Source organism: Maricaulis sp. (assembly GCF_048270095.1).
In the GTDB taxonomy this organism is placed as follows: Bacteria; Pseudomonadota; Alphaproteobacteria; order Caulobacterales; family Maricaulaceae; genus Maricaulis.
On the sequence record NZ_JBLWTL010000023.1, the window covers coordinates 1 to 51263 of the forward strand.

Below are 51263 nucleotides of genomic sequence, written 5' to 3' on the forward strand. Positions count from 1 at the left end.
GATACCGGCGGTGACAGACAAAACGGAGTAACTCGGAGCTTGACAGAAAGGGCCGCGATTAGACAACACGCACCGGCAAAGCCGGAGCATGTCCCGTTTGGATCACCCCTGCTTTTGCCCCATTGTGTTAGCGCGCTAACACGCTATACCGGCGCTCAGGAGGACGATCCATGATCGACGAGACTGATGATGAACGTCGCAGCGACCAGCCGGACCTAGCGCCGCTTTGCGCTGCCTTGCGCGCCATCCGCACCGATGAGGAGGGCGAACGCTTTTTGCGCGACCTGCTCACCCCGGGCGAGATGAAGACGCTGACAGAGCGCTGGAAAGTCGCCGGCCTGCTCGACGAGGGCGGGCACTCTTACCGAGAAATCGCAGAGATGACCGGCGCCAGCACGACCACAGTCACCCGTATTTCGCGCTTCCTCACCCAGGAGCCCTGGCAGGGCTACCGCCTCATTCTTCAACGCCTCAAGGAAACCACATCGTGACCCGTTTACGCATCGCCGTACAAAGCAAGGGCCGCCTCTCCGAAGGCGGTATGGACCTGTTGAAGCGTTGCGGTCTGCGCTTCGCCTATGGCCGCGACAAGCTGCACCAGCGGGCCGAGAATATGCCGGTTGATCTGATGCTGGTGCGCGATGATGACATCCCGAATTTCGTCGCCAGCGGTGCCTGCGATTACGGCATTGTCGGCGAAAATGTGCTGCGCGAGGAACAGCTTGCCGGGGGCCGGACCTCGGAACTGGAGATCGCGCTTCGGCTCGGTTTCGCCACCTGCCGCCTCAAACTCGCCGTGCCGGTCGAGGGCGAGATCCGCGAACTGGCCGACCTCCAGGGCAAGGCGATCGCCACCTCCTATCCCGGCATCACCAAAGCCTATCTCGCGGAGCGCGGCATCAACGTCGAGATCGTCGAAATGCGCGGCTCGGTCGAAGTCGCACCGCGCCTGCACATTGCCGATGCGATCTGCGATCTGGTCTCCTCCGGCGCGACGCTGCAGGCCAATGGGCTGAAAGCCATCGAGACCGTGTTTGAGAGCGAGGCCGTGCTGATCCGCCGCAAGGGCGCCCGTGAGCCGGAAACTGACACGATTGCCCGCATCCTGATGCGCCGGGCCGAAGGCGTGATCGCCTCCTCGCAGACCAAATACATCATGCTCAATGCGCCGAAAGACCGGCTCGACGCCATCCGCGCCCTGCTGCCGGGCGCCGACGCGCCGACCATCGCCCAGGTCGCCGGCCGCGACGATGTCGTGGCACTGCATGCGGTCTGCCGTGAGCGCGTCTTCTGGGAAACCCTCGAAGCGCTGGAGAAGGAGGGCGCGCGCGCCATCCTGGTCCTGCCGATTGAAAAAATGCTGGCCTGAGATGATGCTTGAAACCCTGACCTGGTCCACCGCTGACGCGGCCACGCGCGGCGTGATGCTGCAACGCCCGGAAACCACCGACACAGCCGGTGCCGCCGCCCGCGAGATCGTTGACGCCATCTATGCCGGCGGCGAGGCGGCCGTTCGCGATTATGCGGACCGTCTCGATAGCTACGCGCCGGCGGAGTTTCGCGTCGGGTCCGACGCCATCGCCGCAGCTCGCGCCGATCTGGGCGCGGCTGATGCCGAAGCCATCCTCGCGGCTGCCGATGCCGTGCGCCGTTTCCATGTCCGCCAGGGCTATGGCTCCTATAGCGTCGAGACCTGGCCCGGTGTCACCGCCTCGCGCCGTGCGACGCCGGTTGATGTCGCCGCGCTCTATGTGCCAGCGGGCAGTGCACCGCTGGTCTCGACCCTGATCATGCTCGCCATTCCGGCCCAGCTCGCCGGCGTGCCGCGCATCGTCGTGGTCGCACCGCCCGCGGGGCCGCAAGGTGTTGACCCCATCCTGCTCGCGGCTGCCAGCCTGCTCGGGCTGGATGAGGTCTATGCCATTGGCGGTGCCCAGGCCGTCGCGGCGCTCGCGACCGGCTCGGCAGGCTTGCCCCGCGCCGACAAGATTTTCGGTCCCGGCAATGCGTATGTCGCTGCCGCCAAGGCCTATGTCGCCAGCCTGCCGGGCGGGCCCGCCGTCGATCTGCCCGCCGGGCCGAGCGAGGTGATGGTGATCGCCGATGCCAATTCCGATGCCGCATTTGTCGCCAGCGATCTACTGAGCCAGGCCGAGCACGACCCGTCCGCGCAAGTGATGCTGGTCTGTTTCGATGTGGCCACGCGTGCGCGGATTGTCGCGGAAGTCGAGGCGCAGCTGGCCGTGCTGCCGCGCGCTGATATCGCGCGTCAGGCCATGCGCCACTCACGCGCCATTCTCTGCGGCGGCCTCGATGAGGCGGCAGACATCGCCAATGCCTATGCACCGGAACACCTGATCCTGCAGCTCGGTGAGGCGGAATCGCTGGTGAGCCGCGTGCGCCATGCCGGTTCGATCTTTGTCGGGGCCTGGGCACCGGAAGCCGCGGGCGATTATGCTGCCGGACCCAATCACACCCTGCCCACAGGCGGTGCGGCGCGGGCCCATGGCGGTGTCACGGTCGAGGCCTTCCAGAAAACCACCACCATATTGCGGGCCAGCAAGGACGGCGCTGCAGCGATGGCCCCGACGGTCGAGCGCCTGGCCGCGCTTGAGGGGCTGGCCGGGCACGAGACAGCAATGCGGTTTCGGCGTGAATGGGCGCAGGCCTGGCCGGACGAGGCGTCCGGGCCGCGCCTGCGCACCAGCGCCAAGCGGCGCAAGACGAAGGAGACGGATATCACCGTTTTCGTCGATCTCGACCGCGACGGTCCGAGCGTGATTTCCACGGGGATCGGCTATTTCGACCACATGCTTGACCAGATCGCCCGCCATGCCGGCATCGCCGTCAATATCGACGCGACCGGTGATCTGGAAATCGATGCCCACCACACCATCGAGGATGTCTGCCTGACGCTGGGCGAAGCCCTGCACGAAGCGCTCGGTGACAAGCGCGGTATCGCCCGGTTCGGCTTTGAACTGCCGATGGACGAGACGCGGGCCGGTGTCTGGATCGACCTCTCCGGGCGGCCTTTTGCCAAGTTCGAGGGCGAGATACCCGGCGAGCGCGTCGGCGAGTTTCCGGTCGAGATGGTGCCGCACGCATTTCGATCGCTCGCCGAATCGATGAAGGCGGCGATCCATGTCCGCGTCGAGGGCGAGAATGCCCACCACATGGTCGAGGGCTCGTTCAAGGCCTTCGGCCGGGCGCTGCGCCAGGCGGTGCGGATCGAGAGCGAACGCCTGCCTTCGACCAAGGAATTCCTCGAATGAAGATCGGCGTCATCGATACCGGCTGCGCCAATCTCGCTTCGGTGCGCTTTGCGCTGGAACGGGCAGGGCTGGACCATGTTGCGGCGGCCCAACCGTCACAGCTGGGCGATTGCGACCGGCTGATCCTGCCCGGCGTCGGCTCGGCTGCACCGGCGATGGCGCGTCTGACAGATCGTGGTTGGGCCGAGTTATTGCGCGGTGATGATCGACCCTTGCTGGGCATCTGCCTGGGCATGCAGCTCCTGTTTGACCGCTCCGAGGAGGGCGGCGTCGAAGGGTTGGGTCTGATCGCTGGCGATATTGTCCGCCTGCCGCGCGCCGAAGGTCTGGTCTGGCCGCACATGGGCTGGAATGAGCTGGATGACCTCGACCCGGATGAGGTCTTGCTCGACGGTATCGAGCCGGGCAGCCATGCCTATTTCGTGCACGGCTATTTCGCGCCGCCGGGTCCGGCAAGCCGGGCCATCTGCCAGTATGGCCAGCCGGTTTCGGCCCTGGTGCGTCAGGGCCATGTCGCCGGCTGTCAATTCCATCCCGAACGCTCCGGCCCGGCCGGAGCCCGTATCCTGATGAATTTCGCGGGAGCGATATCATGATCCTCTACCCCGCCATCGATTTGCTCGACGGCCGCGTCGTTCGCCTGCACAAGGGCGCCTTTGATGCCGTCACCGATTATGGCGATGATCCGGTCGCCGTCGCTGAAGCCTTTGGTGAGGCCGGGGCGAGCTGGGTCCATGTCGTCGATCTCGCCGGTGCCCGCGAGGGAGCGCGGCGTCAGTCCGGGACCATTCGCGCGATCTGCCAGACCGGGCTGCGGGTGCAGACCGGCGGCGGCGTGCGTTCGGCGCAGGATATCGAGAGCCTGCTGGCGATCGGCGTCGAGCGCGTCATTATTGGCTCTCTCGCCGTGACCGAGGCGCCGCTGGTTCGCGAGTGGATCGACCACTACGGGGCCCAGAGCATCACCCTGGCGCTCGATGTCAAACGTCTTGGCGGCAATTACCGCCCGGCCCTGCAGGGCTGGACCGACATGATGATGACCACCTTGCCCGAAGTGATCGCCGCCTATGACGGCTCGGGGCTCAAACACGCGCTGGTCACCGATATCAGCCGCGATGGAGATCTGTCGGGGCCGAATCTGGCGCTGTATCGCGATCTGCGCGAGCGTCACCCACAGATTGATTGGCAGGCTTCCGGCGGCGTGTCATCGCTGGCCGATCTGGAGGCGGTGCGCGCGCTTGGCATGGCGGGCGCCATTACCGGCAAGGCCCTCTATGAAGGCATTTTCACCCTGAAGGAGGCGCTGGCATGCTCGCAAGGCGGATAATTCCCTGCCTCGATGTGCGCGATGGCCGCGTCGTGAAAGGCGTGCGCTTTCGCGATCACGAGGATGTCGGCGGCATTGTCGATCTGGCACGCCGCTATGCGGCGGAAGGGGCAGACGAGCTGGTCTTCTACGACATCGCCGCCAGCACGCGCGGCGAAACGGTTGAACCCGCCTGGGTCACCGCCGTGGCGCGTGAACTGGACATCCCCTTTTGCGTCGCTGGCGGTATTCGCACTGTCGATGACGCGCGCGCGCGCCTGTTTGCCGGCGCGGACAAGATTTCGGTCAATTCGCCGGCGCTGGAAAACCCCGGCCTGATCGATGCCCTGGCAGCAGAATTTGGCTGTCAGTGCGTCGTGCTCGGCGTCGACAGTCGCCGGATCGACGGTCAATGGCAGGTCCACCAATATACCGGTGATCCCGACAAGACGCAGCTCTCTCAGCGCCTGACGCTGGACTGGATTGCCGAGGGCATTGAGCGCGGGGCCGGCGAGGTCGTGCTCAATTGCATGGACCAGGACGGGGTGCGCGAGGGTTATGATATCGACCAGCTTGCCGCGGCGCGGGACGTGTGTTCCACACCTTTGATTGCTTCAGGCGGTGCGGGTAGCAAAGAAGACTTCAAATCCGTCTTCAATGCCGCCAATGTTGACGGTGCGCTGGCTGCCAGCGTGTTTCACAAACAGGTTTTCGGGATCGGCGAATTGAAAGCTTATCTCGGCCAGAATGGTATCAGGGTACGGACATGATCGACACGAATTCCCTGGACTGGGCCAAGGGTGACGGGCTGGTTCCCGCCATTATCCAGGATGCGGCGACCCGTCAGGTCCTGATGCTCGGCTATATGAATGCTGAAGCGCTTCAGTTGACCCAGGAAACTGGAAAAGTCCACTTTTTCAGCCGCTCACGGCAATCTCTTTGGAAGAAGGGCGAGACCTCCGGCCTCAGTTTCAAACTGGTCAGCATCGCTCTGGATTGCGATCAGGACACGCTTCTGGTCGAGGTCAAGCCGAAGGGCGCCGCCTGCCATACCGGTACGGTGAGCTGTTTCGGTGATGATCCCGGACCGGGCCTGGGCTTCCTGGCGCACCTGCGGGCCATCATCAAGAAGCGCAAGAAAGACAAGACCAAGGGCTCCTATGTTGGCTCTCTCCTGGCGCGCGCGCCCAAGCGACCAGCCCAGAAAGTCGGCGAGGAGGGGGTTGAAGTCGCCATGGCGGCCGTTTCGGAAAGCCGCGCCGCGGTGGCCGAGGAATCGGCGGATCTCATCTTCCACCTCCTGGTGCTGCTGGAATCGCGCGATCTCGGACTTGAAGATGTCATCGCGGTATTGCGCAAGCGCCATGCGGTCCGGGCGGCGCAATAACACCATGTCAGCGGCACGCCGCAGGGCTGGGAACTGGCGAGGCCTGCTCCTGGCCGGTGCCGTCTGGCTCGGCGCTTCGGCCGCCTGGGGCCAGGACGTGGTGACTGTGACGGGCGACCGGCGCGGCGAGGCGCGCGACGCGGCGATCATCCCGGCTGCGGTGATCAATGCGGCCGCGATCCAATCGGTCGGGGCCCAGCATGTCTCCGAACTGCTCAACCGCACCGCCGGCGTCAACATCAACCGGGGCAATGGCGCTGAACACCTCACCGCGATCCGCTCGCCGGTCCTGACGGGCGGTGCAGGGGCGGGATCCTTTCTTTATCTGGAAGATGGCGTGCCGTTGCGCGCTGCCGGTTTTGCCAATGTAAACGGGCTGTTCGAGGCCCTGACCGGGGTGGCCGGCGGTATTGAAGTGGTGCGCGGCCCGGGCTCGGCGCTCCATGGCTCCAATGCGCTGCACGGCCTGATCAATATCCTCACCCCCGATCCGGCCATAACGCCCTCGCACGCCGAGCTCGAGCTGGGCTCATTCGGGCGTGCGCGCGCCTCGGGCGTGTTGGCACGGCCGGGCGAGGGCGTCAGTGCGTTGCTGGCCGTCGAGACGCAGCATGAGGATGGCTGGCGTGAGGATGCCGGGCTCGACCGGGTTGGCGTGCTGGCGCGGGCGGACGGGACGGCCGGCGATGTGCGCTGGCAATGGAGCGCCAGCATCATCACGCTGAACCAGGAAACGGCCGGCTATGTCACCGGAGCCTCGGCCTATGAAGACCGCAGCCTGTCGCGCGCCAACGCCAATCCGGAAGCCTTTCGCGATGCCGTCGCCATGCGCATGGCGCTGCGCATGGACGGGGAATGGGGATCGGGCTGGTCCTGGTCGCTGACACCCTATGCGCGCGGCAATGAGATGGATTTGCTGATGCATTTCCTGCCATCCCAGGCGCTCGAGGAGAGCGGGCATACCAGCGTCGGCCTGCTTGTCTCGGCGGCGCGTGATTTCGCCGGCGGCCGCATCACTTTCGGCAGCGATTTCGAGCAAACGAGCGGTTACCTGCGCGAGATACAGGCGCGCCCGACGATTTTCTCCTTCGTGCAGGGCGATCATTATGATTTCGACGTCGATGCGCGGGCCTTTGCCCTCTACGCCCAGACCCGCTGGCAGGTCGGCGATAGCCTTGCGCTGCAGGCCGGCCTGCGCGCCGAGCAGACCCGCTTTGCCTACGACAACCACCTTGCCGCCGACACGGTCGGGCGTTTCCTGCGCTTGGGCGATCGCGATGACCGCTATGACACGCTGACCCCGCATGCCGGTGCGATCTGGCGTCTTGATGCCGACCATTCGCTCTTCGGTCGCATCGCTCGCGGCGCCCGGGCGCCGCAGACCACCGAGCTCTACCGGCTGCAGGCAGGGCAGGAGATTGACGCGATTGAGCCGGAGACACTCGACAGCATTGAGGCGGGTTATCGCCTGAGCCTCGGCGATGATGGCCGGCTCGAGCTGACGGCGTTCTCGATGGCCAAGCGCCATGTCTTCTTTCGCGATGCTGACGGGTTCAACGTCACCGACGGGCGCACGCGTCATCACGGCGTTGAGGCCGAGTTCGATTACCCCCTCACACAAGCCTGGCGCATCCACCTCGCCGGGACATGGGCCCGCCACACTTATGATTTCGACCGGCCCGTCGGCACGGCCAGCGAAGTGATCCGCAAGGGCGCCGATATCGATACGGCGCCGCGCTGGCTGTGGGATGCGCGCCTGGTCTGGCGCCCTCATGCGGCCTGGTCGGGCGAACTGGCGTGGAGCCATTCCGGTGCCTACTTCACCGATGCGGCCAATGCGCATGCCTATGATGGCCACGACCTGTTGGCCCTGCGTCTGCGCTATGCACCCAGCGAGCGCGTCGAGCTGTTCGCAGCCGTGCGAAACCTGCTCGATGAGCCTTACGCCGAGCGCGCGGACTTCGCCTTTGGCAATGAACGCTATTTTCCGGGCGAACCACGCGCTATCACTATCGGTATTCGCGTCACCGGCTGAGCCCGTTCTGGCGCCAGGGGAGGAATATATGCGACATTTATTGCTGGCCGGTCTGGCCTCGCTGAGCCTGACAGGCATGGGACAGGCCCAGGATTATTTCCCCGCCGCCGGCGATGCGCAGTGGGAGCGCCGCGAACCGGCTTCGCTCGGTTTTGATGCCGGCGCGCTGCAAGCCGCCATCGATTTCGCCATCGCCCATGAGACGACCGCGCCACAGGCCTGGGGCGAGGGGATTGATGCGCGCGATCTGGAAGTCATGGTGCCCCTGACCTGGGCCTATGAACCACATTCCAGCCCGATCGGTGAATTGCGTCCGCGCGGCGCACCGGCCGGCATCATTCTCCGCAATGGCTATATCGTCGCCGAATGGGGTGATCTCGAGCGGGTCGACATGACCTTCTCCGTCTCCAAAAGCTTTTTGAGCCATGTCGTCGGCCTCGCGGTCGATGACGGCTTGATCGCCGATGTCGCTGCGCCCGTTTCCGATCTGGTTGCCGACCCGCTCTTCCATACCGGGCACAATACGCCCATCACCTGGGACCAGATGTTGCGCCAGACCTCGGGCTGGTCGGGCACACTCTGGGACAAGCCGGACTGGGCGGATCGCCCATCGCGCGATAACCCGGCCAGTGATCTCGTCGCCGGCCCGCCAGTGCCCGGTGCCGCGTGGGAATATAATGATGTCCGCGTCAATGCGCTGGCCCTGGCCGCCCTGCATGTCTGGCACGAGCCGCTGGCGCAGGTGCTCGACGAGCGCATCATGACGCCGATCGGCTCTGCAGGAACATGGGAGTGGCAGGGCTACAAGAATAGCTGGGTCGAGCTGGACGAAGGCGAGGAGCTCTACTGGTCGGTCTCCGGCGGGGGGCATTGGGGCGGCGGCATGATGCTGTCGGCTTATGACCAGGCCCGTTTCGGCCTGCTCGGTCTCAATCGCGGCAATTGGGATGGCACGCAATTGCTCTCCGAGGCCTGGTATGAGCGCTCGCTGACGCCCACCGATGTTGCACCATCCTATGGCTATATGAATTTCTTCCTCAACCGCCCGGACATCGAAGGCGCGGCGATTTCCGTACCGTCGGCGCCGGCCGGAAGTTTTGCCTATCTCGGGGCGGGCGCCAACATGATCTATATCGACCCCGACCACGATATTGTCGCCGTGGTGCGCTGGATTGATAGCGGCCAGCGCAATGGCTTTATCGAGCGGTTGATGGCGGCGGTGGCGGAGTAGGGGCGGGCCCGCCCGCGTCGGATGGATGTTGAATATGATACGCCATCGTGCTATCTAGATTGCATTCTAGAAAGTGGCTCCAATGGCGTTGAGCATCAAGACTGAAGAAGCCGACCGCCTCGCCAGGGAACTTGCAACCCTGACCGGCGAGACGATGACCCAGACCGTGACCCGCGCCCTGCAGGAGCGTTTGGATCGGCTGCAGGCCGAGCGCCGGGCGAGCCAGTCGGTTATTGCCGCCGGCCTGCTGCAGGTCGCAGAGGAAATTCGTGAAGGCTTCGATCTGAAGCCGATCTCCAAGGCTGAATGGGATGCGCTTTGGGGCGAGGACGAGATCGAGGATTTGAGCAAGCGTTGAGGCAGGAATGCTGGTTGTAGACAGCTCGGCACTGATGGCGATCCTGCTTGGCGAGCCGGAAGCGGATGATGTGCGTTCCTGTATCGCGAGCGCGTCCGCGCGGGTCATTTCTGCTGCCAATTTCGTGGAACTCGGAACGGTGATCGCCGGTCGAAGCGGCAAGGGCGATGCGCAAGCTGTGCTTGCCTCGGAGCGCTTGCTGGCGGCTGCCGATATCACGATCGCGCCCATCACCGCAGACCTGGCGCGCCAGGCGCTGCACGCCCGAATCCGGTTCGGTCGAGGCTTTGGCCATCGCGCACGGCTGAATTTCGGGGATTGTTTCGCCTACGCGCTGGCGATCTCGCTTGATGCGCCCCTGCTCTTCATCGGCGATGACTTTCCACATACCGATGTTCGTTCAGCCCTGATCCGCTGATCCGGCCTAAGCCTCCGGTGGCGCCACCTTGTCCTTGCCGGTTCGCGGCTTTTTCTGGCGCGACAGGCGCTCGGTGATCAGGGCGATCGGCAGATCGCTGACGGCTTTCAGGCCGGCAATGCTGGAGGCCGTCTGCACGCCGCGCCAGACGCCCATCATCAATTCCTGGCGCATGCGAACGCGGCCGCCCTGGGAGGGTTCCTCGATCTGGTCGAGCCGGGTCAGTGACCACAAGCCGATCAGGGTGGCGGCGAGGAAGTAGAAGTCCCAGCGCGTGACATCGAAGGCGGGAATGATGGTCTCACCATCCGGCGCACTCCAGTTCACGGTCAGCGAGAACTGGTAATTGGCCAGCACATCGGCATAGAGACCGCCGATGATCGGCGCGGTTCCTGCCGCGATGGCGGTGAAGGCGGCGACCAGTGCGAGGTGGCGGGTGGCACCATTGGTCGGCGAGAGCGCATTAGCCATATTGCCCGAGGCCAGGGTGACGCCGGCGGTGGCAATGCCGGTCAGGATGTGGATGCCGACCAACAGCGGCATGGTGAAGACATGCCGCTCCGGCAGGCTGGTAAAGGTCCAGGCAAAGATGCAGGCGATGAAGAGCGGTGCCGCAAACTGAAGCACGCGCTTGTTGGAATAGCGGTCGGCGAGCGAGCCGAATGTGCCGGTGACCAGGGCATTAGCCCCCTGGCTGAGCGCCGTCAGCATCATCACCGTTGTCAGGTCGAGCCCGAGCTGGCGCAGCATCTGCACCGCAAAGAAGGGCGCCGCCAGATGGCTGGCGAAATTCCACGAGAACAGGAAGGTAATCAGGCGGCGGAAATTCTTTTCCTTCAGCGGCGAGAACAGGCCGGTTTTCTGTTCCGGACCGTGCTCGAGCGGCAGCGGCGTCGGCTCGGGGATTTGCGCCATGGCGAAGGTTTCCAGCACACCGCTGAAGGTCGCAATGACCAGCAGGGCCGAATAGGCATAGATCTGCGGCAGGCCGGTCAGCCCGGTCCAGTTATCGACGAAGACGCCGCCGGCCAGCGCGGCGATTGCGGCCATGACCGTCATCCAGGTCAGGCGCTGGGCCGAGAACACGCCGCGCCGCTCCGGGGGCAGGAAATCGCGTACCCAGCTATTCCAGGCGCAGCCGGCGATGGCGCCGAATATGTAGCGTATGGCGAAGGCGACCACGAGCAGGAGCAGGGCCGACGGGCCGGGCTGCAGCAGGGCAGCGGCAGCGGCACCGAGCAGGAGGAGGCGGCTGGCCAGGGTCAGCGACACGGCGACCAGGCGCCGGCTGGCAATGCGTTCAACCAGATAGACCGCCGGCAATTGCGCCAGCTGGGTCAGTGAGGGGATGGCGGCGAGCACGCCGATCACCAGGTTGGAGGCGCCTAGGCTCAGCGCATAGGCGGTGAGGAACACGCCGATCGACAGTGTTTCCATGATCTTGAAGAACATGCCATTGCGCACATACCATTTCAGACCGGCCTCACGGTCTGCTTCGGTGAGCTGCGTTGTCGCGAACATGCTGGATCCTCGACGATCGACCGCGCGTCAGGCTTGGCCGGCCGGTGCCGGGCCGTCGCAGGGCGGGAAAGGCCGCATAGCATCATCGCCCTGTCCTTGCATCCGATTTGACACCGGCGCGGCGGATTTGCCCGGCCGCCGGATCTGGCCTTAGATCAACCGGGAATCAGCCCTTGGCGCAGCGGAACGGGACGTCATGACCGGGATATTGGACGCGGTGCAATGATCAGCCTGTTCTCCGATCTCGCCCGGGCGCTGGGCCTGGCGGTTGATGCCGCCCTGCTGCAGCGCGCGGCCTTCACCCATCTCGTCGATCACCCGTCCATCGCACTGGCGGCGCTGGTCATACCGCTTGTCGCCGGGGCCTCTGAAATGCTCGGCAAGGCTTATGTCCTGGCCGCGCAGAAAGTCGGGCGCTGGCGGATCATGGCCAGTCTCATGGTGACCGGCCTGGTCTATCTGCTCGGCGTTCTGGTCTGGAGCGCGAGCGCGCATTTCCTGCTCGGCCTGGCCGGCGATCTGACCGTGTCGGAAGCGGCGCTGGCCGGCATTATCGCGCTGGGCTATGCCCCGCGCCTGCTCAGCGTGCTGACGGTGGCCCCCTATTACGGTGAATTCCTCGACCGGGCGCTGGATGCCTGGACCTTTGTCTGTGTCGGTTGGGGGTTTTGGGTCGTGATTGGCGGGCCGCTTGGCCTGGTCATTGTGAGTGCTGCGGCGGGGTGGCTGGTCAGTGCCGCGGTCCGTCATTATGGCGGCCGGCTGAGCGAGCCGCTGCTGCGGCGTCTGCGTCTGGTGACGCCGGGAGGCGGGCATGATTGAGGATGCGCTGGGCTGGCTCCTGCTGACCGGTTTTATCGCCTTCGTCCTGGCGAGCACACTGGCGCCCCTCGAAACCCTGTTCTGGTGGTCGCGGCAAGGCCGGCCCGAGAACATGCCAGCTGCGCCAGCGGTGACGGCCAAGCCGCCGGTCCGGGCCGCCACGGAATTCATCGTCTATCTTGGCGGGATTGACCGGATCAGCGGCACGTCGAATTCCGGCCGTGAGCGCCGCTTCCTGGCGGCCTTGCGTGAGGGCGTGCCCGATGCCGTGCTGGTCGACAGTGTCTTTCCCTATGCGGCGTCGGGTAATCCACTGCTGCACGGACCGCGTATTTTCAGCCGGCTCTGGCGCGCGCTCGACGCCGCACCGCTGCACCAGCGCCGGCCCTTGCTGGCCAATCTGGTCAATGCGCGCAATTTCTTCCAGGTCCTGGTTTCGGCCGACCGGCGCTATGGGCCGGTCTTCAATCTCGCCCTGGCCGGTTTGATCGAGGACAGTCTGCGCGCGGCCGGCTGGCAGCCGGGTGGCGGCGCGCGCCTGACGCTGATCGGGCTGAGCGGCGGCGCCCAGATGGCGGCCGGCGCCGCCGATGATCTCGCCAATGTCTTTGATGGCCCGATCCAGCTGATTTCGATTGGCGGTGTCATCGCCTCGACCCCCGGCCTGAACCGTCTGGCCCGCATTGACCATATCGCCGGCCGCGCCGATCGGGTTGAGGCTGCAGGCGTCCTGGCCTTCCCGGCCCGCTGGCCGGTTTCGACCGGATCAGAATGGGCTGTCGCGCGCAGCTCAGGCCGCCTCAAACGCATTCCGCTGGCCGATGTCACCCATAACGGGCCGCGCGGCTATTTCGGCGAGGCTCATCATGGCGGCCGGCCACAATGGCAAGAGACGGTCGCCATCGTGGTGGACTGTATCGAGCGCTTCGAGCATGAGACCGGGAAACCCCGGCCGGACTAGATGCGCTATTCGTGTTTGGTACAGCTGAACTCGGCCAGCATGCGTCCACCCTCGGCGCGAGCGGTAAAGCGGATCGTATTCGCCGCGGTCTGCGCCAGCGGGTGGTTGTCATCTTCATATTGGCCACCGGCCGCCATAGCGTCGGCCGTCGCCGCGAAAGCGGTGTCGAGGACAGCATAATCTTCGGCGACACATCCCGTGATTCGATCAAGACGCCCGGTCAGCTGATTCAAACGCATGGCGGTTTGGTCGTCGATCGGCGCATCGACGCTCATGACGATGACCGGGGTCGAGCAATACTCGGCGCTCAGCGTCACGATTGTGCCGTCGGGGAAGCTGCCGCGTTCACTGCGCCCGGAGGCGTCGTTGCGCAGGATTTCGACATTGGCGAGACGCGCTGCGGCGAGCTCGAAACTGTATGCGCTATGGTCGACACAAGTGTCAGTAAGGACCAGCATTGTACTGGCGAGTGCGAGAGCGATGATCACGGCTTTCCCCCAAAATCAAACTGACGCGTCGATATCACGACAGCGCTGTCGTGGAGAAGCGGGAAAATTCGCGCGCCGGCACACCGGCTTCACTCGCCCGGACGGAAGCGTTCGGTCATGACATGGCGGTCGCCTGGATGGGTCAGGCGGGCGAGGGTGACGACGGCCTCATTGTGAAAGGTTCGCCGCTCGAGCAGCAGGCAGGCATCGCCGGGCTCGATATTCAGGCGCTTGGCCAGGCGGGTATCGGCATTAATGGCGGAGACTGTGTGCTCGGCGGCGGTCCAGGGCGTCGCGGCCAGCAGCCAGGCACCGGGCGTGGTGGTGGTGAAATCCTGGCGCGCGGCTGCGGGCAGCAGGGCCAGATTGATCCAGCGTTCCTCCAGTTCGACGACATCGCCATCGGCAGTGTGGAGGCAGACCAGATGCTGTACCGGTGCACCCGGCGCAAGGCGTAGCCGGGCGGCGCGCTCGGAACTGGCAGCGACGGTCTCATCGGTCAGGCATTGATAACCATAGGTCTGGCCGCGTGCCGGGATGGCGGTCGACATATCGACGATCTCCAGCATCGCCGAAGGCGAGGGTGGTGGGGCGACGAAACTGCCTGTGCGGCGGCGGCGGATGATCAAGCCGTCCTCGGTCAGTTCACGAAGCGCGCGATTGACGGTCATGCGGGCGGTGCCGAAATGCGCCGCCAGCTCGGCTTCGGCGGGTATGCGATGGCGTGGCGGCCAGATGCCCGAGCGGATATTGCCCAGGATGGCCCGCCGGATCTGGTCATAGACCGGGCCGGAGCCATCAAGGCTGAGATCGCCGGCCCATTCCCTCATTGATCAATCGCCGTGCGAATATCGAGCATGGCGGTGCGATAGGCGGCCTCGATGCGGTCGCGGGTCAGTGCACGCCCCTCGCGCACGACGCATTGGCCGCCGACATAGACCTCGCTTACCAGACGGCTATCGCCGCAGAACAGCCAGCTATCCAGGCGCGCATCCCCGGACCGCCCGACCAGGGTCGGGTGATGATCGTCGAGAATGACGAAATCGGCACGCTGCCCGGCCTCGATCCGGCCCGAAGGCTGTTGCAGCGCCTGATTGCTGCCGCCCAGCGCGGCATCGAACAGGCGGCGGCCGGTGCTGCCACCGGGTGGAGCCAGGACATTGCGCCGCTGCGCCTGCAGGCGCTGCCCGTATTCCAGCAGGCGGATATCCTCGGCCAGGTCGATGCGGATATGGCTGTCGGAACCAATGCCGATACGGCCATGATCGGCCAGATAAGCGCCGGCATTGAAGAAGCCATCGCCGAGATTGGCTTCGGTCAGCGGGCACAGGCCGGCCACGGCCCCGGAGGCAGCCAGCATCGCGGTTTCAGCGTCACTCATATGGGTGGCGTGGATCAGGCACCAATTCTGATCGACGCTCTGGGTGTCGAACAGGTATTCGACCGGGCGTTTGCCGGTTGCGGCGAGGCAGTCATCGACTTCTTTTTGTTGTTCGGCGGCATGGATATGCACCGGTCCCCCTTCGCTCAGGGGCAGGATCGCGGTGATCTCGGCGGCCGAGACGGCGCGTAAGGAATGGGGCGCAATCCCGAGCACGCCGTGGTCGATCGTCGTCAGATGACGTTTGGCCGACGCGAGAATGTCGGCGAAATGATCGAGCGTATTGATGAAGCGGCGCTGGCCCGGGCTGGGCGGCATCTCGCCGAAATTGGAATGGCGGTAGAGCACTGGCAACAGGGTGAGGGCGATGCCGGTCGCCCCGGCGGCGGCGCAAATCCGCCCGGCCATCTCGCCGATATCACTATAGGCCTGGCCGTGCTGGTCGTGGTGCAGGTAATGGAATTCGCCGACCGAGGTAAAGCCGGTCTCCAGCATTTCGCAATAGACCAGCGCCGCCATTGCCTCGACATGGTCGGGGGTGAGATTATCGTTGAAGGCATACATGATCTGGCGCCAGGACCAGAAACTGTCCTCGCCGGGGCCGCGCCGCTCTGACAGGCCGGCCATGCCGCGCTGGAAAGCATGGGAGTGGACATTGGCCATGCCGGGGACGGCAACACCCAGGCGCCGCGCTTCGGGACCGGGCGGCGTGTCAGGGCTGATACTGGCAATCCGGCCGTTGGCATCGACCGTGATCTCGACATTGCGGGCCCAGCCACCGGGCAGGAGAATCTCGGCGAAGTGAAATTCGGACATTGACAGGCCTCCCGGCTGGACAGACTCAGACACGCGATTTAATTGTATAGACAATTACGCGGAATTGAAGGGCCGTTCAATGCGTTTCGACCGATTACTGACCCATGCCAGGCTCGCGACCATGGTGCCGGGCGAGGTGGCCTACGGTGCCTTGCTCGATGCGGCGATCGGGATTCGCGATGGCCGCATCGCCTGGATCGGACCGATGTCGGAGGCGCCGGAAACGGCGCTGGAAGCCGAAAGTCTCGATGGCCGCTGGGTGACGCCCGCCCTGGTCGATTGTCATACGCATCTGGTCTTTGCCGGTGACCGGTCGGACGAATTCGAGCGCCGTCTCGCCGGTGAGAGCTATGCGGAGATTTCCAGATCCGGCGGCGGGATCCGCAAGACCGTCGAGGCGACGCGCAAGGCGGGGGCGGCCGAGCTGGCGGGCGGGGCGCTGTCGCGGCTTGATGCGCTCTCGGCTGAAGGCGTCGGCACGATCGAGATCAAGTCCGGTTATGGCCTGACCTATGAGAGCGAGCTGGCCATGCTGCGGGCGGCGCGTTCGCTCGGCCTCGTCTCGGGCCTGCGTGTGTCGACGACCTTGCTGGCGGCGCATTCCATTCCGGTTGAATATGAAGGCCGCTCCGGGGCCTATATCGACGAGGTCTGCATCCCGCTGATCCGCGAGGCCGCGCGCGAGGGGCTGGCCGATGCGGTCGATGCGTATTGCGAGAGTATCGCCTTTTCGCCGGAAGAAATCCGCCGTCTGTTTATTGCCGCCAAGGCGGCCGGCTTGCCGGTGAAACTGCATGCCGACCAGCTCTCCGACACGGGCGGTGCCAAGCTTGTGGCCGAATTTGATGGCCTGTCGGCGGATCATCTCGAATTCACCAATGATGCGGGCATTGCCGCCATGGCGAAGGCGGGCACGGTGGCCGTGATCCTGCCCGGCGCCTTTTACGGCATCGGCGAAACACAGAAACCGCCCGTCACGGCGCTACGCAAGGCGGGCGTGCCAATGGCCGTGGCGACCGATGCCAATCCGGGCACTTCGCCGATGGTGTCCTTGCTGACCGCGGCCAATATGGCCTGCAACCTGTTTGGCATGACCGTCGAGGAAGCGCTGGCCGGTGTCACTCGCGAGGGCGCCCGGGCGCTGGGTCTGGCGAAAGAGATCGGAACGCTGGAACAGGGCAAGCGCGCCGATCTGGCGATCTGGGATGTCGAACGTCCGGCAGAAATTATTCAATGGATCGGGTTGCGGCCGCTGCATGGCCGCATCCTCGGGGGAGAATGGCTTTGAGTGCGATTCAAATCAGGCCGGGCCAGATGGCGCTGGCGGACTGGCAGGCCATCTATCGCGGCGCAGCCGCCACAATTGATCCCGACGCGCAGGCGGGCGTTGATGCCGCCGCGCGAACCGTGGAGGAGCTGATCGCTTCGGGCCGCGCCGTCTATGGTCTCAATACCGGTTTCGGCAAGCTGGCCCAGACGCGTATCGCCAATGACGAACTCGCCATCCTGCAGGAACGCCTGGTCCTCTCGCACGCCGCCGGGATTGGTGAGGCTTTGCCGGCCAATATCGTGCGCCTGGTCCTGGCGCTGAAGATCGCCAGTCTCGGACGCGGCGCGTCCGGCCTGCGCTGGTCGACGCTGAAGGCGCTGGAAGATCTGCTCACGCATGATGTCTTGCCGGTGATCCCGGCCCAGGGCTCTGTCGGGGCCTCGGGCGATCTGGCACCGCTGGCGCATATGAGCGCGGCGCTGATCGGCCATGGCGAGGCCTTCTGGCGCGGCGAGCGCCTGCCGGCTGCGGAGGCCCTCAAGCGCGCCGGGCTCAAACCGGTCGAGCTGGGCCCCAAGGAAGGCCTGGCCCTGCTGAACGGCACCCAGACCTCGACCGCGCTGGCGCTCGCTGCCCTGTTCGGCATCGAGGCCGGTTTCAAGGGCGCGCTGCTCTCCGGTGCGATGAGCCTGGATGCCGCCAAGGGCTCGATCGCGCCGTTTGATCCGCGCATTCATGAACTGCGTGGCCATCAGGGCCAGATCGACGTTGCCGCCGCATTGCGCGGCCTCGCTCAGGGCAGCGAAATCCTCGCCAGCCATAGTGTTTGCGAGAAGATCCAGGACCCGTATTGCCTGCGTTGCCAGCCGCAAGTGATGGGCGCTGTGCTCGACCTTTTGCGTCAGGCTGGCCGTACGCTCGAGATCGAAGCCAATGCGGTGACGGACAATCCGCTGATCTTCACCGATACCGGCGAGGCGATCTCCGGCGGTAATTTCCACGCCGAGCCGGTCGCCTTCGCGGCCGCCCCGCTGGCGATGGCGGCCTGCGAGATCGGCTCGATCTGCGAGCGGCGTATCGCGCTTCTCACCGATCCGGCGGTCAGCGGTTTGCCGGCTTTCCTGACGCCCAATCCGGGCATCAATTCCGGCTTCATGATCGCCCATGTCACCGCTGCCGCCCTGGTGTCGGAGAACAAGCAGAAAGCCTATCCGGCCAGCGTCGATTCCATCCCGACCAGCGCCAATCAGGAAGACCATGTCTCGATGGCCACGCATGGCGCCGTGCGTTCGCTGAAAATGGCGGAAAACCTCCACGCCGTGGTCGGGATCGAATTGCTCTGCGCCGCGCAGGGAACCGATTTCCATGCACCTGACCTGTCCTCGGACCCGGTGGAGGCGGCCAAGGCGATCTTGCGCCGGCATGTGGCTCCCTATGGCGATGATCGCTATTTTGCGACAGATATCGCCGCGGCGCGCGATCTGGTCGCCAATGGTTATCTGGTCGCGGAAGCCGGCGATTTGCCCGGAGTGGTTTGATGGATTTGTATACGCTTGCAGCCGGCACCAGCCCGCTGGTGGTTTCAATGCCGCATTCCGGGCTTGCCCTGAGTGACGGCCTCGCCGAACGCCTGACGCCGCAGGCGGCCAGCCTGCCCGACACAGACTGGCACGTGCCGCAGCTCTATGATTTCCTTGAAGGCCTGGGTGCCTCGACCATTCGCGCCAATTATTCGCGCTATGTCGTCGATCTCAATCGCGCGCCGAATAATACCTCGCTCTATCCGGGCCAGGCGACGACGGACCTGGTGCCGCTGACCCTGTTTGATGGATCCCCGGTCTATCGCGAAGGCCAGGAGCCCGATGAAGACGAGCTGGAAGCGCGGCGCACCGATTATCACGACCCTTATCACAAGGCGCTGACCGAACTTCTGGTCGAGACCCGGATGGAGCATGGTTTTGCCCTGCTGTGGGATGCCCATTCCATCACCGATGAAGTGCCGCGCCTGTTTGAGGGCGTCTTGCCCGATCTCAATCTCGGCACGGTCGGCGGCGAAGCCTGCGACCCGGTGATCGAACGCGCCGCCCTCAAGGCGATGATGGATCACGAGGAATACGCCTCGATCGTCAATGGCCGTTTTCGCGGTGGCTTCATCACCCGTGCCTATGGCCGGCCCAATCAGAATATCCATGCGGTGCAGATGGAACTGGCCCAGTCGGCCTATCTCGACATGGGCAGCAAAGCCTTCGACGAGACCAAGGCCGCCGTCCTGCGTGTTGCACTCAAGGACGTCATGACAGCGGCCCTGCGGGCTGCGGAAAACCTCTATTCTGGAGAGATGAGATGACCTCAACCCGGCTCGACAATGCGCGCGTGATCCGTGCCAAACGTGGCAATGAACTCGATGCCTTGAGCTGGGCCACAGAAGCGCCGCTGCGCATGCTGATGAATAATCTCGACCCTGAAGTCGCTGAAAAACCGGAAGAACTCGTCGTCTATGGCGGGATCGGCCGTGCGGCGCGCGACTGGGAGAGCTATGACCGCATCGTCTCCACCCTGAAACGGCTCAAGGATGACGAGACGCTGCTGGTCCAGTCCGGCAAGCCGGTCGGTGTGTTCCAGACTCATTCCAATGCGCCGCGCGTTTTGATCGCCAATTCCAATCTGGTGCCGCACTGGGCGACTTGGGAACATTTCCGCGAGCTCGATAGACGAGGCCTGATGATGTACGGCCAGATGACGGCCGGCTCCTGGATCTATATCGGCAGCCAGGGCATCGTGCAGGGCACGTATGAGACTTTTGTCGAAGCCGGGCGCCAGCATTATGGCGGGGACCTGGCAGGCAAATGGATACTCACCGGCGGGCTTGGCGGCATGGGCGGTGCCCAGCCGCTCGCGGCAACCATGGCGGGCGCGTCCATGCTCGCCATCGAATGCCAGCCGAGCCGGATCGAGATGCGTCTCAAGACCGGCTATCTCGACAAGCAGGCCGGTGATCTCGATCAAGCGCTGGAAATGATTGACGAATCCTGCGCCAAGGGCGAGGCCGTCTCGGTGGGTCTGCTCGGCAATGCGGCCGATGTTTTCCCCGAACTCGTCAAGCGCGGCGTCCGTCCCGATATCGTCACCGACCAGACCTCGGCGCATGATCCGGTCAATGGATATCTCCCGCTCGGCTGGAGCCTCGACAAGTGGGAATCCATGCGGATTTCCGACCCCGATGCCGTCTCGAAAGCCGCCAAGAAATCCATGGCAATCCAGGTCGAGGCGATGCTGGCCTTTCATAAAGCGGGCATTCCCACCGTCGATTACGGCAATAATATCCGTCAGATGGCCTTCGACGAGGGCATCTCAAAGGCCTTCGATTTTCCCGGCTTTGTCCCCGCCTATATCCGCCCGCTCTTCTGCCGCGGCGTCGGCCCGTTTCGCTGGGTCGCGCTGTCCGGTGACCCGGAGGATATCTACAAGACCGATGCCAAGGTCAAAGAGCTCATCCCCGACAATCCCCATCTCCACCGCTGGCTCGACATGGCCCGCGAGCGCATCCAGTTCCAGGGCCTGCCGGCGCGGATTTGCTGGGTCGGCCTCGGCGAGCGCCATCGCCTCGGTCTCGCCTTCAACGAGATGGTCCGCACCGGCGAGCTGAGTGCCCCCGTGGTGATCGGCCGTGATCATCTCGACAGCGGTTCAGTGGCCAGTCCCAATCGCGAGACCGAAGCCATGCAGGACGGCTCCGACGCCGTCGCCGACTGGCCGATCCTCAACGCCATGCTCAACACCGCATCCGGCGCCACCTGGGTCTCGCTCCATCATGGCGGCGGCGTCGGCATGGGCTATTCCATCCATTCCGGCCAGGTCACCCTCGCTGATGGTACCGACGAAGCCGCGGTGCGCGTGGGACGCGTGTTGTGGAATGACCCGGCGACCGGCGTGATGCGCCATGCCGATGCGGGTTATGAAATTGCGAAGGATTGCGCGAAGAGCCAGGGGCTGGATTTGCCGAGTGTGGGGTAGGGGCGTTCTCGCCAAAATGATCAGGCTTCTCGCCGGGATATGGACGCTGGCGTCAGTCCTATTGACGATCTGGTTCGGTCGGCTTTTCGTGATGGTCTACTGGAATAGTCGCGCCTGCTTCGACGAGAACGGCCGCTGCTTCCTCGACGGTGTCGTGCATCACGATACGAGCTTCATCTATCTCTGGATCGCCTCGCTGGCGGCCGTGTCCGCGCTGGCCGGGGCCGTGATCGCCAGACGGGGCGGTGGTCTGTGATCTAGACGGGGTCAGGCCCTGACCCGCTATCCAGGCTCGGCACGCAAGAGCCGCTCTATCTCCGCCGCATCCTCGCGTCTGGCAGCCTCCTCGGCGGCCTGCCGGCCGGGGTCAATCGTTGAGCCTTCGCCCGTCCGGGTGACGCGACATATCCCTTGGAGCGGGTGTCCTGGTGTGGCGATCATCGCCGCGTTGAAGCGGCGCACATACTCACGCAGAGACTCATTGGCTTGCACCCGCTCTGGGTTGCCGGAGCCCGCATGGTCATCGCTTCCGGCGATTCTTGTTTCGATATCCGGTTGATCGAGTGCGTCTGTGCAATGGAGACCCTCCAGCCAGTCGACCCGTCGCGTTGACCACACGGCCAGTCGAATATCCCCATTGTCGGCAGCGGCGGCTGCATCATTCTCGGGGCGGTTCTGCTCCAGAGCGTTGCCCAGAGTTAGGCGCTCGAAATGCCACCAAGGCAGCACGTCGGGCGCCAGCAAGCCGTCAGGCATTGTGGCGGCCTCGATATAGGAACGGTGACGTTGCCTCAGCTCGTCGGGCAGCCACGGCTCGGCGGGGGAGGGCTGGTCCTCTCCCAGATCAAACAAGGACGCCTCACTCTCGGTAAAGGACTCCTCGTCCGCGGAGACGGGGTGGCAGATTTGTCCGAGCGGGTGGTCGGCCTCGGCGATAATGACGTGATTATAGCGGCGAATATAGTCGCGCTGATACGGAAGGCTATGCTCCAATCCGAGCTCGGTGTGTTGTGCGATGAAGGCGAAGCGTGTTTGCCAAGTCCGCAAGCGCGGATCCTCCATGCACTGGATACCGTCGAGGATGAGGCCAAAATAATGCGCCTTGAAGCCGGCCAGCCGGTCATCATTCGCGTCCAGTGCAGAGCGGGCGTCCTGCTCGGGTCGGCTCTGGGCGAGCGCGCGTTCCAATGCGGCGCTCTGCGTTTCCATCCAGCCGCGGCGCAAACCCTCGGTGTCGAGGCCATCATTCCGGGACTGTTCGAGATACGCGACGCGTTCGCGCTGGATATCGGCCGGCAGCCAGGTGGTGAGGTGAGGCTCATCGGGCGCCTGACTGGAGGTCAGCAGAATTGATGCGATCAGGCCACCGAGATTGAAGCTCATCAAAACTGTACTCCCGACCCTTGCGCCGCTCCGCTGCCGGGAAGGATGTGCGCCGAATTGTCGAAGTCAAGCGAGACGTCGCGTCAGCACGTCAGCCATTTAGGCCAGAGAATTCCATTTACCGCTTGCCGCCACCCCGGTGGCCCACTGGCTGACAAGCGATCAATGGATTGGTCTGCGCCAGGGCGCTTTTTCTGAGGGACGTGCACCGATGGTCCGCGCCCCTCATCGAAAATGAACAGAATTATGCGAAATGCTCAGCGCTGTCTGCCAGTCTGCCATTGTCCCGCGAGGGGGCGTGGAGCCGCCTGCAGGCTGGCGATTTGCTAATGACAGAGGCATGACACCCTGTCGCCGTCTGCCATTCATTATCCCGGTCAGCGGCGATCCTGATGCGGGAGGTCTTCATGGGCCAACAATGTCAAAGAGCGATGCGCGCACGATTATAGCGCAGGTGCGGTGGGGGGCGGATTGCGACGTCTCGTTTTTCCGTCAATGACAGGCGCTCGGCCAGGCGGCGAGGGGCGCGTCCCTTTGGTACGCGCCTCCGGGGAGGTTGTCCTTTGTCCGTCGCCACTTGCGTCCGCGCCACAGGCTGACGGCGAGACAGGGTTTTCGCGGCACGGGATTGCCTCGCCCGGCATCCCGCTTCACGCCGGCCGGCCTTGATCCTAACGTCCTCCCATCACCACCAAGGGGACTCCCATGCGCACACTTCTCGCCGCCGCCACATCGCTGATCGCCCTGACAGCTGCTGCCCAGGCCCAACCTGATGGCTGGAGCGAGGCGGAGATTGCCGCGCTCGATACATCGATCCAGCAGATGATGCGGGAGGAGCAGGTTGTCGGTCTCGCCTACGCGCTGGTTGATCACGGCGAAGTCGAACATGTCGCCGCTTTTGGCTATCGCAATCTGGAGCAGGCTTGGCCGCTGGAGACCGATACCGTCATGTATGGCGCCTCGCTGACCAAGGCGGCCTTCGCCTATCTCGTGCTGCAGCTGGTCGATGAGGGCCTGATCGATCTCGATACCTCGATCGCCGAATACCTGCCGCGCCCGCTGCCGGACTATGCGACGGACGATGACGACTGGTCCGATCTCGCCGACCAGCCGCAATGGCGGGATTTGACGGCGCGCATCATCTTGTCCAACGGGACCGGCTTCGCCAATTTCCGCTGGCTGGAGGAGGATGGCCGCCTGCGCTTTCACTTCGCGCCGGGCGAGCGCCAGACCTATTCCGCCGAAGGCTTCTACATCCTTCAGCATGTGATCGAGGCCGGCCTTGGCCTGGGTGTGAAAGCGGAGATGCAGGCCCGAATTTTTGACCGCTTCGGCATGACCGACACCTCGATGCAATGGCGCCCGGATTTCCGCGACAACCTCGCCGACGGCTATGCCATGGACGGCACATTCGAGCCCCATGACGAGCGCTCCGGCGTGTCTGCTGCCGGCTCGATGGATACCAGTATTGCAGACCAGGCGCGCATGTGGGCCGGCTTCGTGGCCGGCGATGGCTTGAGCGAGGCGGCGCGGGCCGAATTCGTCGCGCCGTCGCAGATCATCCGTTCACCGAGCCAGTTTCCCACCCTTACGACTGAGGAAGACCCGCGTGCGGCCGCCATCTCACTGGCCGCCGGGCTGGGTGTGATCACCTATCAGGACGAGACCGGCCACTGGTTCGACAAGGGCGGTCACAATCCCTGGACCGGCAATCGGGCGATCTGTCACGAAGAGACGCAGCGATGCATCGTCCTGCTCGCCAATTCAGTGCGCGCCGAGCTGATCTATCCAGCGATCACCGAGCTCGCGATGGGGCCCAACCCGGTGCCGTGGTGGTGGGTTTATCCGGAGCAATTCGCGGATTAGCGAGCGTCAGCGCAGGTGTGGGCGGCGATAACGCGGCTCCTGCGCGGGCGAAATTTTCGGGAAAATATAGCGCACAGGGGACGCAGTTCGTGATTGTCCCGCTTGTGAGGGGCAATCCGGATTTGTAGCACGAGCCGGTCATTTTCGAGGGACAGACCTATGGATATTACCAATACGGCAGCAGAGCAGCGGGGCTGGGCCCGTCTGACGGGGCTGGCCTATCTTGTCATCATCGCGGGGGCGTTATTCTCCCAGATCGCCGCGCGGGGCGGACTGATCGTCGCCGGCGACCCACAAGGCACGCTTGACGCCATTCGCGCTTCGGAAGATTTGTGGCGGCTGGGCTTTGTCGCGGAGATTATCGCGTTTTGCGCCGATGTGCTTGTCGCCTTCGGCTTCTACGTCATTTTGAGGCCGGTCAGCCGGAATCTCGCATTGCTGGCGGCATTCTTTCGTCTCGTCATGGCGGCGGTGCAAGCACTTAACATGCAGAATCATTTCGATGTCTTGTTCCTGATCGACGATGCAGCCTGGCTCACAGCTTTTGACCCGGCCCAACTCGCGGCCATGGCGATGCTGAGCCTGAAGGCACACACGGCGGGCTATATGATCGGCCTGGTCTTTTTTGGGTTTGGCAATGCCGTCCTTGGCTTCGCCCTGCTTCGCTCGCGCTACGTGCCAGCGCTGATTTCCTTCCTGGTCATGGTCGGGGCATTGGCGGTGGCCGGCGGGTTGATCGCAATCTTCCTTGACCCGGCGATCAGCCAGATCATCAGCCCCTGGTATATGTTGCCGACCTTCTTCGGCGAAGTGTTGCTGGCCCTGTGGCTGGTGATCATGGGGGTGAAAATACCTTCGGCATCCAAGGCCGGATGACAAGTCGGGCCTGGCCCAATAGAAGGGGTTCCTGCGCAAACTTGCCCCGGGAGCCCCTTCATGTCCGACGCTTTCTACTCTGACCTGACCGCCGAACTGAAACAGATCGAGGCCGACGGGCTGTACAAGCGCGAGCGCATCATCACTTCGGAGCAATTCTCCGAAATCGACGTGAATTCAGAGGGTTCCAGCCATCACGTCATCAATTTCTGCGCCAATAACTATCTCGGTCTCGCCAATCGGCCCGAGCTGATCCAGGCCGCCAAGGATACACTCGACAGCCATGGTTTCGGGCTGGCTTCGGTGCGCTTCATCTGCGGCACCCAGGACATCCACAAACAGCTCGAGGCCAAGATCGCCGCCTTTACCGGCTGTGATGATGCCATCCTCTATGCGGCGGCGTTTGATGCCAATGGCGGCGTGTTCGAGCCGCTGCTGGGGCCGGAAGATGCCATCATTTCAGATGCTTTGAACCATGCCTCGATCATTGACGGTGTGCGCCTGTGCAAGGCGAAACGCTATCGTTATGCCAATTCCGACATGGCTGATCTGGAAGTCCAGTTGAAGCAGGCGAAAGTCGATGGTGCGCGCCATGTTTTGATCGTCACTGATGGCGTGTTCTCGATGGATGGCTATATCGCCAAGCTCGCGGAAATCGTCGATTTGGCAAAGAAATACAATGCCTTGACCATGGTCGATGATTGCCACTCCCATGGCTTTATGGGCGCTCGTGGGCGCGGTACGCCGGAGCATTGCGGTGTGTTTGGCGAGATCGACATCATCACCGGCACGCTCGGCAAGGCGCTGGGCGGCGCGATGGGCGGATTTACAGCGGCGCGTCAAGAGGTTATCGATATGCTGCGGCAGCGTTCGCGGCCCTATCTCTTCTCCAATTCGCTGGCACCGGCCATTGTCGGCGCCTCGCTGAAGGCCTTCGACATGGTTGCCGAAGGTGACGCGTTACGCACCCGCCTGTTTGCCAATGCCCGGCTGTTCCGTGACCGTATGTCTGCTGCAGGCTTTGATCTGCTGGACGGCGAACACCCGATCATTCCGGTGATGCTCGGCGATGCCAAACTGGCCCAGGCAATGGCCTCGAAACTGATGGATGAGGGCGTCTATGTCACCGGCTTCTTCTTCCCCGTCGTCCCCAAGGGCAAGGCCCGTATCCGCACCCAGATGAGCGCCGCCCACACGCCGGAAATGATTGACCGCGCGGTTGCGGCGTTCACCAAGGTGGGCAGGGAGTTGGGGGTTATCTGAGCGCGGGCGACCTATACCCTCGGTACGTCTCCCTGCGGAGCAGGGCTTTGAGCTCTCCACTGCGCCCTAAACGATTGAATCGCGCAGGATTACGCGCAATGGTTCGGCGCAAAGCGGGGGATATGCACGCGGATGCCATCGAGTTCCAAATTGCCATCGCGTCTCGGCGCGCTGAACCTCATTACCTATATCGTGATCTTGGGGGCCGGGCTGGGATTATTGCTGATCCCGGCGGCCGCAGGCTATCTGGCAATCCATGAGTACAACGCGGCCCCGCTGGCGGTCTTGATGGCGCTCAATGTGCTGGTACTCGGTCTGGCCGCAACGGCGGTGCGGTTCAAGGGCGGTGAGGCCTGGTGGTGCGTCTATATTCTCGGCGCTGCCAATGTCTCGGTCTGGCTGATTGCCGCCCTCGATGTCTCGCTTGTCTGGGAAGTTATCGAACGCGAAAGATGGGACAGGGTCTGGCTCGCGGGGCTCATCCTGCCGGCGATTTCCCTGGCCTGGGTCGGGATCGTGCTCAGCTCGGATCGGAAGGTTGAAATTGATTCCGGGGCCGTGATCGACGCAGTCCTGCACCCGGAGCCGGAACCGGTGGCGCAGCGCGCTTCGAAGCCAATGCTTCAGCGCCTGGGATCCCTCGCGATCTACACAGCCCGGTTCGCGATTATCGCGCTTTGCGTGGTTCAGTTATTCATCATGGCGGCGGGGCTGGTCCTGTCCATCTACTCCGTCCAAATCGTCATTCTCTTCGAAGATCGGCCGATTCCACCAGCCAGAATGGGTGAATTTCTGGCCGGTCTCAGCGGGCTGATGTTCGAGCAATACCTGGAACTCGCGCGGCCGGTGGCGATCGCGACAGTCAAATACGTCGTTGTAATCATGCTGTTTGTGACAGTGGTCGGGGTGCCGCTCGGGATGGCTCTGGAACACGGGTTTAGATTGCTGAACCAAAACCGGAAGGCTTTGCCGGAAGCGTCCCGCGTTTGGATCGAAGCCTCGGCGCGGGAGATGATGCAGTGGTTTTCCACGCGTCCGCACAAGCGATTGGACGGCTTGGTTACCACACTGACTATCGTTCTCACCATCTCGTTGGGATGGGCGCTATTCTCGCTTCCCAGCTGGCTGCTCGCAGATTGGATGAATGGCGTAATTTTCCCGGTCGATACCGAATTATTCCGCGAACGGCCCGGCGGGTTCGGGATCGTTGCCGGCGGGATTGCGGGGTTTGTGGTTTTCATTATTCTCGGGATGGCCGGCGCTCAATTAATGCCCGGCTTGAGGGGCTATTGGGCGTCCCACAATCGGGCGCGGATGGAGCGCCAGCCTGAACTTATGTTGCAGGAAACCCTCGCCGGGTTGGACAGCGCCGCCAGTAAGGGCTGGTACTCGATGACGGCCCCCTTTGATCCGGAGGCCTTTCTGCATCGCTGGCTCGGCCGGAGCGTCAATGGTGCAAGGACGATCCTGCTGGTCTCGCTGCCGGTTATTCTGGCGATGACCGCCGTTGATGCCTTCTGGTTCCGTTCCTGGGGCGAGGACGCGCTGAGGCAATCCGGGCCGTTCGAGTTCACGGTGCATGAGCGGCCCTATGCCGATGCGCTGCGTGTCGAGACCAGTTGCTATGTCATCGACACTGAGGATGACGGTGCACAAGCCAATACCGGCTACCTCATCGTCTTCGATGAGGCGCACCGGTTCAGATTGCTGAGAAAGATGAACACCGTGCAAATCGAGCGTGCGGAAGTGATCGATCGCGCCCTGCGAACGGCGGGCGTCCCGGTTATCGAAACCCTCGCGCGGCAGCAGGACGAACCCGACCGGGCGGCCTGCTATGCCCTTCTGCGCGGTCGCTTTGGCGACGTTGCGCCGCGACTGGAAGCGATCTTGACCGGTTCCACCCCCTGATCTGACCAGCCCCCACGCCCGGAGCCCCCGCCATGCAAGTCACCAATGAAGTCCTCCCCACCGACCCCAGGCAGATCGAGGCAATGATGCAGCCCGGTCCTGCCGGGCCGGTCTTCATGGTCAATCTGTTGAAATTCAAGGACAAGGCCGAGTATGCCGACGGGCGCCAGTGTGCGCTGTCGGGGCGCGAGGCCTATAATATTTACGGCAAGGCGATCATGGAAGTCCTGCCGGAGTTTGGCGGCAAGCTGGTCTTTGTCGGCAATACGAGTTTTCTCGCCCTCGGCCAGGTCGAGGAGCTGTGGGACGAGGTGGCGATCATCATGTACCCGGATCGCGGCGCGCTGTTGCGCATGTCGCTCTCGCCAGCCTGGCAGGCAATCGCGGTTCATCGCGAGGCAGGGCTGAAGGGCCAGCTCAATATCGAGACGGTGATGCCGCCAGCCCTGCTGGCGGGCCTCGCCAAGGGCTAAGGCGCTAGCTCGCGGTCTGGTGTTGACACTGCCCGTCTGCTCGCAGATTCAAGGGGTGGCGGCGGAGTAACGGGCATGGCTTTCGAGACAGATGCGATCATCATCGGGGCGGGCGCCGTCGGTCTGGCGACGGGGCGGGCGTTCGCGCTGCGTGGTCATGAAACCCTGGTGCTCGAAGCGCAAGGCGCGATCGGGCAGGGGATTTCCTCACGCAATTCAGAAGTCATCCATGCCGGGCTGTATTATCCCACCGGTTCGCTGAAGGCGCGGCTCTGCGTGCTGGGGCGGCAATTGCTTTATGCCTATCTCGACAAATATCACATCGCCCATGAGCGCTGCGGCAAGCTGATCGTGGCGACCCAGCCGCACGAGGCGGCGCGGCTCGAGGCGATCTTCCGCCAGGCGCAGGACAATGGCGTTGAAGGGCTGCAACGGATGACCGGCGCCCAGGCGCAGGCGATGGAGCCGGAGCTCAGTGCGGTGGCCGCGATTTTCTCGCCCGATAGCGGCGTGATGGATGCACATGGCTATATGGCCAATATGGCTGGCGAAATTTCCTCGCTCGGCGGCGCTGTCGTGGTCAATACGCCGTTTGCCGGCGCGCCGCCGCTGGAGGGCGGCGGCTTTGTCGTGCGCACCGGCGGCGAGGCCGCGACAGAGGTGACGACGCGTTATCTCGTGATTGCGGCCGGACTCGGGGCCCAGGACGCGGCGGCACTGGTGGATGGTTTCCCGGCTGGGACGATCCCGCCGCTACACTATGGCAAGGGCGTGTATTTTACCTGTGCCGGCAAGGCCCCGTTCAGCCGCCTTGTCTATCCGCTGCCGATACCGGGCGCCCTGGGGACGCACTATCGCCGTGACCTTGGTGGCCAGGCCCGCTTCGGCCCCGATCTCGATTTTGTCGATGCGCCGGACTACACGGTCGACCCGGCGCGGGCCGGCGCCTTCTATGACACGATCCGCCGTTTCTGGCCTGGCCTCAAGGATGACGCCCTGGTGCCGGATTATGCCGGTATCCGCCCCAAACTGCACGGGCCGGGTGAGCTGCAGACCGATTTCCGCATTGATGGCGCCGATCAGCACGCGATTGCCGGCCTGATCGCCCTGTTCGGGATCGAAAGCCCCGGCCTGACGTCGTCCCTGGCGATCGGGGAAGCCGTTTGCCAGCGCCTGGGCCTGACCGGGACGTCCTGATCGAGGCCAGAGCTTGCACTTCGTGCAGTAATGACTTTCTGCCGCTCCCGTCTGGTCCGACCTTTGGCCGATATCCCCCTCTGGAGGACGCACAGCCTTGCGGGAAACTGGGTTGGCTCGATTGTACTCACAGCGTTTGGGTCCAGCCAAAGAAATGTTGCCAGTAGATAACTGCGACAACCGTCTGCGACCCAAACCAAATTAGCACCCAAGCGACAAACCTAGTGTTTGTGCGACGTTTTCTTTTCATGAATTCCCTGAATCTGTGATGGGTTCTTATCACGTCATTTTTTGTTTCAGCAAAGACGTTCATGTCTTTTGTAAAATCTTTTGGGTAGATCCATGGATTGAACTTATTTGGTTTAAGCGCGAAAGGCACATTTGAGTAAATATCTTCAGCTTTAAATGTTTGTCCTCCGAGGCCGTCGTACCAAAGTGGGAAGTCAATCAATTTGCTCTCCTCCCCGTCAGAAGAAGTTTTGTGCAAGCGGGGAGTGGCTACGCCGGCCGAAGTAAAAGATGGGGCTATATATAAATCCAATAGCTTTCCCAGCAATGGTATTTTGGATAGTTTTATTTTCGGGACGTAGGTTTTTACGAAAATCAACGGGATGTAGATCGGCGCAAAAATGGTGGGCAGAATCCATTTGAAAATCAGATCGCTCGGCGTGACAACTCTCGAAATTTGAAACTCGCTCTTCCCGCATAGTGTTGAGTAAAACCCCGTGTGAAAGTAACCATAATAATTACGTATTGGGGTCGAGATGACGAATTTGTCTCCAAACGCAGACCGTATGACTACTGGTTTTCCAGCCTCTTGAAGGCCGACTTTGTCGAGGGTTTCATTCAATTGCCGTGTCAGCCACATCACGCGGATCGTATTGTAGGGCCAGAACAGGACGCGGATGACTACGATGTCCAGCCAGTTGTACAACAAGATGAGGGTAAAAATCAGGGCGGGAGCAAATGTAAGCAGATAAACGCTACTGCTCTCGCCAAAATCCACGAAATTCAGTGTGAAAATCAGGTCGAATACGCCGAATGCTCCAGCGATCGCTAGAGGTGGTGCGGCCATGATAAGTAGTGCCCTGGCAAGGGCGCCGTAGTTCAGCTTTCCAAGACGGCTCAGGTATCTGATAAAAGCGGGGCCGTAAATCAGGCGCAACTTCTGTAAGGTCTCGGGGTCGTATTTTCCGTGCAAGGTCCGGAACCTCGGTTCATTAGCTGTTGATCGCGGGCTGACGCGCCGCGCGATGACGCAGGTAGGGCGGCGGGCAAGGGTAGTGCTGCCAGCTTAGAAATTGACGGTTTTTCTTGCGGTCTTCCAATCGACACCGTGTTTGCGGGCGATGGCTTTCAACTTTCCGCCTACAAGGTGTGGCAAAACCAAAAAATACGCGGCAAATGCCCAGATCGGGGCCGTTACCAGCCACAATGGGGCGAAAAACAGGCCGATTAGGAAGAGCGCCAGTGGCCAGAGAAGGTGCAAAAAGCTGAAGCCGCGAAACATCGGGTTCACTTCCACATTGTCCGATGTGATCACCATGGCCAGTGCTCGTCCGAGAAACCGTGTAAAGACGAAAATGCCTTCTTCACCGATTTCGATATGCTTTCCTATATTGGTGGCGACCACGACCTTGCCCGTCTTGAAGCGCCCATTATCGGTCTCGAAATCTAGATAGTCGTAAATCAGCTTGGCGTTCTCCTGGGAATAAGCACCTGTGGCGACCAAGCGCCCGCTGACCTCAACAACTTTGGCTCCGAACATGATTGCTCCCCGGCTTGTACTTGACTGTTTCCCCGCTCATTCAGGGCCTTGATCTGACAGGGGAGCCTAACCTCATTCCCAACTTGAAATCAACAACGCTTCCCGGACCTCGGACGCAATGGCTCTACCGCTCCGTGCAGAGCCGGGAGGAAGCGTCCAAACACTCCCAAGCCCACCACCCTTGACCTTGCTATGCGGTGGCAGCTTGATCTAGCTCAGAACTGCCAGACGGGGACAGGATATCATGCGTGCATCAAATTGGGCCTTCATCGCGACCATGGCACTGGCCGTCATCACACTGGTCTTTCCGATCCTGTTCGGCTCGCCGCCCGATCTCGGCGCGGCGCCGATGGCGGATGGATTTGTCACGCCGGTATTGGCGCTGGAGTTCGCCCGTTCGCCGGCCGATCTTGCTTTCCTGCAAGGCGATGATGCTGCGGCGCTCCGTGAATTCCTCATCCACACCCAATCACTCGACCGCTTCTTCCCGCTGGCCTATGCGGGCATGGCGGCGATGGCCTTCCTCGCGCTCGGCCTGCGCAATCCCGGTCGCTGGCTCGCCTGGGCGGCGCTGGCCGTGGCGCTGGTCACGATCGGCGCGGACTGGGCCGAGAATACGGTGATGAACCGGCTGCTCGCCGAGCTCGGCGCCGGGGCCGAGCCGCGCGCCGGTCTGCTGGCGGCGCTGTACGGGCATACCTGGATCAAATGGGGGCTGATCGCGCTCTATGCCGCCCTGTTCAGCGTGCTGATGTGGCAGGATCAGCGCCGATTGCTGGCCATTCCCGGCGTCGCCGCAGCGCTCGCGATCGCGGCGACCTGGTTGAGCGGGTCGAACGGGCAGGTTGCTGAAATCATGGGCGTGCTGCTCATTCCCTTCATGCTCACTTTCCCTCTGGCCGCACTGATGTATCTTCGCGGCAAATCCGCGCCATCGAAACCGGGCGCGTAGCAACAAAAAGTCGAGGGAGTCGTGATGAAAGCGCTGGTCAAGGCAAAGCCGGAAGAGGGTATCTGGATGGAAGACGTCCCGATGCCGAAAATCGGCCCGGACGATGTTCTGATCAAGATCCACAAGACGGCCATCTGCGGCACCGATATCCACATCTATAACTGGGATGACTGGGCCGCCAAGAATGTCCCGACGCCGATGGTGGTCGGGCATGAATATGCCGGCGAGGTGGTTGATCGCGGCGCCAATGTGAAGCGCGTCGAGATCGGCCAGCGCGTCTCCGGTGAGGGCCATGTGGTCGGCACACTGTCGCGCGCAGCCCGCGCCGGACGCTTCCACCTCGACCCCGACACGCAAGGCGTCGGCGTCAATATTCCCGGCGCTTTCGCTGAATATCTCGCCCTGCCGGCCTTCAATGTCGTCAAACTGCCCGAGGAAGTGACCGACGAACTTGGAGCCATCCTCGATCCGCTGGGCAATGCGGTGCATACGGCGTTGCAATTCGATCTGATCGGCGAGGATGTTCTGGTCACCGGCGCTGGCCCGATCGGGATCATGGCGGCCGCGATTGCGCGCCATGTCGGCGCCCGCCATGTCGTGCTGACCGATATCAATACCCACCGTCTGCACCTGGCCAGCCAGGTCGTGCCGCGCGTGCATACCGTCAATGTCGCCGAGACCAGCCTGAAAGACGTCATGGCCGAACTGGGCATGAATGAAGGCTTTGATGTCGGTCTGGAAATGTCCGGCGCGCCGAGCGCCATCGGGGCGATGCTCGAGAGCATGGTGATGGGCGGCAAGATCGCCATGCTCGGTCTGCCATCCAAGCCGATCCCGGTCGATTTCGGCTCGCTGGTCCTGAAGGCGATCACGCTGAAGGGTGTCTATGGCCGCGAGATGTTCGAGACCTGGTACAAGATGATCGCCATGCTCGAGAGCGGGCTGGATGTCAGCCGGGTGATCACGCACCGCTATGCGGCGGACGAATTCCAGAAGGGTTTCGACGCCATGCGCTCGGGCAAGTCGGGCAAGGTGATCCTGGACTGGACCCAGTCATGAGTGCGGGCCATCACGACGACGCCAAACGCGTGCCGCTGACCGGTTATGTCGAATACGGCCCCGCCGAAATGCTCAGCCGTGCGGCCGCCTTCGCCAAACATCTCAAGCGCCGCCGTACCGTGCGCGATTTCGCCGACCGGCCGGTTGATCCGGAAATCGTCAAACACGCGATCGACGCCGCCGGGACCGCGCCCTCAGGTGCCAATCACCAGCCCTGGCATTTTGTGGTGATCCAGGATCCGGTGCGCCGCAAGGCCCTGCGCGAGGCGGCCGAGAAGGAAGAAAAAGCCTTCTATGAAGGCAAGGGCGGCGAGGAATGGCTTGAAGCGCTGGCGCCACTCGGCACGGACAGCGCCAAGCCGTTTCTTGAGACGGCACCGGTGCTGATCGCCGTGTTCGCGCAAAAGCGCGGCGGCGAGCGCGCCGGGCAGGCGAAGAAGAATTACTACATCAATGAGAGCGTCGGCATTGCCTGTGGCTTCATGCTCGCCGCCCTGCACGAGGCCGGCCTGGTGACGCTGACCCACACCCCCAATCCGATGAAATTCCTCACCGAGATCTGCGAACGCCCGGTCGATGAAAAACCCTTCATGCTGATCGTCGCCGGCTATCCGGCTGAAGATGCGACGGTGCCGGAACATGCGCTGATCAAGAAAAGCGTCGGCGAGATCTCGAGCTGGCTTTAGGGCGCGCGGCGCCGTCGCGCGGCAATGGTCTGAAAGCATCACGCCCGGACTGTGAGGGGCCCGGGCGTGACGTCTGGAGGGTAAGTGCGCGTTTCGTGTGAGACCGCAAGAGGGGGGGAGGCGCGGTCTCTATTCCCGCACGCGCCGGCGGATAGCGGTGAAGCTCCAGATCAGGGCGATCAGCCAGCCAATCCCGGTCCAGCCCAGAAGCAGGTTGGTCAGGAAAATCGCAAAGCTGTTGTCATGGCCGCGCAACAGGGCGATCAGGGTCGGCATGAAGCCGATGATCAGAAATGCAATCGCGCCTTCGGGGCCCATCAGATGATACTCCATATCGGTTGTCCTTATCGACTTTCGATATGAAGTTATGACGCGCCGCGCGTTCGCGCAATATCTCCGGTGCGGGATTGTGCGTGCCCGCGTCCCGCCCAATGTAAACAGGCCCCGGCAATTGCCGGGGCCTGTTCGCGTGTCCTGTGTCTGTCAGAACCTAGCCGTCGACGGGCGGGAATTCATAGCCGGCATAAATCTCGCGCAGCTTGGTCTTGAGGATCTTGCCGGTCGCACCGATCGGCATTTGCTCAATGAATTCGACCGCATCGGGCAGCCACCATTTGGGCACCTGGCCGCGCAGATATTCGATGATCGAGGCCGCGTCGGGTTCGGCGCCTTCCTTGAGCTGGACCACCATCAAGGGGCGTTCCTGCCATTTCGGGTGCGGCATGCCAAAGGCGGCCGCCATGCCAACGGAGGGATGACCCATGGCGGCATTTTCCAGATCGATCGAGGAAATCCACTCGCCGCCGGTCTTGATGACGTCCTTGGAGCGGTCGGTGATGGTCATGAAACCATCGCCGTCGAGATAGGCGACATCGCCGGTCTTGAACCAGCCATCATCGGTGAAGCTCTCCGCGCCGGCCCCGCGATAATAGGAGGAGGCGATCCACGGGCCCTGGACCTGGACATGGCCGGAGGATTTGCCGTCCCAGGGCAATTCCTCGCCATCATCATTGACGATCCGCATGCCGACACCGAAGACCAGCCGGCCCTGTTTCAGCTTGACCTTGATCTGGGCTTCGCGATCGAGCGCGTCATGCTTGGGCAGGAGATTATTGACGGTGCCCAGCGGGCTCATTTCCGTCATGCCCCAGCCTTGCTGCATGATCACATCATACTCGTCCTCATAGGCGCGCAGCAGCGCCTCGGGCAGGGCCGATCCACCGATCAGCACGCGCTCGACACTGTCGATGCGCTTGCCGCTCTTTTGCAGGTATTGCAGCAGGCCAAGCCAGACGGTCGGCACGCCGGCGACGTAATTGACGCCCTCACTCTCGATCAGTTCGTGAATGCTCGGCCCGTCCATCTGGGCGCCCGGCATCACCAGCTTGGCGCCATTCATCGGCGCCGCATAGGGAATACCCCAGGCATTGACGTGGAACATCGGCACGACCGGCAGCAGCGTGCCGCGGGCACCGACGCCGATGACGTCGGAGGCCGAGCAGGCGAGGGCGTGCAGGACATTGGAACGGTGGGAATAGAGGACACCCTTGGGGTCCCCGGTCGTGCCCGATGTGTAGCACAGGCCGGCGGCGGTGTTCTCGTCGAACATCGGCCAGTCATATTGCGTGCTCTGATCGGCGATCAATTCCTCATAGGTCAGGCATTTGGTGGCGACGCCATCCTTGTGGCCGGCATCGGTCATCAACACCCAGTGGCGCACTGATTTGCACTGTTTGGAGATTGCGTCGATCAGCGGAGCAAAGGTCTTGTCGAAGAAGACAACCTTGGACTGGGCGTGATCGAGCATCCAGATCAACTGTTTGGGATCGAGGCGCGGATTGACGGTGTGGATCACCGAACCGATTCCCGACACCGCGTAATAGAGCTCGAAATGGCGGTGGGAATTCCAGGCGATGGTCGCGACGCGGTCGCCTTCGCGCACTTTCAGCTTCTTGATCAGCGCATTGGCCAATTGCTTGGTGCGCTGGTGGGTGGCGGCATAGCCCTGGCGGTGGATTTGACCGCTTTCCGGCAAGCGGGTGACAATCTCCTGATCGCCATGGCATCGGGCGGCGTGGACCAGAATGTCCGAAATCATCAACGGACGTTCCATCATGTGTGCGCGCAAGGTCATTATGTCTCCCCTTGGATATCAACCGGTTTCGCAGTGTTTGTTTTTTCTTATCAAAAGGCTTCCCGCGTCGCGGCGCAATCCCTTTGCGCGGCAGAGCTGAATTGCCTATGCATTTTGCACGTGTTTGGCGGTCGCTTGCGGCCTGATCTGGAGTATTTGCGCGATGTCATCACCGGTGTTCGACCTGCCTGGCCACAGCGATATTCTCGATGCTGCACAGCGATTGGCCGGGCATGCGGTGCGCACGCCGCTGCTGCGCAATGATGCTCTCGATGATCAGCTCGGTGCACGTATCTTCGTGAAGGCCGAATGCCTGCAGCGCACCGGATCATTCAAGTTTCGCGGCGCCTATAACCGTATCTCCCGGCTGAATGCCGGGGAAAAACAACGCGGTGTCATCGCCTATAGTTCCGGCAATCATGCCCAGGGCGTCGCCGCGGCAGCAAGGCTGGTGGGCACGCATGCCACCATATTGATGCCAACCGATGCCCCGGCAGCGAAGGTCGAGGGCGTGCGCTTCTGGGGCGGCAAGGTGGTGACCTATGACCGCGCGAGCGAGTCCCGCGAGGAAATCGGCGCGCGGATCGCGGCCGAGGAGGGGCGTGTACTCGTGCCGCCCTATGAGGATCGCTTCATCATTGCCGGACAGGGTACGGCGGGCCTGGAACTGGTCGAACAATTCGCCGAGCTGGGCCTGGCGCCCGATATCGTCTCGGCTCCTGCCGGGGGTGGCGGGCTGATTGCCGGCACCGGACTGGCAGTCAAACACGCTCACCCGGACGCGCAGATCTGGGCCGCCGAACCGGCGGAGTTCGATGATCACCGCCGTTCGCTCGAAGCGGGGAAACGCGTCGCCAATGCGCGCCTGACCGGCTCGATCTGCGACGCCATCATCACGCCGACCCCCGGCGAGCTGACCTGGCAGCTCAATGCCCGCCAGCTCAGCGGCGGCGTCGCCGTCAGCGATGATGAAGTGCTCGACGCAATGGCCTTCGCCTGGCGCCATTTCAAGATCGTGATCGAACCGGGTGCCGTGGTTGCCCTGGCCGCCGTGCTGTCCGGCAAGCTGGATGTCGCCGGCAAGACAGTCTGCGTGCTGGCCACCGGCGGCAATGTCGACCGGGCGGTGTTTGCGCGGGCGCTGGAGCGCGGATGAGGCGGGCAATGGTGACGTTGAAGAGCTAGACTTACTCCGGCACCGTCGCCGGTGATCCGCGCCGCAGATCCTGATCGATCATCAGCCGCGTTGGCGCGTCGTCGATCAGGCGCGTGCGATAGACCTGCACGTTTTCCAGCACGCGCATCACATAGTTGCGGGTTTCCGAGAAGGGGATGCTCTCGACCCAGTCGATCGGATCGACATCGGGATCGCGGGGATCGCCGTAATTCTCGATCCAGCGATTGGCCCGGTGAGGCCCGGCATTATAGGCGACCAGAGCCAGGATATAGGAGCCGTCATACTGATCGACGACCTCTTCGAGATGGTGCATGCCCAGGGTCAGATTATAATCACGGTCATCGGTGAGCCAGTTGAAGCGATAGGGCGCCCCCATTGAACGCGCCGTCGCCTGGGCGGTGGCGGGCATCATCTGCATCATGCCGCGCGCACCGGCGCCGCTGACGGCGTCCTGGGCGAATTCGGTTTCCTGGCGGATCACGGAATGCACCAGCGCGTCTTCCGGACGCCCGCCGCTGGTTTGCGGCAAGCTGATGGTCGGGTAGGCGCTCTGTGGCAGGATGATGCCGCGCAGGCGTGCCTGCTTCGCGGCGCGCACGGCCTGACGCATTTGCAGATATTCATTCGCCAGATTGGCCAGCAATACGCCCTCGACCGGATCTTCGACCTGGTCGTCGAGCCGGTACATGAAGAGCCGGAAATAATACTCCTCGCCCTGTTCGGCGAGCAGGCGCATGGCGCGGATTTCCGGACGCGATTCAAAGGCGATCCGTTGCTCATCGCTGGGCTCCGGCTCGCGTTCCAGCGAGAAGGCGTCAGGCGCGTCGGAGAGCTGTGACAGGGCGAGCTGACCGTAATAGGCGGTCGAGTGGACGCCGGCCTCGGCATAATAGGTGGCGGCGAGTTCCGGATTGCCGGCATCATCAGCGGCCCGGGCCATCCAGTAGGCCGCCCGCGACAGCGAGACCGGGGTGCCGACATTGTCGCGCAGATGCGTGAAATGCTCCATCGCCTGGTCCGGCTCATTGAGATGCACCAGGGCGAGCCAGCCGGCGATGAATTCCGCATCGGCGAAATCGCCGCCTGAATCCATGCCATTGGCACGGGCCAGCTGATAGGCGGTCACGAAATCCTGATCGCGGATCAGGTTGAGGATCATCAGCTTGCGTTCGGTCCACATCAGGCCCAGCGCACTGGGATTGGCGTGGGCATCGGGCAATTGCAGCAATAGCGGCAGGACGGTGTCGGTCATGCCGGCGCGGCGGCGCCAGCGCGCGCGCTCATAGGTCAGGCCGGGATCGCTCTGCAGGCTGACCGGGATGCGGTTGACGGCACGCTCGACGCCGCTCTGGCGTCCGGCCAGGCGCAGGCGGGCATCCGCGAGGTCGCGATCTGTGCCCTGCAGGAGCGGCAGGATGCGCCGTGCGGCAGAGGTCTGGTTGGACCAGATCAGATAATCCATCCGGGCCTGGTGATCATCCGCCGTCAGGACGGAGGCATGATCGCGCTGGACGGCGCTCTGAACGCTCAGCGGCAGGTATTCCGCGCGCCAGGTTTCGCGCAGCAGGCTTTCACCCTCCTCAATGCGGCCATCGGCCAGCAGGGCGTCGGCATAGGCGATCTGGCCACGCCCGGTTGTCGGCGGATTATCGACGAACCAGTTGATGATGAAGGGCGCGCTGAGCCCGGAATCGGTGATCTTCGATTCGGCCTCGGCGCGGATGAAGCTGTCGCGCGGCCAGTTGTCGAGCTCATCGAGCGCGAGATTGAGTTCAAGGAAGCTGGCCCGCGGATCGCTGAGCACGGTGCGCCATAACAGCACGCTTCGTGCCGCTGTATCGCTCAGGCGCAGACGGGTCTCGGCGACAAGGACCCAATCCTCGTCATCGGCCGCATCGAGCCCCTGGCGGAACAGTGCGAAATCGCCGTCGCTGAGATAGGCTGAGTAATTATGGGGCTCCGGCCGCATGCGCGGGGTCGGGGTCTGGGCCTGCGCGGGCAGGGCAAGACCCAGCGACAGCAGGGCTGGAAGCAGTAACGCTGACAAACAACGCGTGATCATGGACGCTAACTCGGATCCTGGTGGCTGAATACCGGCATCATCGGCCCGAACACCCCTCACTGTCCAGTCTTGTTGAGGAGACTTGGCCGCGCGCTGCGCCACCTTTATGGTCGCCGGCTTGCAATCCGGAATTCGGGACCAAAACATGTTCAAGGGCTCCATCACCGCACTCGTCACACCGTTCAAGAATGGTGCCGTTGACGAGGACAAAGTAATCGAACTGTGTGAACGCCAGATTGCGGCCGGCACTCATGGACTGGTTCCATGCGGTACGACGGGCGAATCCGCGACGCTGAGCTTTGAGGAGCATATGCGTGTGGTCGAGCTGGTTGTGAAGACCAGCGCGGGCCGTGTGCCGGTGATCGCCGGAACCGGATCAAACTCGACCGCCGTCGCGATCCAGAACCAGGCCCGCGCCCGGGAAATCGGTGCCGATGCGGGACTGGTGGTTGCGCCATATTACAACAAGCCCAATGCCGAGGGGCAGTTCCGCCATTATCAGGCGATCAATGATGCCGTTGATCTGCCGATCATCGTCTACAATGTCCCCGGACGCACGGTGATCGATATCTCGGTTCCGACCATGGCGCGCCTGGCCGGTTTGACCCATGTCGTCGGCGTCAAGGATGCGACCGGCGATATGTCGCGCGTGTCCGGTCATCGCCGGCTGATCGGCGAAGGCTTCATCCAGCTCTCCGGCGATGATCCGACGGCGCTGGGTTTTAATGCCTGCGGCGGCACCGGCATGATTTCCGTCACCTCCAATGTGGCGCCCCAATTATGCGCCCAATTCCAGGACGCGATGCTGGCCGGCGATTGGCAGACCGCGCGCCGGCTCAATGACCGGCTGACGCCGCTGCATCACGCCCTGTTCACCTCGGCCAGTCCGGGGCCGACCAAATATGCGATGCAATTGCTCGGTGTGACCGGCACTGAAATGCGCCTGCCGCTGACTGAACCCGACGAGGCCTCCAAACTGGCGGTGCGCAAGGCGATGGTGATCGCCGGATTGCTGGATCAGTCATGAGCAAACCCGATACGCGGCCCGTCGCGCTCAATCGCCGCGCGCGCTATGATTACGAGATCGAGGAAGTCTTCGAGGCCGGGCTGATGCTGATGGGCTCGGAGGTCAAATCCTTGCGCGAAGGCCGGGCCAATATCGCGGAATCCTATGTCAGCCCCGAGCGCGAAGGCTTGTGGCTGATCAATGCCGATATCCCGCAATACGCGCCGGCCAACCGCTTCAATCACGATCCGAGGCGGCACCGCAAACTTCTGCTTAAAAAGAAGGAAATCAGCCGCTTGATCGGCGCGGTCACCCGTGACGGACGCACGATCATCGCCCTGAAACTCTATTTCAATGATCGCGGTATCGCCAAGCTCCAGATCGGTCTGGCCAAGGGCAAGCGCAATGTCGACAAGCGCCAGACGATCAAGGATCGCGAGTGGAACAAGCAGAAATCAAGGCTGATGAAGGATCACGGCTAGGGTTTTGCCGCTCTATTCGTCTGCCGCCGCAAACCGGTCGCGATAGGCTTGCGGTGTGACACCCATCAGACGCGCAAAACTGCGCCGCATGCGTTCGTCATTGCCGAAACCGCAGGCCGTCGCGATCGTCTTGATGCTCAGCTTGACGTCTTCCAGCATCACCCGCGCGGCATCGACGCGGAATTGTTCGACAGCGCGCGCCGGGGTGTGGCCGGTTTCGCGGATATAGAGGCGGGCGAAATTGCGGGCGCTCATGCCGGAGCGTTCGGCGAGCGCCTCGATCCGCAGGTCTGCGGTGAGATTGTCGCGCATCCAGAAATGCAGCGCATCGAACTTGCCGCTTGCCGATCGGGTTTGTTCCTTCAGCGCTTCGCTGAACTGGGACTGGCCGCCGGGGCGTTTGACATAGACCAGAAGATTGCGGGCCAGTTCCAGAGCGGCTTCGCGGCCATGATCGGCTTCCACCATGGCCAGCGCCAGATCGATGCCGGCGGTGACGCCGCCCGACGTCCACACGCCATCGTCCTCGATATAGATCGGGTCGGGGTCAATTTCCGCCTTGGGGCAGTTTTCAGCGAGCTCGTCACAGCGGCGCCAATGGGTCACCGCGCGGCGTCCATCGAGCAGGCCGGCAGCGGCGAGCAGGAAAGCGCCGGTGCAGGTCGACGCGATGCGGCCGCACCGCTCCGTTGCCCGCAGGACGGAGGCCACCAGGCGATGGTCGCGGCTGGCGGCATCGACGCCGTCCCCGCCGCACACGATCAGCGTATCGGTTTCGTCGAGACCCACCCCGGCGACGCGGCGCGTATTGAGCAATATCCCGGTATCGGTCTTGACCGGTCCGCCATGGTGCGAGGCCAGGGTGGTGATGTAGGCGTCATAGCCCAGCACCTCATTGGCGTCGGCAAAAACCTGGAGTGGGCCGGTCGCGTCGAGCAGTTTCACCTCCTCGAAGATGAAGAAGGCGATGTGACGTTCGATCAGGGGCGTATTGGCAGGAAAAGTCGGCATGTTGTCATTTGTGCCATTAGTGAAAGCGAATAGCCAGAGCCAAGTGTTGCGCGCTGGAGGCGGATGCCAGAATGGAAAAACCAGAGCTGAAACATGTCATAAATACGATATGCCCCTGGTCGGGCGAACCGGTGCGGGGCGATAGCCTGGCACGCTATCGCGGCGCGGTGGTCGGTTTCTGCAATCGGGGCTGCCGTGACAGGTTCGAGCGCGCGACCCGCGCCTTCGATGCCGCGTTGGAGGCGCTGGCTGAAAACGCCGGTTCGGCGCAGTGACGGGTTCCAGGGAAATGGGTAAGGCGCGGATTGGTCAGCCATTAACCATGTTGTTCACAGCTGACTGTTTATGCGGTCATCTGCCGAGATAGTCGCGGATATCGGCGAAGACCGCGCTGAACATCGGTTCGGTCAGCCGGCCGGTATTGGTGTTGTAGCGCGAGCAGTGATAGCTGCTGAACAGTCGCACCGCGCCTTGGGGCGCGTCGACATCGCTCGCCGCACCATGGCCAAAGGGGGCGCTGACGAGGCGGTGACCGAGGGCGCGCAGCGTATTGTCATGGGCGATCTTGCCAAGGGCGAGAATGGCGCTCAGGCGGGGCAGGGAGGCGATCCGGTCGACCAGGAAGGGACGGCAGGCATTGGCCTCGGCGCCGACCGGTTTGTTCTCCGGCGGCACGCAGCGCACCGCATTGGTGATCATGACATCCTTGAGCGTCAGCCCGTCATCGGCGTCGAGCCCGTATGTGCCCCGGCTGAAGCCGTGCTTGGCCAGGGTCGCAAACAGGAGGTCGCCGGCCCAGTCGCCGGTAAACGGGCGTCCGGTGCGATTGGCCCCGCGCAGGCCCGGCGCCAGTCCGACAATCAGCAGACGCGCATCATCCGGCCCGAATGAGCCGACCGGCGCGTTGTGCCAGTCCGGGAAGAGGGCGGTATTGCGCTGGCGAAACTCGACCAGGCGCGGGCAGAGCGGGCAATTCTTTGGCGGTTCGGGCTGCAGGCTCATATCGTGTCATCCACCCGATTGTCCGGCCGGCCGATCAGCGGCTGGAGATCGAGCAATTCGATGAAATCATCGGCCTGGCGGCGCAGCTCGGTGGCGATCATTGGAGGCTTGGTCTTCATCGAGGAGACGACACTGACGCGCACGCCGCGCCGGCGCGCGGCCGCGATAGCGGGGCAGAAATCACCATCGCCGGTGAACAGGATGATGTGTTGGAGATAGTCGGACGCATCGATCATGTCGACGGCCAGTTCGAGGTCCATATCGCCCTTCACGCGGCGATTGCCGTCGGCATCGGTAAACTCCTTGGCCGGCTTGGTGACGACGTGGAAGCCATTATAGTCGAGCCAGTCGACCAGCGGACGCAGCGGATTATACTCTTCATGCTCGAGCAGGGCGGTGTAGTAATTGGCGCGGATCAGCCGGCCGCGCTTGCGAAATTCGCCAAGCAGGCGTTTGAAATCAATATCGAAGCCGAGTGCCTTGGTTGTCGCGAACAGATTGGCGCCATCAATGAAAATGCCGATACGCTCGTCCGGGTAAAAGGTCATGGGGTGTAATCCCTCAAAATATCAGTGAAACGACACATGAAAACATCCCCGATTTATATCGCGCTTGGCGCCAATCTGCCATCGGCGGGACGCAGCCCGGCCGAGACCCTGGCCGCGGCCCTGGCCATGCTCGGCTCCCGCGGCATCCAGCGGGTCGCCCGTTCGTCCGACTGGCACAGCCCCGCCTGGCCCGACCCGGCGGCTCCGGCCTATGTCAATGCCGTCGCTTCGGTCGAGACCCGGCTGGATCCGCGCTCCTTGCTCAATCTCCTGCACGAGGTCGAAGCCGAATTCGGCCGTACCCGCCACAAGCGATGGGAATCGCGCGTGCTCGATCTTGATCTGCTCGATTATCGCGGCGAACTTCATCGCGATGAGGCCGGCATGGAGGTCCCGCACCCGCGCATGACCGGCCGGGCCTTTGTGCTCTTGCCCCTGGCGGAGATTGCGCCCCGCTGGCGCGAGCCTGGTGAGGGCCGGACGATCGAGGCCCTGATCAAGGGCCTGAAGCCCGCCGATGTGGCGGCGACCGTCAAGCTGCACTCCGTCGCCCGGTAAACGCGCACAGGCCTTGCCAGACCGGGGCAGTACCGATAGGACACGCGGTTCAAACTGCAGCGCTTGTTCAAGGAGATCGCGCGTATGGCCCGCGTCACCGTCGAAGATTGTATCGATAAGATCCCTAACCGTTTTCGCCTGGTTCTCCTGGCAGCGCACCGGGCCCGGAATATCTCCGCCGGTTCCGCGCTGACAATCGAACGCGATAACGACAAAAATCCCGTCGTCTCCCTGCGCGAAATCGCTGATGAGACCCTTGATCTCGATGTTCTTCGTGAGAGCCTTGTCAATGGCTTGCAGCGTGTCCTGCCGAGTGAAGACGAGGAAGAGGCCCGCAAGGCCGAAGGTCGCCAGGAATTCGAAGCCCTGCCGGCTCCGCCTGTCGAGCTTGATGAATCGGAAATGCTCAAGGCCCTGCAAAATGATCGGGACGGCGCGCCTGACGGCCGCCTCTAGCGCGCCTTGACTGCCGGGGCGAATATCTCTGATCCGGTTTCGCCGCCGCCCGCCATACCGAGCGCGGACGAGCTGATCGAACGGATTCGGAAATATTTTCCGACCGTCGATGCGGACTATGTGCGCCGCGCCTATGATTTCGCCGAAGAAGCCCACCGGCCGCAACGCCGCCAGTCGGGTGAGCCCTATTTCGGGCATGTCGCAGCGGTCGCGGTCATCCTGACCGAACTGCGCATGGACGTCGCCACGGTCTGTACCGGCCTGCTTCACGACACCGTCGAGGACACGCCCGCCACCCTGGCCGATCTGGACACGCTGTTTGGCGGCGAGGTGGCGAGCCTGGTGGATGGCGTCACCAAGCTGGGCCAGATGGAGCTGCGCTCCAAACGCACCAAACAGGCGGAAAACCTCCAAAAACTGGTCGTCGCCATCTCCTCCGATGTCCGCGTCCTGATCGTCAAACTGTGCGACCGCCTGCATAATATGCGCACGCTCGGCGCCATTCCGCGTCCGGAGAAGCGCGAGCGCATCGCCCGCGAAACGCTGGAAATCTATGCGCCGCTGGCGCGCCGGATCGGGATCAACCGGGTCTGTGTCGAGCTCGAAGACCTGGCGTTCAAACACATCAATCCCGCCGCCCATGAATCGATTACGCGGCGACTGCAATTGCTGCGCGACCAGCATTCCCAGGAAGTCGCCGTGGTCTCCGGGGCGATTACGGACAAGCTGGCCGCGGTCGGCATCGAGGCCCGGGTCTTCGGCCGACAGAAACGGCCCTATTCGATCTGGCGCAAGCTGGAGCGCAAGGGGCTGACCTTTGACGATATCGCGGATATTTATGCCTTTCGCGTCATCGTCGACACGCCTGATGATTGCTACCGGACGCTCGGGGTGATCCATCAGGCCTGGCGCAGCGTGCCGGAGCGGTTTCGCGATTTCATTTCCGTGCCCAAGCCGAATAATTACCGCTCACTGCACACCACCGTCGTCGGTCCCAATAGCGTACGGATCGAATTGCAGATCCGCACCGAGGCGATGGAAGCGGTCGCCGAAAGCGGGGTCGCGGCGCATTGGCGCTATAAGGACAGCACGTATCGCTATGACCCGGACGCGGCCCAGGCGGCCGGCGGTGATCCGCTGGAGCGTTTGCGGCCCTTCGTTGAAATTCTCAACCAGGGCGGCGATCCCGACGAGTTTCTTGAGCACGCCAAGCTCGAAATGTTCGCCGACCAGGTCTATTGCTTCACGCCGAAGGGCGATCTGATTGCGCTGCCATCGGGCGCGACGCCGCTCGACTTCGCCTATGCGGTTCATACCGAGCTCGGCCACACCACCGTCGCGGCCCGGGTCAATGGTCGCGAGCGTCCGCTGCGCACCGAGCTGCACAATGGCGATGTTGTCCAGATCGTCAAAGGCGGCGTGCGTCAGCCACCGCAGGGCTGGGAAAGCCTGGCCGTGACCGGCAAGGCGCGGGCCGCGATCCGCCGCCTGATCCGCGAATCCGAACGTGAGGAATTCTGCCGTATCGGCAAGATCATGGCTGATCACGCCTTCCGCCGTGAGGGGCGTGCCCTGGTTGAAAAGGACCTCACCGAGGCAATCAGCCGGCTCGAGCTGAAGGATGTCGAAGGCCTGTATGAAGCGCTCGGGCGCGGCCGTATCACCTCGACCGGCCTGCTCAACGCCGTTTTCCCGGGCCGGCTCGATGATCGCGGCGACGCGGTCGAGCGCGATCTGATCGAGGACAAGAAGGCGCGCCTCTATGTGCGCGGACGTGGCCTGACGCCGGGCGTGACGCTGCATTTCGCCGAATGCTGTTCGCCGCTGCCCGGCGACCGCATCGTCGGTCTGCTGGTGCCCGAACGCGGGATCGAGATTCACACGATTGATTGCGAACGCCTGGTCCAGTTCGAACAGGGCGAGATGGATCAATGGCTCGATCTCGACTGGACCGATGAGGCCGGCGCCAAGGCCGTCTCGATGGCGCGCATCAAGGCGGTGATGCACAATGAGCCCGGCGCGCTGGCCGAGATTGCCAAAACCGTCGGCGAGAATCGCGGCAATATTGCCAACGTGAAAACCTACAAACGGGCCGCCGATTTCTTCGAGATGGAATTTGACATCGAAGTGATCGACACCCGTCATCTGGCCAATGTGCTCGCGGCGATCCGGATGTGTTCATCCGTGGTCTCGGCGGAGCGGATGCGCGCCGAGCCCGGAGAACCCGACGAATGACACGCGAGGACGTCCTCAATGAATTTCGCGCCGCGGGCGCTTTGCTGGAAGGGCATTTCATCCTGTCTTCCGGCCTGCGCAGCGCGGTCTTTCTGCAAAAGGCAAAAGTCTTTGCCGATCCGGCGCGCACCGAGCGCCTGTGCCGCGCCCTGGCCGAGAAGGTCAAGGCGGAGCTGACCGAACAACCCACCATTATCGTCTCGCCGGCCGTGGGCGGCATTGTGCCCGGCTATGAGACGGCACGGCAAATGGGGCTGAACGCGCTTTATGTCGAGCGCGAGAATGGCGAGTTTACCCTGCGTCGCGGTTTTGAGCTGGGCCCCGAGGACCGCGTGCTGGTGGTCGAGGATATCGTCAGTACCGGCCTGTCCTCGCGCGAATGCATCGAGGCGATCCAGGCGACGGGCGCGACCGTGATTGCCGAGGCCTGCCTCGTTGATCGCTCCGGCGGTGAGGCCGATGTCGGCGTGCCGCTGATCGCGTTGACGCAATACAAGGTGCCCGCCTATCCCGCCGATCAATTGCCGCCCGAACTGGCCGCCATTCCCGCGATCAAGCCGGGCAGCCGGGGTCTGGCTTGATGCTTCGCCTCGGCGTCAATATCGATCATGTCGCCACCATTCGTAATGCGCGCGGGGGCGCGCATCCTGACCCCGTGCGGGCTGCGCGCCAGGCCGCGGAGAGTGGCGCCGACGGGATTACCGCGCATCTGCGCGAGGATCGTCGCCATATCACCGACAGCGATATCGACCGCTTAATGGCCGAGATCGATCTGCCGCTCAATCTGGAGATGGCGGCGACGCCGGAAATGCTGACCATCGCCCTGCGTCACAAGCCGCATGCGGTCTGCCTGGTGCCGGAAAAGCGCGAGGAACGCACCACCGAAGGCGGTCTCGATATCGCCGCCGGCCATAATCACCTTGCGCCCTATGTCCGCCAGCTCGGCGAGTCTGGCATCCGCGTCTCGCTCTTCATCGAGGCCGACCCGGTGCAGATCGCGGTCGCCGAGGCGATGGGCGCCAGCGTGGTTGAACTGCATACCGGTGCCTATTGCGAAGCGGCGCTGCGCGGCGACACCGAGGCCGTCGCCGGGCATCTGGAATTGCTCAAGATTGGTGCCTCGGAGGCCTTTCGGCGCGGGCTGGAAGTCCATGCCGGCCACGGTCTGACCTATGACACGGTGAAACCGATCGCCGCGATCCCGGAACTGGCCGAGCTCAATATCGGCCATTTCCTGATCGGCGAGGCGATCTTCCGCGGCCTGCGTGAAGCGGTGACGACGATGCGCGGGCTGATCGCCGAAGCGCGTGATGAAGCCGGCATTGTGACATGATCATCGGCCTCGGCTCAGATTTGATGGATATTCGCCGGATCGAGCGTTCGCTGGAGCGGTTCGGCGACCGTTTCGTGCAGCGTGTCTTTACCGAGGTTGAGCAGGCAAAATCCGAAGCACGCCGCATGCGCGCCGCCAGTTACGCCAAGCGATTTGCCGCCAAGGAAGCCGGTGCCAAGGCGCTCGGCACCGGGATTGCGCGCGGTGTGTCGTGGAAGGAAATCGGTGTCATCAATCTGCCCGGCGGCAAGCCGACCCTGGCCTTCACAGGCCGGGCGCTGGAACGTCTGATCGCGCTGACGCCGGAGGGAATGGAAGCCCATGCCCATATCACCATCACCGATGACCACCCTTACGCCCAGGCCTTCGTGGTGATTGAAGCGCGTCTGATCGGTATCGCCCATGGTTGATCCCACGGCCGACCTGGAGACCCGCATCGGCTATGTCTTCAAGGACAGAAAGCTGATCGAGCGGGCGCTGACCCATTCCAGCTATGGCGATGGCCGGCCGGGCTTTCGCAGCTATGAGCGGCTGGAGTTTCTCGGCGACCGCGTGCTCGGCCTGATGACGGCGGAAGCGCTCTATCGGGCTTTCGACATGGCACAGGAGGGCGCGCTGGCGCCCCGCCTCAATGCCCTGGTGCGCAAGGAAACCTGCGCCGATGTCGCCCGCGCCATCGATCTCGGCGCGGCGCTGCGCATGGGGCGTTCCGAAGAGAAGGGCGGCGGCCGCGCCAAAACCTCTATCCTCGGCGATGCCTGCGAGGCACTGATGGCGGCGCTTTATCTCGATGGCGGCCGGCCTTGTGTCCAGGCTTTCTATGACGCCCACTGGTCGGACAGGATCGAGGCCTTGAAGCACAAGCCGCGCGACGCCAAATCCATGCTGCAGGAATGGGCGGCCAAGGCGGGTCACGGCGCGCCGCGCTACCAGCTCACAACTCGCTCCGGCCCCGACCATCGCCCGGTGTTTACCGTTGAAGTCACAATTTCACCGCTTGCGCCGGCGATCGGCGAGGGCGGAAACAAACAGGCGGCCGAACGCGCCGCCGCAAAGAACCTGTTGAACAGAGAGGGCCATGATGTCGGCTGAACCTGAAACCCGATTTGGCTTTGCCGCCGTGATCGGTTCCCCCAATGCCGGCAAATCGACCCTGGTCAATGCGCTCGTCGGCGCCAAGATTTCCATCGTGACCCACAAGGTGCAGACGACACGCTTTGCGGTGCGCGGCGTGGCGATCGAGGACAAGACGCAGATCTGTCTGGTCGACACACCCGGCGTCTTCGCCCCGAAAAACCGTCTCGACAAGGCGATGGTGCGCGCCGCCTGGAGCGGCGCCGATGATGCCGATTGTGTGGTTCATGTGATCGATGTCGGCGCCCGCGACCGCATCGAGCAGGGCCAGGGCAAGCCTGGTGACCGCTTGATGGTCGAGGATGATGACCGCGTCATGGAAGGCCTCAAACTGGCCGGCCGCCAGGCGACACTCGTGCTCAACAAGATCGACACGATTGATAGCGACCACCTGCTCGCAATGTCGAAAGAGCTCTATGATTCCGGGATTTATTCCGACGTTTTCATGATTTCCGCCAAGAAGGGCTTCGGCGTTCCCTTGCTGAAAGCCCATCTGGCGACCCTGATGCCGGAAGGTGTCTGGCACTACCCCGAAGACCAGATCGCCGATCTGCCGCAGCGCCTGCTCGCCGCCGAGATCACACGCGAGAAAGTCTATCTGCGCCTGCACGAGGAATTGCCCTACGCCTCGATGGTCGAGACGGAAAGCTGGAAGAAGCTGCGCGACGGCTCGGTGCGCGTCGAGCAATCCATCATCATCGAACGCGACAGCCAGAAACCCATCGTGCTCGGCAAGGGCGGCTCGGCGGTGAAGGCCATCGGCGAGGCGGCCCGGCGCGAGCTCGAGGACATGCTCGGCTGCCGCGTCCACCTCTTCATCAATGTGAAGGTTGATCCACGCTGGATGGCGCGCCGCGCCCACTTCTCCGATGTCGGGCTTGATTTCGATGCCTAGTCTCGCTGCGATTGAGACCTGCGATGGAATGGTCTGATAGCGGCATTGTCCTGGCGGTCCGCCCGCACGGGGAGACCAGCGCGATCATCGAGGTGCTGACGGCGGAAAATGGCCGCCATGCCGGCCTCGTGCGCGGCGGGCGGTCGCGGGTCATGCGGCCGGTTCTGCAGCCGGGCAATCGCGTCGCGGTGACCTGGCGGGCGCGGCTGGCTGACCATCTGGGCTCGTTCACCGTCGAGGCCGAGCATCTGGGTGCCGGGGCCGTGATGGAAGATCGCGCGGCGCTGGCGGGCCTCAACTCGGCCTGTGCCGTCGCGGTGATGGCCTTGCCCGAGCGTGAGGCTCACAGACAGGTTTATGACGGGTTTGGCGTCTTCCTGGCGGCACTCGATGACGAGGACCTCTGGCCGGCGCTCTATGTCAGCTGGGAGGCGGGGCTGTTGTCCGATCTCGGCTATGGCCTCGATCTCGATACCTGCGCCGTCACCGGCGTCGTCGACGATCTGACCCATGTCAGCC

53 protein-coding genes are annotated in these 51263 nt (G+C 63.1%); 40 read left to right on the forward strand and 13 right to left on the reverse strand.

The genetic code is table 11. From position 1 onward, the window contains the following. Positions 1-170: 170 nt before the first annotated feature. From ACN0YJ_RS11875 to ACN0YJ_RS11925, 11 genes are all read left to right on the forward strand, one after another. On the forward strand, positions 171-491 hold the full coding sequence (locus ACN0YJ_RS11875; RefSeq protein WP_417489730.1) for a YerC/YecD family TrpR-related protein: 321 nt from the start codon (positions 171-173) through the stop codon (positions 489-491). Continuing rightward, on the forward strand, positions 485-1369 hold the full coding sequence (gene hisG, locus ACN0YJ_RS11880; protein ID WP_417496350.1) for an ATP phosphoribosyltransferase: 885 nt from the start codon (positions 485-487) through the stop codon (positions 1367-1369). Before ACN0YJ_RS11875 ends, hisG begins: the two co-directional genes overlap by 7 nt. 1 nt (position 1370) lies before the next feature. Further along, a complete protein-coding gene (hisD, locus tag ACN0YJ_RS11885; RefSeq protein ID WP_417496316.1) occupies positions 1371-3272 on the forward strand; it encodes a histidinol dehydrogenase in 1902 nt (633 codons plus the stop codon). Then, positions 3269-3868, forward strand: coding sequence for an imidazole glycerol phosphate synthase subunit HisH (gene hisH, locus ACN0YJ_RS11890; RefSeq protein ID WP_417496317.1), 600 nt, complete (start codon positions 3269-3271; stop codon positions 3866-3868). Before hisD ends, hisH begins: the two co-directional genes overlap by 4 nt. Next, on the forward strand, positions 3865-4599 hold the full coding sequence (hisA, locus tag ACN0YJ_RS11895) for a 1-(5-phosphoribosyl)-5-[(5-phosphoribosylamino)methylideneamino]imidazole-4-carboxamide isomerase (protein WP_417496318.1): 735 nt from the start codon (positions 3865-3867) through the stop codon (positions 4597-4599). The genes hisH and hisA overlap by 4 nt, the downstream gene beginning before the upstream one ends. Next, the gene (hisF, locus tag ACN0YJ_RS11900; RefSeq protein WP_417496319.1) at positions 4581-5348 is read left to right on the forward strand and encodes an imidazole glycerol phosphate synthase subunit HisF; all 768 of its coding nucleotides are present in this window, start codon (positions 4581-4583) and stop codon (positions 5346-5348) included. The genes hisA and hisF overlap by 19 nt, the downstream gene beginning before the upstream one ends. Next, complete coding sequence (gene hisIE / locus ACN0YJ_RS11905; RefSeq protein WP_417476370.1) at positions 5345-5965, forward strand: bifunctional phosphoribosyl-AMP cyclohydrolase/phosphoribosyl-ATP diphosphatase HisIE; 621 nt, start codon at positions 5345-5347, stop codon at positions 5963-5965. Before hisF ends, hisIE begins: the two co-directional genes overlap by 4 nt. A gap of 4 nt (positions 5966-5969) precedes the next feature. Next, a complete protein-coding gene (locus ACN0YJ_RS11910) occupies positions 5970-8000 on the forward strand; it encodes a TonB-dependent receptor (protein ID WP_417496320.1) in 2031 nt (676 codons plus the stop codon). 28 nt (positions 8001-8028) lie between these two features. Then, entirely contained in the window at positions 8029-9231 is a 1203-nt protein-coding gene (locus ACN0YJ_RS11915; protein ID WP_417476368.1) for a serine hydrolase domain-containing protein, read from the forward strand. A gap of 82 nt (positions 9232-9313) precedes the next feature. Next, on the forward strand, positions 9314-9589 hold the full coding sequence (locus ACN0YJ_RS11920; RefSeq protein ID WP_417476367.1) for a type II toxin-antitoxin system VapB family antitoxin: 276 nt from the start codon (positions 9314-9316) through the stop codon (positions 9587-9589). Between the two features lie 7 nt (positions 9590-9596). Next, positions 9597-10007 (forward strand): type II toxin-antitoxin system VapC family toxin, encoded by a 411-nt coding sequence (locus ACN0YJ_RS11925; protein WP_417496321.1) that lies wholly within the window; start codon positions 9597-9599, stop codon positions 10005-10007. Positions 10008-10013: 6 nt separating this feature from the next. On the opposite strand, the gene ACN0YJ_RS11930 is transcribed toward ACN0YJ_RS11925, so the two are convergent. After that, positions 10014-11528 carry an MFS transporter gene (locus ACN0YJ_RS11930; protein ID WP_417496322.1) on the reverse strand — a complete coding sequence of 505 codons (1515 nt, stop codon included), beginning with the start codon at positions 11526-11528 and terminating at the stop codon, positions 10014-10016. Positions 11529-11750: 222 nt separating this feature from the next. Between ACN0YJ_RS11930 and ACN0YJ_RS11935 the strand changes: the two genes are divergently transcribed. Continuing rightward, entirely contained in the window at positions 11751-12350 is a 600-nt protein-coding gene (locus ACN0YJ_RS11935) for a hypothetical protein (protein WP_417496323.1), read from the forward strand. Beyond that, positions 12343-13311 (forward strand): hypothetical protein, encoded by a 969-nt coding sequence (locus ACN0YJ_RS11940; RefSeq protein WP_417496324.1) that lies wholly within the window; start codon positions 12343-12345, stop codon positions 13309-13311. The genes ACN0YJ_RS11935 and ACN0YJ_RS11940 overlap by 8 nt, the downstream gene beginning before the upstream one ends. A gap of 5 nt (positions 13312-13316) precedes the next feature. Here ACN0YJ_RS11940 and ACN0YJ_RS11945 read toward each other — a convergent pair whose 3' ends face one another. The 3 genes from ACN0YJ_RS11945 to ACN0YJ_RS11955 form a co-directional block, all read right to left on the reverse strand. After that, positions 13317-13799 (reverse strand): hypothetical protein, encoded by a 483-nt coding sequence (locus tag ACN0YJ_RS11945; protein WP_417496325.1) that lies wholly within the window; start codon positions 13797-13799, stop codon positions 13317-13319. 89 nt (positions 13800-13888) lie between these two features. Further along, entirely contained in the window at positions 13889-14629 is a 741-nt protein-coding gene (hutC, locus tag ACN0YJ_RS11950) for a histidine utilization repressor (protein WP_417496326.1), read from the reverse strand. Continuing rightward, entirely contained in the window at positions 14626-15996 is a 1371-nt protein-coding gene (locus ACN0YJ_RS11955) for a formimidoylglutamate deiminase (RefSeq protein WP_417496327.1), read from the reverse strand. The genes hutC and ACN0YJ_RS11955 overlap by 4 nt, the downstream gene beginning before the upstream one ends. Positions 15997-16075: 79 nt before the next feature. On the opposite strand from ACN0YJ_RS11955, the gene hutI reads away from it, so the two are divergent. Genes hutI through ACN0YJ_RS11980 form a run of 5 tightly spaced genes read left to right on the forward strand, consistent with a single transcriptional unit; the run spans position 16076 to position 21536 of the window. Continuing rightward, positions 16076-17284 (forward strand): imidazolonepropionase, encoded by a 1209-nt coding sequence (hutI, locus tag ACN0YJ_RS11960; RefSeq protein ID WP_417496328.1) that lies wholly within the window; start codon positions 16076-16078, stop codon positions 17282-17284. Further along, positions 17275-18804: a histidine ammonia-lyase gene (gene hutH / locus ACN0YJ_RS11965; RefSeq protein ID WP_417496329.1), complete on the forward strand. Its 1530-nt coding sequence runs from the start codon at positions 17275-17277 to the stop codon at positions 18802-18804. Before hutI ends, hutH begins: the two co-directional genes overlap by 10 nt. Beyond that, on the forward strand, positions 18804-19613 hold the full coding sequence (gene hutG / locus ACN0YJ_RS11970) for an N-formylglutamate deformylase (RefSeq protein ID WP_417476357.1): 810 nt from the start codon (positions 18804-18806) through the stop codon (positions 19611-19613). Before hutH ends, hutG begins: the two co-directional genes overlap by 1 nt. Beyond that, positions 19610-21280 (forward strand): urocanate hydratase, encoded by a 1671-nt coding sequence (gene hutU, locus ACN0YJ_RS11975; protein ID WP_417496330.1) that lies wholly within the window; start codon positions 19610-19612, stop codon positions 21278-21280. Before hutG ends, hutU begins: the two co-directional genes overlap by 4 nt. Positions 21281-21296: 16 nt before the next feature. Then, a complete protein-coding gene (locus ACN0YJ_RS11980; RefSeq protein ID WP_417496331.1) occupies positions 21297-21536 on the forward strand; it encodes a hypothetical protein in 240 nt (79 codons plus the stop codon). A 26-nt stretch (positions 21537-21562) separates the two neighbouring features. Here the strand turns inward: ACN0YJ_RS11980 and ACN0YJ_RS11985 are convergent, their stop codons facing one another. Further along, positions 21563-22663: a hypothetical protein gene (locus tag ACN0YJ_RS11985; protein ID WP_417496332.1), complete on the reverse strand. Its 1101-nt coding sequence runs from the start codon at positions 22661-22663 to the stop codon at positions 21563-21565. Positions 22664-23368: 705 nt separating this feature from the next. Between ACN0YJ_RS11985 and ACN0YJ_RS11990 the strand changes: the two genes are divergently transcribed. The 6 genes from ACN0YJ_RS11990 to ACN0YJ_RS12015 all read left to right on the forward strand — a co-directional run bounded on the left by ACN0YJ_RS11990 (position 23369) and on the right by ACN0YJ_RS12015 (position 30246). Then, the gene (locus ACN0YJ_RS11990; protein ID WP_417496333.1) at positions 23369-24529 is read left to right on the forward strand and encodes a serine hydrolase domain-containing protein; all 1161 of its coding nucleotides are present in this window, start codon (positions 23369-23371) and stop codon (positions 24527-24529) included. Positions 24530-24688: 159 nt separating this feature from the next. Further along, positions 24689-25405, forward strand: coding sequence for a DUF4386 domain-containing protein (locus ACN0YJ_RS11995; protein WP_417496334.1), 717 nt, complete (start codon positions 24689-24691; stop codon positions 25403-25405). A gap of 60 nt (positions 25406-25465) precedes the next feature. Continuing rightward, the gene (kbl, locus tag ACN0YJ_RS12000) at positions 25466-26668 is read left to right on the forward strand and encodes a glycine C-acetyltransferase (RefSeq protein WP_417496335.1); all 1203 of its coding nucleotides are present in this window, start codon (positions 25466-25468) and stop codon (positions 26666-26668) included. 132 nt (positions 26669-26800) lie between these two features. Beyond that, complete coding sequence (locus ACN0YJ_RS12005; RefSeq protein WP_417496336.1) at positions 26801-28576, forward strand: hypothetical protein; 1776 nt, start codon at positions 26801-26803, stop codon at positions 28574-28576. A 32-nt stretch (positions 28577-28608) separates the two neighbouring features. After that, the gene (locus ACN0YJ_RS12010; RefSeq protein ID WP_417496337.1) at positions 28609-29049 is read left to right on the forward strand and encodes a DUF1330 domain-containing protein; all 441 of its coding nucleotides are present in this window, start codon (positions 28609-28611) and stop codon (positions 29047-29049) included. 75 nt (positions 29050-29124) lie between these two features. Then, positions 29125-30246: an NAD(P)/FAD-dependent oxidoreductase gene (locus tag ACN0YJ_RS12015; protein ID WP_417496338.1), complete on the forward strand. Its 1122-nt coding sequence runs from the start codon at positions 29125-29127 to the stop codon at positions 30244-30246. A gap of 127 nt (positions 30247-30373) precedes the next feature. Here the strand turns inward: ACN0YJ_RS12015 and ACN0YJ_RS12020 are convergent, their stop codons facing one another. Then, positions 30374-31447 carry a hypothetical protein gene (locus tag ACN0YJ_RS12020; protein WP_417496339.1) on the reverse strand — a complete coding sequence of 358 codons (1074 nt, stop codon included), beginning with the start codon at positions 31445-31447 and terminating at the stop codon, positions 30374-30376. 93 nt (positions 31448-31540) lie between these two features. Further along, positions 31541-32014, reverse strand: coding sequence for a hypothetical protein (locus ACN0YJ_RS12025; protein WP_417496340.1), 474 nt, complete (start codon positions 32012-32014; stop codon positions 31541-31543). Positions 32015-32258: 244 nt separating this feature from the next. Here ACN0YJ_RS12025 and ACN0YJ_RS12030 point away from each other — a divergent pair, with 244 nt between their 5' ends. Genes ACN0YJ_RS12030 through ACN0YJ_RS12040 form a run of 3 tightly spaced genes read left to right on the forward strand, consistent with a single transcriptional unit; the run spans position 32259 to position 34711 of the window. Then, positions 32259-32966 (forward strand): hypothetical protein, encoded by a 708-nt coding sequence (locus ACN0YJ_RS12030; protein WP_417496341.1) that lies wholly within the window; start codon positions 32259-32261, stop codon positions 32964-32966. A gap of 24 nt (positions 32967-32990) precedes the next feature. Further along, positions 32991-34025, forward strand: a complete 1035-nt coding sequence (tdh, locus tag ACN0YJ_RS12035) for an L-threonine 3-dehydrogenase (RefSeq protein ID WP_417476346.1) — start codon at positions 32991-32993, stop codon at positions 34023-34025. Beyond that, positions 34022-34711 (forward strand): nitroreductase family protein, encoded by a 690-nt coding sequence (locus ACN0YJ_RS12040; protein WP_417476345.1) that lies wholly within the window; start codon positions 34022-34024, stop codon positions 34709-34711. The genes tdh and ACN0YJ_RS12040 overlap by 4 nt, the downstream gene beginning before the upstream one ends. A gap of 129 nt (positions 34712-34840) precedes the next feature. Here ACN0YJ_RS12040 and ACN0YJ_RS12045 read toward each other — a convergent pair whose 3' ends face one another. Then, positions 34841-35044 (reverse strand): superinfection immunity protein, encoded by a 204-nt coding sequence (locus tag ACN0YJ_RS12045; protein ID WP_417476344.1) that lies wholly within the window; start codon positions 35042-35044, stop codon positions 34841-34843. Between the two features lie 157 nt (positions 35045-35201). Then, the gene (locus ACN0YJ_RS12050) at positions 35202-36845 is read right to left on the reverse strand and encodes a long-chain-fatty-acid--CoA ligase (protein ID WP_417476343.1); all 1644 of its coding nucleotides are present in this window, start codon (positions 36843-36845) and stop codon (positions 35202-35204) included. A 163-nt stretch (positions 36846-37008) separates the two neighbouring features. On the opposite strand from ACN0YJ_RS12050, the gene ACN0YJ_RS12055 reads away from it, so the two are divergent. Next, positions 37009-38001 carry a threonine ammonia-lyase gene (locus tag ACN0YJ_RS12055; RefSeq protein ID WP_417496342.1) on the forward strand — a complete coding sequence of 331 codons (993 nt, stop codon included), beginning with the start codon at positions 37009-37011 and terminating at the stop codon, positions 37999-38001. Between the two features lie 31 nt (positions 38002-38032). Here ACN0YJ_RS12055 and ACN0YJ_RS12060 read toward each other — a convergent pair whose 3' ends face one another. Next, complete coding sequence (locus ACN0YJ_RS12060; RefSeq protein ID WP_417496343.1) at positions 38033-40069, reverse strand: lytic transglycosylase domain-containing protein; 2037 nt, start codon at positions 40067-40069, stop codon at positions 38033-38035. Positions 40070-40229: 160 nt separating this feature from the next. Here ACN0YJ_RS12060 and dapA point away from each other — a divergent pair, with 160 nt between their 5' ends. Together dapA and smpB are read left to right on the forward strand one after the other, a co-directional pair. Next, positions 40230-41111, forward strand: coding sequence for a 4-hydroxy-tetrahydrodipicolinate synthase (dapA, locus tag ACN0YJ_RS12065; protein ID WP_417496344.1), 882 nt, complete (start codon positions 40230-40232; stop codon positions 41109-41111). Next, the gene (gene smpB / locus ACN0YJ_RS12070; protein ID WP_417488773.1) at positions 41108-41572 is read left to right on the forward strand and encodes an SsrA-binding protein SmpB; all 465 of its coding nucleotides are present in this window, start codon (positions 41108-41110) and stop codon (positions 41570-41572) included. The genes dapA and smpB overlap by 4 nt, the downstream gene beginning before the upstream one ends. A gap of 12 nt (positions 41573-41584) precedes the next feature. Here smpB and ACN0YJ_RS12075 read toward each other — a convergent pair whose 3' ends face one another. Then, positions 41585-42583 carry a GlxA family transcriptional regulator gene (locus tag ACN0YJ_RS12075; RefSeq protein ID WP_417496345.1) on the reverse strand — a complete coding sequence of 333 codons (999 nt, stop codon included), beginning with the start codon at positions 42581-42583 and terminating at the stop codon, positions 41585-41587. Between the two features lie 71 nt (positions 42584-42654). Here ACN0YJ_RS12075 and ACN0YJ_RS12080 point away from each other — a divergent pair, with 71 nt between their 5' ends. Beyond that, positions 42655-42858 carry a glutathione S-transferase gene (locus ACN0YJ_RS12080; RefSeq protein WP_417476333.1) on the forward strand — a complete coding sequence of 68 codons (204 nt, stop codon included), beginning with the start codon at positions 42655-42657 and terminating at the stop codon, positions 42856-42858. A gap of 76 nt (positions 42859-42934) precedes the next feature. Here ACN0YJ_RS12080 and ACN0YJ_RS12085 read toward each other — a convergent pair whose 3' ends face one another. Together ACN0YJ_RS12085 and ACN0YJ_RS12090 are read right to left on the reverse strand one after the other, a co-directional pair. After that, positions 42935-43585, reverse strand: a complete 651-nt coding sequence (locus ACN0YJ_RS12085) for a uracil-DNA glycosylase (RefSeq protein ID WP_417476332.1) — start codon at positions 43583-43585, stop codon at positions 42935-42937. Beyond that, entirely contained in the window at positions 43582-44133 is a 552-nt protein-coding gene (locus ACN0YJ_RS12090; RefSeq protein ID WP_417476331.1) for an NYN domain-containing protein, read from the reverse strand. Before ACN0YJ_RS12090 ends, ACN0YJ_RS12085 begins: the two co-directional genes overlap by 4 nt. 36 nt (positions 44134-44169) lie before the next feature. On the opposite strand from ACN0YJ_RS12090, the gene folK reads away from it, so the two are divergent. The 9 genes from folK to recO form a co-directional block, all read left to right on the forward strand. Beyond that, on the forward strand, positions 44170-44691 hold the full coding sequence (gene folK / locus ACN0YJ_RS12095; protein WP_417496346.1) for a 2-amino-4-hydroxy-6-hydroxymethyldihydropteridine diphosphokinase: 522 nt from the start codon (positions 44170-44172) through the stop codon (positions 44689-44691). Positions 44692-44775: 84 nt separating this feature from the next. Beyond that, the gene (rpoZ, locus tag ACN0YJ_RS12100) at positions 44776-45147 is read left to right on the forward strand and encodes a DNA-directed RNA polymerase subunit omega (protein ID WP_091767478.1); all 372 of its coding nucleotides are present in this window, start codon (positions 44776-44778) and stop codon (positions 45145-45147) included. Positions 45148-45153: 6 nt separating this feature from the next. Further along, positions 45154-47382, forward strand: coding sequence for a RelA/SpoT family protein (locus ACN0YJ_RS12105; RefSeq protein WP_417476329.1), 2229 nt, complete (start codon positions 45154-45156; stop codon positions 47380-47382). Continuing rightward, positions 47379-47963, forward strand: a complete 585-nt coding sequence (gene pyrE / locus ACN0YJ_RS12110; RefSeq protein ID WP_417476328.1) for an orotate phosphoribosyltransferase — start codon at positions 47379-47381, stop codon at positions 47961-47963. Before ACN0YJ_RS12105 ends, pyrE begins: the two co-directional genes overlap by 4 nt. Then, complete coding sequence (locus ACN0YJ_RS12115; protein ID WP_417496351.1) at positions 47963-48715, forward strand: pyridoxine 5'-phosphate synthase; 753 nt, start codon at positions 47963-47965, stop codon at positions 48713-48715. The genes pyrE and ACN0YJ_RS12115 overlap by 1 nt, the downstream gene beginning before the upstream one ends. After that, complete coding sequence (gene acpS / locus ACN0YJ_RS12120; RefSeq protein WP_417496347.1) at positions 48712-49125, forward strand: holo-ACP synthase; 414 nt, start codon at positions 48712-48714, stop codon at positions 49123-49125. Before ACN0YJ_RS12115 ends, acpS begins: the two co-directional genes overlap by 4 nt. Continuing rightward, positions 49118-49807 carry a ribonuclease III gene (gene rnc, locus ACN0YJ_RS12125; RefSeq protein ID WP_417496348.1) on the forward strand — a complete coding sequence of 230 codons (690 nt, stop codon included), beginning with the start codon at positions 49118-49120 and terminating at the stop codon, positions 49805-49807. Before acpS ends, rnc begins: the two co-directional genes overlap by 8 nt. Beyond that, on the forward strand, positions 49794-50744 hold the full coding sequence (gene era, locus ACN0YJ_RS12130; protein WP_417476324.1) for a GTPase Era: 951 nt from the start codon (positions 49794-49796) through the stop codon (positions 50742-50744). The genes rnc and era overlap by 14 nt, the downstream gene beginning before the upstream one ends. Positions 50745-50767: 23 nt before the next feature. Then, positions 50768-51263: DNA repair protein RecO (gene recO / locus ACN0YJ_RS12135; RefSeq protein WP_417496349.1), on the forward strand; the 496-nt coding region annotated here is incomplete at its 3' end.

Coding starts and splice junctions, on each gene's coding strand:
- ACN0YJ_RS12010 (WP_417496337.1), top strand. CDS start 28,609: ATGCAAGTCACCAATGAAGTCCTCCCCACCGACCCCAGGCAGATCGAG.
- ACN0YJ_RS12025 (WP_417496340.1), bottom strand. CDS start 32,014: ATGTTCGGAGCCAAAGTTGTTGAGGTCAGCGGGCGCTTGGTCGCCACA.
- ACN0YJ_RS12050 (WP_417476343.1), bottom strand. CDS start 36,845: ATGACCTTGCGCGCACACATGATGGAACGTCCGTTGATGATTTCGGAC.
- dapA (WP_417496344.1), top strand. CDS start 40,230: ATGTTCAAGGGCTCCATCACCGCACTCGTCACACCGTTCAAGAATGGT.
- ACN0YJ_RS12115 (WP_417496351.1), top strand. CDS start 47,963: ATGCTTCGCCTCGGCGTCAATATCGATCATGTCGCCACCATTCGTAAT.
- rnc (WP_417496348.1), top strand. CDS start 49,118: ATGGTTGATCCCACGGCCGACCTGGAGACCCGCATCGGCTATGTCTTC.
- acpS (WP_417496347.1), top strand. CDS start 48,712: ATGATCATCGGCCTCGGCTCAGATTTGATGGATATTCGCCGGATCGAG.
- hutG (WP_417476357.1), top strand. CDS start 18,804: ATGGATTTGTATACGCTTGCAGCCGGCACCAGCCCGCTGGTGGTTTCA.
- ACN0YJ_RS12005 (WP_417496336.1), top strand. CDS start 26,801: ATGCCATCGAGTTCCAAATTGCCATCGCGTCTCGGCGCGCTGAACCTC.
- ACN0YJ_RS11985 (WP_417496332.1), bottom strand. CDS start 22,663: ATGAGCTTCAATCTCGGTGGCCTGATCGCATCAATTCTGCTGACCTCC.
- ACN0YJ_RS11925 (WP_417496321.1), top strand. CDS start 9,597: ATGCTGGTTGTAGACAGCTCGGCACTGATGGCGATCCTGCTTGGCGAG.
- ACN0YJ_RS12080 (WP_417476333.1), top strand. CDS start 42,655: ATGGAAAAACCAGAGCTGAAACATGTCATAAATACGATATGCCCCTGG.
- smpB (WP_417488773.1), top strand. CDS start 41,108: ATGAGCAAACCCGATACGCGGCCCGTCGCGCTCAATCGCCGCGCGCGC.
- ACN0YJ_RS11940 (WP_417496324.1), top strand. CDS start 12,343: ATGATTGAGGATGCGCTGGGCTGGCTCCTGCTGACCGGTTTTATCGCC.
- ACN0YJ_RS11980 (WP_417496331.1), top strand. CDS start 21,297: ATGATCAGGCTTCTCGCCGGGATATGGACGCTGGCGTCAGTCCTATTG.
- ACN0YJ_RS12090 (WP_417476331.1), bottom strand. CDS start 44,133: ATGACCTTTTACCCGGACGAGCGTATCGGCATTTTCATTGATGGCGCC.
- folK (WP_417496346.1), top strand. CDS start 44,170: ATGAAAACATCCCCGATTTATATCGCGCTTGGCGCCAATCTGCCATCG.
- hisD (WP_417496316.1), top strand. CDS start 1,371: ATGATGCTTGAAACCCTGACCTGGTCCACCGCTGACGCGGCCACGCGC.
- ACN0YJ_RS12075 (WP_417496345.1), bottom strand. CDS start 42,583: ATGCCGACTTTTCCTGCCAATACGCCCCTGATCGAACGTCACATCGCC.
- ACN0YJ_RS12040 (WP_417476345.1), top strand. CDS start 34,022: ATGAGTGCGGGCCATCACGACGACGCCAAACGCGTGCCGCTGACCGGT.
- ACN0YJ_RS11920 (WP_417476367.1), top strand. CDS start 9,314: ATGGCGTTGAGCATCAAGACTGAAGAAGCCGACCGCCTCGCCAGGGAA.
- hutH (WP_417496329.1), top strand. CDS start 17,275: ATGGCTTTGAGTGCGATTCAAATCAGGCCGGGCCAGATGGCGCTGGCG.
- ACN0YJ_RS11875 (WP_417489730.1), top strand. CDS start 171: ATGATCGACGAGACTGATGATGAACGTCGCAGCGACCAGCCGGACCTA.
- pyrE (WP_417476328.1), top strand. CDS start 47,379: ATGACACGCGAGGACGTCCTCAATGAATTTCGCGCCGCGGGCGCTTTG.
- ACN0YJ_RS12015 (WP_417496338.1), top strand. CDS start 29,125: ATGGCTTTCGAGACAGATGCGATCATCATCGGGGCGGGCGCCGTCGGT.
- ACN0YJ_RS12045 (WP_417476344.1), bottom strand. CDS start 35,044: ATGGAGTATCATCTGATGGGCCCCGAAGGCGCGATTGCATTTCTGATC.
- hisIE (WP_417476370.1), top strand. CDS start 5,345: ATGATCGACACGAATTCCCTGGACTGGGCCAAGGGTGACGGGCTGGTT.
- ACN0YJ_RS11990 (WP_417496333.1), top strand. CDS start 23,369: ATGCGCACACTTCTCGCCGCCGCCACATCGCTGATCGCCCTGACAGCT.
- hisF (WP_417496319.1), top strand. CDS start 4,581: ATGCTCGCAAGGCGGATAATTCCCTGCCTCGATGTGCGCGATGGCCGC.
- hutI (WP_417496328.1), top strand. CDS start 16,076: ATGCGTTTCGACCGATTACTGACCCATGCCAGGCTCGCGACCATGGTG.
- ACN0YJ_RS12030 (WP_417496341.1), top strand. CDS start 32,259: ATGCGTGCATCAAATTGGGCCTTCATCGCGACCATGGCACTGGCCGTC.
- ACN0YJ_RS12055 (WP_417496342.1), top strand. CDS start 37,009: ATGTCATCACCGGTGTTCGACCTGCCTGGCCACAGCGATATTCTCGAT.
- ACN0YJ_RS11935 (WP_417496323.1), top strand. CDS start 11,751: ATGATCAGCCTGTTCTCCGATCTCGCCCGGGCGCTGGGCCTGGCGGTT.
- ACN0YJ_RS11910 (WP_417496320.1), top strand. CDS start 5,970: ATGTCAGCGGCACGCCGCAGGGCTGGGAACTGGCGAGGCCTGCTCCTG.
- era (WP_417476324.1), top strand. CDS start 49,794: ATGATGTCGGCTGAACCTGAAACCCGATTTGGCTTTGCCGCCGTGATC.
- hutC (WP_417496326.1), bottom strand. CDS start 14,629: ATGAGGGAATGGGCCGGCGATCTCAGCCTTGATGGCTCCGGCCCGGTC.
- ACN0YJ_RS11930 (WP_417496322.1), bottom strand. CDS start 11,528: ATGTTCGCGACAACGCAGCTCACCGAAGCAGACCGTGAGGCCGGTCTG.
- rpoZ (WP_091767478.1), top strand. CDS start 44,776: ATGGCCCGCGTCACCGTCGAAGATTGTATCGATAAGATCCCTAACCGT.
- tdh (WP_417476346.1), top strand. CDS start 32,991: ATGAAAGCGCTGGTCAAGGCAAAGCCGGAAGAGGGTATCTGGATGGAA.
- hisH (WP_417496317.1), top strand. CDS start 3,269: ATGAAGATCGGCGTCATCGATACCGGCTGCGCCAATCTCGCTTCGGTG.
- ACN0YJ_RS11955 (WP_417496327.1), bottom strand. CDS start 15,996: ATGTCCGAATTTCACTTCGCCGAGATTCTCCTGCCCGGTGGCTGGGCC.
- ACN0YJ_RS11995 (WP_417496334.1), top strand. CDS start 24,689: ATGGATATTACCAATACGGCAGCAGAGCAGCGGGGCTGGGCCCGTCTG.
- ACN0YJ_RS12085 (WP_417476332.1), bottom strand. CDS start 43,585: ATGAGCCTGCAGCCCGAACCGCCAAAGAATTGCCCGCTCTGCCCGCGC.
- kbl (WP_417496335.1), top strand. CDS start 25,466: ATGTCCGACGCTTTCTACTCTGACCTGACCGCCGAACTGAAACAGATC.
- hisA (WP_417496318.1), top strand. CDS start 3,865: ATGATCCTCTACCCCGCCATCGATTTGCTCGACGGCCGCGTCGTTCGC.
- ACN0YJ_RS11915 (WP_417476368.1), top strand. CDS start 8,029: ATGCGACATTTATTGCTGGCCGGTCTGGCCTCGCTGAGCCTGACAGGC.
- hutU (WP_417496330.1), top strand. CDS start 19,610: ATGACCTCAACCCGGCTCGACAATGCGCGCGTGATCCGTGCCAAACGT.